Raw genomic sequence first — 57,671 nt, 5'->3', positions numbered from 1 at the left:
TGCCTCTAACTATAATGTGTTAAAAGTAGGTAACGGTCATAATACTTGTCGTGTAGAGGGAATTGTAAATGGACATATTGAGATGGGTAAAAGTTTAGTTGATGTGTCAAATTTACACATGGAATATGGGACGTTAACATTTAATGGAACAAGAGGAAGTGTTAAAGAAGTTTTCATGTGGTGTCCACAAGATGGTTCATTTCCAATGACTTTCAACTCCGGATCAACAATGGCAATAGAAAATTGTTATTTCCACTACTTCGATAGATTACAATATGATTTTATTAATGCTAAATTTAATGAACTTAAGTTAGAGTGGGATGTTGTTTTACACATAAAAAATTGTTTTAAAAATATATTACCACCTTCCGACGTTACTTTTTTAAATGCTATTGGTGTTACAATCCACGAAAATGATGAATTTAATGACAATAGTTTATGTAATTCCATTGAATCAACAATAGTAAACGGTAGATGCATCTCTTCAATTATGCCAACTGACAGAGGTAACCCAAATTATAATATTTTAGGTTCGTTTTATACGGATGGAAACGTTAAATGGAAAACAATGTCTGGAACTTATTATTATAACGCGATTTTAGTCTATGACGAAAAAAGAAAAATCGGACAAACAAAGAAAAGTGGTGAAGTGAGTCAAACTATCACAAATGGCGGTCCTTGTCCTCTTATTGGTCTAAACGGAAGAATGAACTCAAACATAAAAGTATATCGCGGAACAACCTCGCATTCTTATGATAAAGTTGTAAATATTGGTCCGAGAGGTGATTATTTACACGACAACGGCTACCTTTTAAATGGCGCTAAATGGGTTAATATAAATCCGTCTGATGTTGAAACGGATTATCTTGAGGCAGAAAAATATGAAATAAATAATGATGGAACCGTTACTATTTCTGCGGTAACAACTCCAACAGCAGGAGAATGGAAAAAAGGTGACAGAATTATTAATTCAACTTATGCCGTTGGTTATCCTAAAGCATGGGTATATAATGGTAGTGAGTGGATAAGTGAAGGTAATTTGTAATATAGGAACAATTGGGTAGTAGATAAAAATAAAAAAATCCCCAAAATATTTTGGGGATTTAATTTAGCTTATTACAGGAATTCCTACAATAAATGGAGGGAGTCCATTTGGATATCTACGAATTAATAACTCGTAATTTTTTAAGAATAGATCGTTATTGTGTTGTTCAGGAATCCATTTTTCGACAGCTTCTAGTATTGAATTACAAAAAACATTAATATCAATATTAAGAGCTCCATTTATAATGTTATTGTGCATGAAAAAGCTTGGATTCGGTTCAACGAAAATTATTCTAGAGAATCTAGAATTTTTATTTTGAGTATGTCCTTGATGTAGAGCTGAACATCGGAACATGTAACAATCCTTACCAGATAAATATGAAGTTCCATTTACATTTTCATCATACCATTTAGCATATTTTGCACCAGTTGTTCTACCATCTTCTGAATCTAAAGAAGCACAAATATCAGGTAAGGATAAACATGATTGCAATGCTAAATAATATAATCTGTTATCTAAAGCGATTCTGATCTGTTTTATAAATTCTTCCATTTTCTCACCTCCTGCAAGATTATGGTATCATTTATGTAATAAAATTGGAATAATAAGAGAAAGGTGTGTCTCGAATGGATATCAAAACGAGTTTCAATAACGAAGTTACATTGAATCAGTTTATCGATGAATTAATCAAGTTTCGTGATAACAATAACTGTGGTGAATTAATGGTGTGGGTAGATGGTTATTGTCAACCAGTTAGTGGTATTATTCTGGAAAACGAAAGAGAAACATACAGCGGGATAACACCTCCATATATTAATATTTATTGATTTTAAAATCAGAAACAAAGTAATTGCTAGCGTAATACAGTCGGTGATGTGATAGTGAGGCTCACATTTAAATGAGGCGTAAATGAGGAACTAACAGCCGACTTATTTAGACTGGTATTAGACTGAAGCGTCAATTTTGACACTTTTTTTGATAAAAAAATAATCTCCTAACTATCATGAATGGACACCAAATAGAAAGGTTGATGTTCATGAATCATGAAAATAGGAGATTATTTGAAGAAATATTAAAGGCAAAGTCAAAGTACGGTGATGAAGAATTTGCGGTTGAGTTATCAAAACTCATGTATAACTTCGAGATCAAGGAGATAGTAAGGGAAGATTGCGATAGTGATATACTCCAACATCTCGAATGGTATCTTGAAGGTAAAAGGTTTGATGGCATATCGGATGGCACGTTAGAAAATTATGAACGTGCAGTCACTAAATTTGCAACCGCATATCCTCATCGTAGAGTTAGCGACATTACAATCGCTGATTTACGCTCCTATATAGCAAATATGACTGACAAGAAGAATACGACTAAGAATACGATTATCTCTCAATTAAAAAGCTTTTTTGCATGGTTAAAACATGAAGGGTATATTTCAAGGGACCCATCAGAGCGTTTAAAGCTATTTCCTGTCCCTAAGAGGTTACGAAAGGGATTGACTATAGTTGAGTTAGAGAAAGTGCGTATCGCTTGTGTAACGCCACGAGAACGAGCGCTAGTCGAGTTATTATTTGCTACTGGTTGTCGTATCAGTGAATTAGCAGCACTAAATCAAGATGATTTGAATTATTCCGATTTCACCATTGATGTAATTGGTAAGGGAGACAAGCAACGGACCGTATGCTTTACCGAAAAAGCTGCACTCTACCTTGAATATTATCTGATGACAAGAACCGATGATAATCCGGCATTGTTTGTGTCGGAAAGAAAACCGCATCAACGGTTGAAACGTAGAGCGTTAGGATTAATTATCACAAAAATCTATGAGCGCACAGACTTAGATGAAGGGTTATATCCTCATAAATTTAGGCATTCATTTGCAACGTTATCTTTACAGAGTGGAATGGATCTAACAACTATTCAGACACTGTTAGGTCATTCTAGTCCAGATATGACACTTCGTTATGCTGAGCAATCAATGGAGAATATCAAACATTCATATCGTCAACGATTAACACATTAAGGTCACTCATTGAGTGGCCTTTTATATTGAAAGGGGGTGGAACACCGTGTATTTGGAATTATCCAATTTCTTAATGTTAACAGGTATCCTTATCGTCGCTGGATTGTTTTTAAAAAAATGGGAACCTCCAATAAAAAAACAGTATGTCGCTTTATTTCTACTCACAATCGGTTTGGTATTAGGTTATATGATGATTGATTCCGCAGCATATGGCTTCTTGATCGCTGGTTTAGTGTTTTACAAAGATGAGCTAGTAGAAGAGGTTAAATTAGTTAAAGAAAGTGTCATAGCAGTAAAAAAAGAAAAAGATTTAACGAACGGAGATGATAAGTAATGGATTTAAATTATTTAAGCGAATTTTGTATCCCTGTAATTGTAGGAATTTGTGTCTGCGTTGGGTATGTAATCAAGACTAGCATTCCTGGAGTTCCTAATAGATTCATCCCTCTGATTATGGCGGTCTTAGGATTAGTTTTAAATGTTTGGATCGCTCAAGGAATTGATGCGAATATTGTTTTAGCAGGTTTATTCAGTGGATTAAGTTCAACAGGATTACATCAATTGTTTAAAAATTTTATTAACATGGAGGAGAAATAATATGAATATCGTTAAAAACCTAGTATCTCAAAGTAAATATAGCGTTAAATGCCCTTATTCTATGACACCAGAGTTTATCGTCGTTCATAACACAGCAAATGACGCGTCAGCTCAAAATGAAGTTAAGTATATGATTAGTAACAACAATCAAGTGTCATTTCACTTTGCCGTAGATGATAAAGAAATCGTTCAAGGTTTACCTCTAGATCGTAATGCGTGGGCTTGTGGTGACGACGCTAATGGAAAAGGCAATCGCAAAGGTATTCAAATTGAGATTTGCTACTCAAAAAGTGGTGGAGCTCGTTTTGAGAACGCCGAAAAGAATGCTGCTAAATTTATCGCTCAATTACTAAAAGAACGTGGATGGGGCGCAGATAAAGTCAAGAAACATCAAGACTTTAGCAATAAATATTGTCCTCATCGCACGTTAGACAAAGGCTGGGCATCATTCGTGAATATGATTAAAGATTATTTAAATGAATTAAATAAACCAGTGCAATCCACTCAATCGTCTAGCATTTCTGTTGGAGATAAAGTGAAAGTTAAGGCGACAGCAACTCACTACGCAACAGGCCAATCTATGGCTTCATTTGTTAAAGGTTCGGCATATGAAGTAACTAAAGTTGATGGAAATAAGTTATTGTTATCTGACATTGTGTCATGGGTATGGGATTATGATGTTGATAAGGTCGAATCTACAACTCAATCAAGTTCAGATAACTCATTCCTAGTCGAAATTATCTGTGATGAGTTAAATATTAGACAACAAGCAGATTTCAACTCTAAAGTTGTTGGAACTGTTAAAAAAGGTGAAGTATTTACAATTATCGGAGAAGAAAATGGCTTAGGTAAGTTAAAATCGGGTGCTGGATATATTAGTCTTAACTCTAAATATGTAAAGCGTAAATAATCTGTTATAATAAACATATAGGCAAAAGCCTAAATACAATAATAAAAAAATCAAATATCGATGTTCATTGCCAAAAGAGGTAGATTCGGTTAATTCCGTTTCTACCTCTTTTTTATTGGGTAAAAGAATATACTTTTGACAATAATGAATATAGCTTTGAATATATTTAATTAATGATTTTTATGAAATATTAAGGAACACTTAATATAAATTGGAAGAAATGTGCGTTTTTCGACAGAAAATGATGTTTTTTTGAGTGAGAGGTGATAAAATGAAACTAAGGATATTAAATTACATCTTGACAATAGAAAAGATAAATGATAATTATGACAATTTATATGACAGAGATAGTGTTAATATCTTTGAGGAGAAGGAGGTTGTTAAGATGAATGAATTATATGATGTTTTGGATATTGCTCGATATATAATTAATTATTACATAGGAGTAGGTCAGCCAATAACTAATTTAAAATTACAAAAGATTCTTTACTATGTCCAAGCAGGATTTTTAGTTGAGCTTAATCGACCTTGTTTTGCTAATGACATTGTAAATTGGAGGCTTGGACCTGTTGTAAGAGAAGTCTATCAGGAATATAAATGCTATGGTAATCATCCAATAAATGATGAACAGAGATTTATTGAAACAATACAGTATAATAACAATACTGGACGAATTAATTTTGATCAATTAGAGTTTAACCCTGAACATAGTTTCGAAGATGAAGATATAGATAAATTAGATAGTATATTGGAAACTTATATTAACGTAACGCCTTTTGAATTAGTAAATAAGACGCATTCAGAAGATCCTTGGTTAGATACACAACAAAATGAAATTATTACTCAAGAAAGTATGTTGGATTTCTACACGATACATCCAGAAAACATCAGAGGAATTTAAGGAGTTTATTATATGGGATATTCTGAAGATAAATATAGTTTAATGCATGTAATTCTGAGCGGTTTAGCAGGGGTAGAGGATTTAAAGATAATATTCTCAAATATGTTAACTTACTATCATAAGTATCAAAGAGTAACTTATTCTGAAGTATTGAAGTCATTACACGAATTTAAAAAGGAAGAGGAATCAGCACAAATTTTTGCTTATATAAAATTTAGATTAGAAATGCTAGTTGATGATGATTATTTCCAAATGTGTATTGAAAAATATGATGGTATTGTTTCTCAAGAGAGTATGAGTTGGAAAGATTTCAAAAGATTTATCTTGAAAATTCAAGATTATGTAGAATTAGAAATTATAAGATTTGAAAGCGCGTTAGTAGAATCTAATAAGTCGTATAATAAATTCGAAGAAAAATTAAAAGAATTTGATAAGTTTTTAAAGGAACAAACTACTAAGATAGATGGTTATTCAAGAGATATTGAAAGCCGTATAAACAGTGGAGTAACAACTATATTAGGAATTTTTGCCGCTTTTATCATTGCTACCTTTGGAGGAATATCTATTTACGGGAATGCACTTTCTTCTATAGAAGTGGCTAGTGTCTTACAAGTTGTTTTAATGACCTTTTTATTTGGAATGATTCTCTTTAATGTCTGCTTTATGTTAATATACAGTGTTGCTAAAATATCAGATAGAAATATTGGTGTAGCAATTGATATTAAGGATAGGGATATTAGATATGAATCTCCTGCTTATGTAGTGGAGAAATTTGGACATCACAATGAGAATGTAACAGACAAACAAAAGTATCAGGTTTATTTTCGAACGATTTGGAAAAATATGCGTCGCTTTGTAAATCGAAAGTATTATGTCTTCAGAGATGGATTTATGAGATTCCCGTTATTATTCGTATTTAATTTTATAATGATACTGGGGATGATAATAACTATCCAATTTATTTATAGGACAGGTTTTATATATAATCTCTTAATTTCTAATGACTTAATGCATCGAGTTTTAAATGGTCAACTATTCTATTAAAGAAAGGTAGCAGGTGATTAAGTCCACTTGCTATCTTTTTTTCTATTCATTTTAGATATGAATGTACTCCATCGGTAGTGATGTACTATAAACATAAAATTTACCATTAAATGTGGTGAAAAATGTAGTGTGTATGATAAACTAATAATGACGATTACTTTTATATGAGGATATTAAAGTAAGGGGCCGTAAATAGAAGGAGGATGCTGTGAGGGAGATTAGAGAGCATTTGTTACAAGCACAACGTGGTTTAGGACGAAGAATGGAGTCTCCGACTGAATTAATTGAGAGACTTAACAACGAAGGAAAGAGTATGGGGGAAATCGAATATGCTGTGTTGGAACTGAATCGCATCAAAGGTGCACATGATTCAGTAGAGACTGCATTAAGAATACTTGGATCATAAAAAAAAGCAGCTAGGTGGCATTACGCTACTTAGCTGCTTTTTTTATTGATAACTGATAACCTAAATTGTTGCAATCTTTAAAGTGAATCCAATCGCCTGTCTCTTTGTTGAATTCAAACTTCAATTTATCGCGAATATTAACATTTCCAATGATAGTCGAAGCTTCAACATTAGAGCGTCGTACTTCATGTTTTGTAAAGGTCATTGATACCATGCCTATTAACAACCCACAAAACTCGATACCATCATAATTACTAATCACTTCATATATTGTCATTTCAATTCCTCCTAGCGTCTAAATAAAGAGAATCTCTTGGGGATCCATTCAACATTCTCTTCTTCCTCGAAATCATCCTCATCATCATCATCTGCATCTTCTTCAGCATTTAAATATAATTCGTGTTCCTCCATGTTATTGTGCCAGTAGTTGTCTACGAACTCATTTGTTTTAGCATCCTCAAATAAGACGTATAGATTTCCTTTCTCAAAATGGCAGGCTGTTAATTTCGCTCTAATTGTTTTATTTGATTCAATACATTCTCTCTTCATGCGAGCCTCTGAGTATCTTATTGAATAAAGTAAATCTCGATTATTAGAACGCAATACTTCCCACCCTAATAGTTCTAAAATTTCAACTACATTCATTTAAATCCCCCCAGTGTGTTGTGTGCGTGTTACAGTGTTATATTAACTCTTCGAAAGTGAAAAACGTGTCAAAATTAAGTGTTAAAAGAAAAAAGTTATAGAACTTATATAATTTTCGGAAAAGCGGTTCTAATAAATGGCAATAACTTATATAAATTTAGTGTGAAGCAAAAAACAAATGAGAGGATGTTGAAAATGAGTAAAATTAAATTAGTTAAGGTTGATCCAGGGAAATTTGCAGTGAAAGCAGAATGTGAAGGAGAAAAGTTTTATACAAAATCATTGATTGATAAAATCGAAAATGTTGCTACTGATTCAGGATATAAAGTTAAGTTTTTTAATCAGGAGTACGTTATTGGTGATGACTCAATTCCGTTTGATTTTGATTTTGAGAAACACAAAATCGAAACTAAAATTCTCGTTAACTTAGCTATTTCTAAGTTGGTTGATAAAGGAGATAAAGTCAATTTAGTTGTCGGGATGCCAATTGAACACTGGTTAGATAGAGAAAGAAGAATGAAGTATGAGCAGTTTATAGCGAGTAAAAGTCAAATGTCGATGATAGAGAGAGCGGTTGATACCCCAATGGATTTCAAAATCAATAAAGTTATAGCAGTTCCAGAAAGTATTGGTCATGTTGCACGACACAAAGATTATCAAAATCGTACTGTTGGAGTTTTAGATTGTGGTGGTGCTAATTTCCAAGGGGCAGTCTATAAAAATGGTTTACCATTAAGAGAGACTTGCTTCACTCTTAATGAAGGAGGATATTTTTATTTAAATACTATCAAAAAGGCCATTAATAGTAAGTTTAAGTTGAATTATCAAGATTATCAGATTCAAGAACTTATTGAGCATGGCTCTAAGCATGAAAAGAAAGAAGAAATAAAAGCAGAGATTGAAAGAGTAACAAAATTACATCTAAATAAAGTTATAAGAGAGTGTAGAGCTCGTAACTGGAACTTAGATGATATGGAAATCAAAGTTGTTGGAGGTGGCTCTAACTATTTCAAGTCAATTATTGAAGTTTTATTACCTAATGCGACAATTTCCGACGATGCGATATGGGATAATGTAAAAGGATTTGGCGTATTAGGGGAGGCGTTATTTGGTGGCAGATAAGGTTATGATTTCTTTCGGTAAAAAGTATGAGAAAGAATATGAACATTTAATGAAAAAACCGAAAAGAAGTAATTACATAGCTGAATTGATTCGTAGAGATCGTCTAGAGATAGAAGCGGAGAGAGCGGAATACGAGCTTATGGAACTAGAACAAATTAAGCGGGCTTTAAAATCAGTTATGGATGAATATGATTTTTCAATTAAAGGTAGTTCTCAAACTGAACCAGACGAAGTAGCGGACTATTCTGATAAAATAAATGACTTATTCAATGTATAAAACCGAAAATATTATTCATAATAAGAGTGAAGAAATAAAAAGGATATAAGTTATACCCTTCGAGGTGAAGTAATTTTAAATGCTATCAGTGTAATACGACATGAATCCCCTCCCCTACTCCAGATAAGCTTATGAAATAAACTAGGGGAGGGGCTTTTCTGCATTGATTGAATCGAGAGTAGGGGAGTAGTTGTCGAATGATGTTCGAGAGTTGGAGATGTTATTGAATAAAAGGATAGAAGTTATATATTTTTGAAGCCAAATAAAAAACAACGGACAGCGAGGATAGAATGAGCTGTTTTGCTCGTCATTTGTTGTTTTGTTTTATGAAAAAATATACAGTATTTTCTTGAAAATACTTGAATAAAAATGTATATATTGTATAATTTTGGAGGATATTTTTTCAGGAGGTATTGATGATGAAAGAGAAAAAGAAGAAATCTATTTTAAAAAAATGGTGGGTTTGGGTCATTGCTATTATTGTAATCGCTGGAGTCGCAGGAGCAGGCGAAGAAGAAACTCCTGAGACAGAAGGTAGCAATCAAACTCAAGAAGAATCAGGGACGACTGAGGAGAGTACACCAGTTGCGAAAGTTGAGACAGAAGATAGTGAAGGTTCAATTTCTACAGAACAACAACCAGCAGAAGAGAAAGAGCCTGAAAAAGAAGTAGCTGACATTCCCACAGAATATAAGTCGGCGTTAAGAAAAGCAAAAACATATAGCGATATGATGCATATGTCTAAAGCAACGTTATATGATCAATTAACATCTGAGTATGGAGAGAAGTTTTCAGCTGAAGCCGCTCAATATGCGATTGATAACTTAGATGTTGATTATAAAGCCAACGCGTTGGAAAAAGCAAAAGACTATCAAGAAATGATGGCGATGTCTCCTAGTGCGATTTATGATCAACTAATTTCGGAATACGGTGAAAAATTCACAGCTGAAGAAGCACAGCACGCTATTGATAACTTAGAATAATAAAAAAACAACAGATGCTAGAAGGCTATCTGTTGTTTTTTTATTCTTATTTTACATAACTTAAGTAATCTGCTTTTTATACTTTTATATAAACTATATGGGAAGGGATTGCTAAGAGCGTCGTTGAATATTGTGGTAAAGGTGCTATCATCGGTGTTAAAGGACGTTTGGTTCATAAAACATATGAAATTCCTAATCATAAATCATTACGTGCAGTAGAGGTGGTTGCAGAAAAAGTATCATTTATCCAGACTCGAACTGGTGATCAAAGAAGCGAATTAGAGAATCAGGAAGTACAAATTGAAGAAATAGCTATGTAAATTAAATGAAGCTAAAAAAGTCGTTACTAATGTAGTAGCGGCTTTTTTTATAAAAGTAAGTTAGTTTGAAAAACATAAAAAGAAGTTATTTAAAACGGCTTGAACTTCAAAGCATTATCTGTCAAAATATTAAGATAGAGTTTAATGAAAAGCGGTGACATGATGATTATTACAACAGCATTTGATGAAACAGAAGAATTGATTATAAAGGCGAAAGAGTTGTCTGAATCTTTGCAAGTTCCATATATGGCACGAAATAAAAAAACCGTTAAATATCTACTTGAGCATGTCGATCCTCATATTTTTGTTGTGAATAACCAACGTGGACTAAGTTATTATGAACAGGGACAAGAGGAAGTCTTCTTTCATCCGAATATGGCGATGCATCGAATTAAGCAAATTAAGAATGGGCAATCGGATAGTTTAATGACGGCTTGTCAGCTTAAAGAAGGAATGACTTTTTTAGATTGCACGTTGGGATTAGCTTCTGATACATTAGTTGCAAATTATATTGTTGGACCTACTGGGAAAGTGATCTCACTTGAGAAAAGCTTCCCTCTATCTGTTTTAGTAAGGGAAGGATTACAGTATTATGCCACTAATGAAAAGCTGGAGTGGAAAGCAATAATTGATCAAGTATCCATTATTAATACTGATAATTTGGATTATTTAAAACAATGTCCAGATGAGTCAGTGGATGTTGTTTACTTTGATTTTATGTTTAATCAATCAGTAGAAAGTTCACATGGTATTAAAATAATTAAGCCAATTGTATCATATGATGTGATGACGGAAGAACATGTTCAAGAGGCATTAAGGGTAGCTAAAGAGCGTGTCGTTGTTAAATCGAGTTATGGGAATCATCAGCTAGGGAAGCTTGGTTTTCAAATAGATCGTCAAAATCAAAAACGTCATTTCTTCTATGGAGTTATTGAAAAATCTTACAAATAGGTTCATTAAGTGTGCATCGTTTATACTGTTCGGAACGTAGAAGTCAATAAGATTGAATGAGTGAGGAAAGAACATTATGATTTCATTGATTGTTGCCTTTGACCGTCATCAATTGATTGGGTCAAAAAATCGATTGCCTTGGCATTATAAAGAAGACCTTGCTTATTTTAAGCAAACAACGATGGGGCATGATATCCTGATGGGACGTCAAACGTTTGAATCCATTTTATCGTATCAAAATAAGCCGTTACCAAATCGACATCATTATGTTTTAACAACTACAACGAACTATGATTATGAAGAGGTAACGGTACTTGCGAATTGGAAAACGATAATACAGAATTATCCAAAAGAAAAAGAGTTATTTATCATTGGGGGACGTTCGGTTTATGAACAGATATTACCTTATGCTGATCGCTTATATATCACACATATTGATCAAGTATTTGAAGGAGATACCTATTTTCCAACGATTGATTGGAACGAATGGGTGTGTATGAAAGAGTACTTAAGTGGTGAATTACGATTTGCTGTTTATGAAAGGATGAGTTAAGTTGTTAAAATTTTTATGGATTGTATTAGGAATTTTATTAGTTATTATTGTGTTAGCTATTATTGTTGTTTTATGTGTGAACGCTCGTGTTCAACAATTAAAAGATGAAAAATATTCTGCACAGGAGCGTTTTTCATTTATTAGTTGGGTTGTTTCATGGGCGATTCCAGTACTATTTAATGTAAAAGTGAATGCTAAAGGATTAGAAAAGTTAGACCAAGTTAAGCATGGAGTTATTTATGCAAATCACCAAAGTAATATAGATATTGTCGCAATGTTAAAAGCGATTAAAAAACCACATGGCTATGTCGCGAAAAAAGAGTTAGATAATATTTTCTTATTAAGTGATTCAATGCGTTTAATTCAATGTCAATTCATGGATCGTACAGATGTTAGACAATCAGTTAGAGTCATTTCTGCAGCGGCGAAAAGTGTTAAGGAAGGACATTTAATGGTTATTTTCCCTGAAGGGACACGTATGGTTCAGGCTGAAGTTGGTAGTTTTAAAGCAGGAAGTTTTAAATTAGCTCAAAAAGCAAAGGCGGATATTGTGCCAGTAACCATTTATAATAGTTATGAAGTATCTAAACGTTGGCCACGTCGTACAGTAATTAATATGGAAATTCATGATCCAATTCCATACGAAGCATATGAATCATTGTCGACGAATGAAATTTGTGAACAAGTTGAAGTAATTATTAAAGAGCCAATGAAGGCATAAAAAAAAGACTGTTTTGATTTTCAAAACAGTCTTTTTTTGTCAGAAAAATACATAAATAGGTATAAAAAAATGTTTTATTCAAAAAATATAAATATCTTTTATGATGGAGGATATAAAAATCGTGGAACCTCGACAAGAGAAGGAGTCATTGCAAGCAGTGGTTAAAATAGAAGAATGGCTTTTTCTTATCTTACTTGGAATGATTCCAGTCATCAATTTAATTGCCTTTCTTTACTTGAGCTTTAGTCGAAAGATTAATGTTAACAAGCGTAATTTTGCAAGAGCTGTCTTAATTTACTTAATCATTATCTTAATCTTAGTGATTTTGACAACTATTTTGTTATAAAAGGAGTCATCGACATGAAAAAAAATCGTTCTGTTCAAAGTAATCAGGATTATCCGAGTGCTTTTTCTCACGCTTGGCAAAATGAGATAAATCGCTGCATGTTTGGAAATTTATTAACTCCATTTGAATATGGAAATGAATTTGGGTCAGAATTGATATTTAATGATTTATCTATGACATCAGATGAAGAAAAAAAGAATAGTAAAAAATAAAACTGTGAAGGAAATACCTTTACAGTTTTTGTTCCTTAAGACGAAGTAAAACGCTTACTGGAGTTGAAAATAAAAACCACCCGTCAAACGGGTGGTTTTCACTAGGGCTATAAGCCCTTGTTACCGGCTAGCGTCTCAAGGCGCTAGCTTTCACTTTGTTCAAGCTACTTGCCTTTGCCGCTTTTGCTTACTCCTAAAGGAGTTTTCGTATGGCTAGCTACCCTTTAAAAGGGTCTTCATATTCTTTTACACTTAATTTATCCATGGCTATATCATGGCTTTCTTGTTCCTGTCTATATTTCTTAATCGTTGCTTCATTTAATCCAACTGTACTTACGTAATATCCTTCGGCCCAAAAGTGTCTATTTCCAAATTTATATTTTAAATTTGCATGTTTATCAAAAATCATCAATGCACTTTTCCCCTTCAAATATCCCATGAAACTTGAGACACTCATTTTTGGTGGGATACTTACTAACATATGGACATGATCTGGCATCAGATGTCCTTCTATTATTTCTACTCCTTTGTAGGCACATAATTGTTTTAATATATCTCTTATACTGGTTTTATATTGATTATAAATTATTTTTCGTCTATACTTAGGAGTAAACACAATGTGATACTTACACATCCACTTTGTGTGAGATAAACTATTTGCCTTATTGGCCATAAAAATCACCTTTCTCTTCTAAAATAGTAGCCTGAACAACTCTATTATAGGAAGAAAGGTGATTTTTTAGTGGTATAACCCTTATTTCCCACCCGCATAGCAGGTGGTTTTATGTTTCGCACGCTTCGCGAGCTCAACAGGCTAAAGCCTTTAATAAAAAGTGATAATCGCTCGATTATCACTTCTAAATGGAAGATATGTTCGTTTATCGATAAAGACTTACTACATTTGTGGCGTAAGATCTTGGCTTACGATGTTGATTGATGAATAAATCTTTAACAATGGTTGACTGATAGACGATTCTCACATGATTTCCAAGACATTTAATATTATGTTGGTTGAAGTAGTCAATAATTCGTGATTCAAGGGTCATATTTGAAATTTGAGAGAAGATATTTTTCATCGTATCTAAATCAATTTGTTGATCATAAAGAAAAAGATAGATGACTGTTTCTTTATTTTCGCATAAAATTTTGTGTTGTCGAAACATGTTTTCACCTCAGTTTGTTAAGGTTATATTTCTATTTTTCCACGAGCCAGTCTAAGTATTCAATAAAACAAATTTTTTAGCATATATTTTATTGAAGCAGTTTCAAGAGGAATAACTTTAGGGTATAATTTAAGGGGATTTTATTCTGTGTAAAGAAATAGGTGATAATAATGAGAATGGTAGATTTAATTTCTAAGAAGAGACATAATATTGAGTTAACAACCGCTGAAATTGAATGGATTATTAATGGATATACAAACAAAGAGATTCCGGATTATCAGATGTCAGCTTTATTAATGGCTATTGTTTTTAATGATATGACGAAAGCAGAACGTTTAGCATTAACTCAAGCAATGGTTAATAGTGGAGATGTTGTTGATTTATCAGCTATTGAAGGAGTTAAAGTTGATAAACATTCAACAGGAGGTGTTGGAGATAAAACGTCTTTAATCTTAGGTCCTCTTGTTGCATCAATGGGCGTACCTGTTGCGAAAATGAGTGGTCGTGGTTTAGGTCATACTGGTGGGACACTTGATAAACTTGAATCAATCTCAGGAATGAAAATTGAAATTGAGATGGATCAGTTTATTCAGCAAGTCAATGATATTAAGTTAGCGATTATTGGTCAAACAGGAAATTTAGCCCCAGCTGATAAATATTTATATGCTCTTCGTGATGTAACTGGAACTGTTGAGTCAATTCCTTTAATTGCTTCTTCAATTATGAGTAAGAAAATTGCAGCGGGTGCAGATGCGATTGTCTTAGATGTTAAGTTTGGAGCAGGGGCCTTCATGAAAACATTAGATGATGCAAAAGAATTAGCCACTGCAATGGTTGAAATTGGACGTGATGCAGGTCGTGAAACAGTTGCCTTTTTAACAGATATGAATCAACCATTAGGATTTGCCATTGGAAATGCCCTTGAAGTTAAAGAGGCGATTGAGACCTTAAGTGGAAATGGTCCTAAAGACTTAGAAGAGCTTGTTTTACAATTAGCCAGTCACATGGTTGTGTTAGCCAAAAAAGCTGCTAATACTGAGCAAGCTTATGCGCAACTAAAAGAAAAATTACAAAATGGTGAAGCTTTACAAAAGTTTAAAGAGTTTGTTGCGGCACAAGGTGGAGATACTTCTCAAATTGAAAATCCTGAATTATTACCAACGGCGTCTTCTGTTATCCCAGTCACTGCAACAGAAGCTGGATATGTTGAGAAGATTGACGCATTGTCAATTGGAATTGCTGCTATGAAATTAGGAGCAGGTCGTGCGACAAAAGAAGATACCATTGATATGGGTGTTGGTGTAGTATTAAATAAAAAAGTTGGGGAAGCCATCAATCAAGGTGATGTCTTAGCTTATGTTCATACAAATCAAGCAGATTCCCAAGAAGCTATTGAATACATTAAAAAAGCTTATGAGATTTCTTCATCTTCAGTTTGTTCACCTACTTTAATTTATGATATTATTGCCTAGGTTAATCTAATTTTAGTTTGACAAAATAGGTGTGTTTATTTTTGTTTTTTTCATCTCGTTTTAAAGGAGTCGAAAGCTTATCGACTCCTTTTTCTATTTAATTCAGTTATTCAACGGACTTAAACAAATTGAGTGAGTGTTCCTCGTTTTTCTATTTTATCCGCTAATCTCTTCATAAGTTACAAAATAAAAATTAGCGGCCTTCCTAGAGACACTGCATATTTTAATTCCTCTTTTCATACATGTGTAGTAACGCTGCAGGTAGAAAAAGAGGTGCAAAAATGAAAATAAGAAAAGTGTTAATTAGTCTAGTTACATGTTTTATCGTTAGTTGTTTTATTCATGTGACCATCGTTCAAGCTGATGACTTAGTGACGGATGGAAAAGCAGCCATTCTAATCGAAGCGGAAACCGGAGAAATTTTGTACGAAAAAAATTCACATGAACAACTTGCTCCAGCTAGTATGACGAAAATGATGTCAATGTACTTAATTCTTGAAGCAATTAATAATGGATCAATGCAATGGGATGAAGTGATTCGCGTAAGTGAACATGCAGCGAGTTTAGGTGGATCACAAATCTATTTAAAACCAGGTGAAGAAATGCAAGTGCGGGATTTGTTTAAAAGTATTGCTATTGCTTCAGCTAATGATGCAGTGACTGCGCTAGCGGAACGTGTAGCGGGTACGGAAGAAGCCTTTGTAGAAAAAATGAATGCAAAGGCCAAAGAGTTAGGAATGAATGATACAGTCTTTAAAAATCCAACAGGATTAACAGAAGAAGGCCATTTGACAACTCCTTATGATATGTCGATTATTGGTCGTCATTTAGTACAAGATTATCCTGAAATTATAGAATTCTCTGGACTTTATGAAGATTATATTCGTCAAGATACAGAATCACCATTTTGGCTTGTTAATACGAATAAGCTTCTAAAATATGTAGATGGTGTAGATGGCCTAAAAACAGGATACACGCAAGAAGCAGGTTACTGTTTGACGGCGACAGCGAACCGTGGAGAGATGCGCGTTATTGCTGTTGTAATGGGGGCAAGTAAATCCGATATTCGTAATCAAGAGGTGACTCGCCTAATTGAGTATGCTTATGGACAATATGAACTTGTACAAAAACTTGAAGGCCAAAAAGTTGTTTCAAATGGTTATAATATGCTGGCTAAAAATCGTAGTTTTGAAATTGTTACATCTGAACCAGTAACAGTGCTTAAAAAGAAAACAGATGCTGAACAAGAATCAAAATATGATTTAAGTTTAAATGAAGAAATTAAATTACCGATTCAACCGGGTGACCAAGTTGGAATATTAACTTACTACTACAACGGAAAAGCATATAAGGAAATTCCACTAACCGTTAAAGAACCAGTAGAGAAAAATAGTTTTATTGGACTTTTAGGATATATAGTGTCACAAATCTTATTCGGGGAAAATGCATAACATGTTTTATGCATTTTCCTCTTTTTTTTTAATTTTAAGACAAATAGAGTCGTGATTTTAATCTTTCTTTATTTACGTATAAAAAAATAAAAACACTATAATTGTCGAAAATGACATATAAACTCAAACTTTCATTTAAAATGAAATCAATCTGACACGGGAAGGGGATTATTATGAGTATAACTGTCTCACTTTATGTTGAAAATCAAGTGTTATATGTGAATTTAAATGGAGAGTTAGATCATCATACATCTGATCAATTACGTAGCCGACTTAATACTGTGATGAGTGAATCACAGATTAAACATATCGTTTTTAACCTTAAACATTTGGACTTTATGGATAGTTCAGGAATTGGGATTATTTTAGGACGATATAATCAATTAAAAGCTGTCAATGGATCGGTCATGGTTATTGGTATGAAACCATTAGTCGCGAAAGTGTTTGAATTATCAGGACTTTCACAAATTATTAAAGTAATTAATGATGACTCGCATCTCGAGTCTGTAATTAGGGGGATTGCATAATATGAATAATGAAATGCATTTACAATTTCCTGCAAAAAGTATTAATGAAAGTTTTGCAAGACTTGTCATTATTGGCTTTATTGCACCGCTTGATCCAAATGCACAAGAATTAAATGAAATTAAAACGATTGTCTCAGAAGGCGTTACGAATGCCATTATTCATGGCTATGAAGATAATGAAAATGGAATCATCGATATGAAAGCAAGTCTTGAGGGACGACGCTTGCGTGTGACAATCCAAGATTTTGGAAAAGGGATTGAAAATATCGAATTAGCTAAACAGCCTCTTTATACAACGAAACAAGAAGAGGAACGTAGTGGACTTGGATTTATGATCATGGAGTCATTTAGTGATCAATTTGAAGTTAAATCAGTTCTAGGAATAGGAACAACCATTTCATTTGAAAAAGAATTTTTACCAGTAGATTCATCAACGAAGTAACATGACAAACATGATACTTAAATGACAAGGCATGAGGGATGGTTAGATGAATAAAAAAGAAATTCAAGAGCTGATTAAAAAGGCTCAAAGTGGTGATGAAGAAGCAAAGTTAATATTAGTTAAGAATCATATGGATTTAGTTTGGTCGGTTGTTCATAAATTTGGTCATTTAGAAGTTGAGAAAGATGATTTATTTCAAATTGGATGTATGGGCTTATTAAAGGCAATTATTCAGTTCGATGCTTCTTATGATACGACATTATCTACTTATGCGATTCCTCTAATTATTGGAGAAATTAAAGCCTTTATTCGTGAACAGAGTCCGATTAAGATTAGCCGTAGCATTAAAAGTAATATTCATAAAATTCAAGAAGTCAAAGATCAATTAAATAAGTCATTAGAACGAGAGCCTACGATTAAAGAACTCGCAGAAGCAACAGAATTAACAGAAGAGCAAATCATTTTGGCATTAAATGCTCCAATGAATGTGGCTTCTTTAGATAATTATGAAAAAGAAGATATGCCACTGATTGAGCGAATTCCAAATCATCAAGAAGGGATGCAACTTGAGCAAAAGATTGTGTTAAAACAATTAGTCTCAAGTTTAGATCCAATCGAGAAAATGCTAATTTATTTACGCTTTGATTTAGGATATACGCAATCTGAAGTGGCAAAACGCTTAGAAATTAATCAAGTAGCTGTTTCTCGTTTGGAGAAGAAGATTCTAAAGGAATTAAAAGAAAAAATGACGACCTAAAAAGAGCGTGTCTCAAAATGACTGAAGTTTTATAGTCATAGAGCGATACGCTCTTTTTTTGTTTTTATTCGTATATACCTGTCATCAATGTTAATTTTAAGTTTATCTATTATTGTCACGCATGACCAAAAGAAGGTGTCTATGTTTCAAAAAATGAGTTTGTTTGATTATTTTTTGATTGTTATCGAATGATAACAATCTTTTTTTATTATTTTATTAATTATTTATATGAAATGTTAATTTATAAGGAAATTTGAGTGACTAGCTAATAATTTCTAGAAAAAAAGTTATATTAAAGTGTAGAGTTCATTTTTGAGGAGTGGTGACAAGACGTGAAAACGAAAAAATATGAAGAAGTCATAAAAAATCATGAAGTAAAACCCAATTATGTGAAAAATGCTGCTGTTTCATTTTTCTTTGGTGGCCTAATCTGCTTGGGTGGTCAATTGCTGATCGAAATGTATATTCATTGGTTTGGGTTTGTTCGAGAGACTGCTAGTACACTTGCGTTAGTCACTGTTATTTTAATTACAACTATCTTAACCGGTTTAGGTGTTTATGATGAGTTTGGCCAAATTGCAAAAGCAGGAGCTTTCGTGCCAATCAGTGGATTTGCGAACTCATTAACTTCAGCGGCGTTAGAAAGTAGAAGTGAAGGAGTGGTCCTTGGAATTGCAACGAACCTCTTTAAGCTAGCAGGGGCTGTTATTGTGTTTGCTGTTGTTTCTGCTTATGTGTTTGGAATTATTCGCTATTGTTTAGTAGAGTTTAATATTTTCCCTCAACTTAAAGAGTTTGAGGAGATGATGAGGGTAGTGGGGCTTCTAATTATCCGATGATGATTAATCAATGAATTTCATAAGAAAAGGATGGTAGCGATGAAAGTTGGAAGTCAATCATGGAAATTTAATAATAACGTCTATTTACTAGAGACGGCAACGGCAGTTGGTCCATTAGAGTCACAGGGACCATTAAAAGATGATTTTGATATTTTATACGATGAACCTTACTGTGGTCAAAAATCATGGGAACAAGCGGAATCACAATTAATGAGAAGTGCTATTCAAAAAGTCATTAATAAAGCAAAAATTAAAGAAAGTGATATATCTGTTTCATTTGCTGGAGATCTTGTGAATCAAATTGTTCCAACACACTATGTCTTTAGAGAAACGAATATTCCGTTTTTTGGGATTTATGGAGCGTGTTCAACATCAATGGAGTCTTTATTATTAAGTTCCATTTTTGTTGATAGTGATAATGCTAAAATTGCATTAGCAGCAACAAGTAGCCATAATTCATCAGCAGAGCGTCAGTATCGTAATCCAACAGAATACGGTGGCCCTAAACCGGATACAGCTCAGTATACCGTAACTGGTTCAGGTGTTGCGTTAGTAAGTCATAAAAAAACTAAAATTCGTATTGAATCTGGAACCGTTGGAATTATCGTTGATGCTGCACAAAATGACGCAAATGATATGGGATCAGCGATGGCACCAGCCGCGGCTCAAACCATCAAACAACATTTTCAAGATTTAGGACTTCAACCTTCTTATTATGACCTCATTTTAACAGGTGATTTAGCAACGTGTGGAAGCCCAATTCTAATTGATATATTAAAAGGTGAAGGATACGACATTAGTCAACAACATAATGATTGCGGAAAGTTAATTTTCTCTGAAGACCAACCCGTATTTGCTGGTGGTAGCGGTTGTGGCTGCTGTGCGGTTGTAACTTATGGGCATATTAAAAAATTATTAGAAGAGAAAAAACTAAAACGTGTATTAGTTGTTGCAACTGGTGCTTTATTAAATCCAATAATTTTACAGCAAAAAGAAACAATTCCATGTATTGCACATGCTGTTGCTTTATGTGCTGCAGATTAAGTAAAAGATTAAAGATAATTTTAATAAGAAAGAAGCGATTATAGAGATGATATTTATAAAAGCCTTTATTGTCGGTGGTATTATTTGTGCAATCGGACAATTGATATTAGATTATTTTAAGTTAACGCCGGCACATATTACTTGTGGATTTGTTGTTGTAGGAGCTGCACTTGATGTATTTGGATTATATGATAAATTAATTAAATTTGCTGGAGCTGGAGCTCAGCTTCCAATCATGAGTTTTGGACATTCAGTCATTCACGGTGCCATGGAAAAATCAGAACAGTTAGGTTTTATTGGAATCGGGATGGGAATGTTCGATTTAACAGCCGCCGGAATTACAGCCGCCATTTTATTTGCATTTATAGTTGCCTTGATTTTCAAACCAAAAGGATGAGAGATAAAGGACAGATTTATCAAGGGAAAGGTGGGATAATATGGCCTACGATCCATATGTACCAGTCGAGAAAAATATCGATGAGACTCAAAAGATATTAGAAGACAAGTTAGGCTTCGGAAAAAGTTTTGATGTTGGTCAGCGTGAGATTGTCGTAATGGAACGTCGCATTCAGCTGTATTATATAACAGGGTTAGTTGATTCAGAACTAGTTGTAGATTTAATGACGCAGTTATTGTTATTAAATAGTTTACCACATCCAAACGATGACGTTTTTCAAACGATTCATAATCGACTTGTTCACCAGCAAGTCACGGTTACAGATAAAGTCAATGATATTTGTACCTCTGTTTTAAGTGGATTAGTTGCGATTATAGTTGATAAAGAAACTCAAGCTTTTGTTGTCGATGTTCGTAGCTACCCAGGACGTGGTCCTTCAGAACCAGATACAGAAAAAACAGTTCGTGGATCAAGAGATGGTTATACAGAAAATATTATTGTCAATACGGCTCTGACGCGTCGCCGTATTCGAACAGGAAAACTTCGAAATATTATTTTGAAGGTTGGCGACCAATCGAAAACAGATGTTGTTTTAATGTATATTGAAGATATTGCAGATCAAAGCATGGTTGATGAGGTAAAACATCGTATTGAGCAAGTTAAAGTTGATGGATTAACGATGACTGATAAAGAATTAGAAGAATTTATTACTGGTCAAGTCTATAATCCTTATCCTCTTGTACGATATACGGAGCGTCCAGATGTTGTAGCTGCTCATTTATATCAAGGAATGATTGCCATTATTGTTGATACGTCACCAAGTGTTATGATTGGACCCGTGACTTTGTTCGATCACTTAACAAGTGTGGAGGAGTATCGTCAAACTCCTGCTGTGGGAACCTTCTTACGCCTTATTCGTTATGCTGGGATTATTGTATCAGTCTTCCTAATGCCAACATGGCTATTATTCGTGCTTCATCCAGAATATTTACCTGATTTTCTGAATTTTATAGGACCACAAGAAGAAGGCAATATCCCAATTGTTCTTCAAGTTATATCAGGTGAAATTGGAATGGAGTTTTTACGTCTAGCCTCTATACATACGCCAACGGCTATTTCCTCAGCTCTTGGGATCGTATCTGCGATTTTAATTGGTCAAGTGGCTGTTGATGTAGGATTATTTGGACCAGAAATTTTATTCTATGTAGCTATTGGAGCTTTAGGTGCTTTTGTTACACCAAGTTATGAGCTAGGACTAGCTAATAAAATGTTTAAATTATTTATTATTGTCGGAACAGCACTTTTAGGATTATGGGGGTACATTGGAACGATTGTTGTTGGATTAATTTTCTTAGCAACAATGAAAAGTTTCGGTAAGCCATATTTATACCCACTGATTCCATTTAACTTTAAAGCTTTATTAAAAAGTGTCATTCGTTATCCAATTCCTTATCGATATAATACGCATAAAAGGCAAGAACAACAAAAATCACAACCTGAATAAAAGAGGAAAGTTCCTAATCACTCATGATTGTATGATAGTGAAGGAACTTTTTTTCAATTCTTTAGCTTATTGAGATAAATAGAGAAGTTAGGGATATCATGAACTAAACATCAATAAAAGGAAGTATGTTTTTTTCTTAGACTTATTGTACAAATGTTAAAAATTCGCTACAATTAAGAAATGTTATTAAGTAGGAAGTAGGTGGGTTATGAGTTATGAAGTACGAATTGATGCGTTTGAAGGGCCACTTGATTTACTTTTACACTTATTAAAAGAAGCCAAAGTAAATATTTATGATATTAAAATTGCCGAGATTACGCAGCAGTACTTAGATTATATTCATGCCATGGAAGATTTGAAGCTTGAGATTGCGTCAGAATATTTAGTAATGGCCGCAACTTTAATTGAGATAAAGAGTAAGAGCTTATTACCGAAACAGGTCGTTGAAATAGAAGATGAATATGAAGAGGATTCAAGAGAAGCTTTGATTCAACGATTAGTTGAATATCAACAGTATAAAGAAGTGACGAAAGAGTTACGAGAGTTAGAAGAAGAACGTGGACAGTTCTTTACGAAACCACCGATTGATTTTTCTGATTATATTGATCAAGAAGCTAAGCTTCCACAAAACCTTCAAGTAGAACAATTAATTTCAGCTTTTGAGAAATTACTACGTCGTCATAAATTAGCCAAACCATTGAAGACAAGAATTGTACCACAAAATATTTCCGTAGAAGAACGAATGCGATCATTAGGTCAACAGTTAAAATATAAGAAACGCGTTGCATTTATAAGTTTGTTTGATCGTTTTGATAAAGAATATATCGTTGTAACCTTTTTAGCACTACTTGAACTGGTAAAAGGAAATCAAATCAGTATTTCTCAACAAAATTATTATGAGGATATTTATATTTCTAGTTTAGAAGGTGATGAAATTGTTTAAACAAGAACGTTTAGGTATTTTAGAAGGGTTATTATTTGCTGTTGGTGATGAAGGGATTAGTACACAGCAATTAGAATACGTTTTAGAAGTAAATGAAGTTGAAATTAAATCATTATTGATTGAATTAAGAGAACGATATGCAAGTATTAGTAGTGGAATTGATATTATTGAAGTTGCAGGTGTCTATAAAATGACAACTAAAAAAGATCATGCAATTTATTTAAAACGTTTAATTCAAAACCCAAATCAACGTGGATTATCGAATGCGGCACTTGAGGTTCTAGCGATTATTGCCTATCGTCAACCAATTACCCGTCATGAAATTGAAAATATTCGTGGGGCAAGTAGTGATAATGTTCTAAGAAAGCTTTTAACGTTCTCTCTTATTGAAGAAGCGGGACGTTTGGAAGGACCAGGACGTCCTATTTTATTTAGAACGACGGACGATTTCTTAGATTACTTTGGTATTAAGACATTAGAGGAATTGCCAGAGTTACCATTTGTTACACCAGACTTTAATTTAGATGAAGAATCAGACTTATTTAGTTTCTCTGAGGAAGAGTAAATACTCATTATCATTTTGTACATACTAAAAAGGTATCCTATTTTAAGTACAGGAGGTTTTAGTATGCCAAAAGATCCGAAAAGTAAAAAAGTATCTAAAGCTAAAGCTGCTAAAAATACAGTAGATGTAGAAATTGCAGCTGAAGTGGTTGATGATTCAAAACCAAAACTTAAAAAAGGTAAAAAACCGAAAAAAACATATAATTAAGCATTGAGAGCTAAAGCTACCTTATCAATAGATGGGGTAGCTTTTTTTGTTAAAAGTCGTATACAAATCGTGTAGATGTTTAAAAATCTGTCATAACAGGTGTTTTTATTCACTGATATTTTATGGACATGCATCATACAGTTGTAATAGTTACAGGACTGAGGTGAGCAGAAAATGAAAAAAATTAAAATACTATTGACTATTGCGATATTCGTTGTCTTATTAGCGAACGATTCGAACGGGGTATCGGCAATGGAGATTAGTTCGCAATGTGGGATTCTGATGGAACAATCGACAGGGCGTGTGTTATATGAAAAGTGTCCAGATGATCAAATGTATATTGCAAGTATTACGAAAATCTTAACAACCATTGTTGCGATTGAAAATGCAAATCTGGATGAATGGGTAGAAATATCTGATAATGTCACACGCCAAGTGGGTTCAGCTTTGTATTTAACGTTAGGCGATCAAGTGAAACTAATTGATTTACTATATGGTCTCATGCTTCGATCTGGGAATGATGCCGCAATGGCAATTGCGGAATTTGTTGGGGGCGATGAAGCAAGTTTTGTTAAGATGATGAACGACAAGGCAAAAGAAATCGGAATGACAAATAGTGTATTCCAAAACCCTTCCGGGTTAGATGAGACCACTTATAATTTATCGACGGCTAGAGATATGGCACTCATCATGCAATATGCGATGAATAATCCAATTTTTAGAGAAATTACAGGAACAGAAACACATAAGGCAACTACTAAAAATGGGATGACTTATGTTTGGCATAATAAACATAAATTGGTAACTGGTTATTATGAGTATGCCATTGGGGGAAAAACAGGGTTTACCAAACAAGCTAGACGAACGCTTGTGACATCTGCACGTAAAGATGATATGGAATTAGTTGTAGTAACATTAAAAGCAGGCGATGATTGGAACGATCATATGAATTTATTTAATTATGGATTTGATAATTATCAGGTACAGACCATTATTGAACCAGGGGAAATTCAAGTCTCGAATCAAACATTAAGTGATAAGTTATATGTTGAAAAAATGGTCAATGTGATTGTTAAAAAAGATGGAAGTGAAAAAGTGACAACTAATTTATCATTATATAAAAAAGCAAAGGACAATGAAGTTGGGGTACTGCAAGTTTTAATTAATGGAGAAATTCAACAAGAGATTCCTGTTTATAAGGCTATTACACCAAAAGTTGAAAGCCAATCTTGGTTTGATAAATTAATGAATTGGTTTACAGGGGCGGTGAGCTTCTAATGATACATAAAATATGGATGGGACTTTTTACAGTCGGTATTATCTATAGTTTTTTTTATGGAACAACAAGTGAAGTCAATAACGCGATTTTATCTGGAGCACAAGAAGCTATTAATTTAGTCATTTACCTAGCAGGGATTATGGTGTTTTGGACGGGCGTGTTACAAGTGGCTAATCATTCGAAGATGCTTGATGTCCTTTGCAAGGTATTGGCTCCAGTGACACGCTTTTTATATCCAAAACTTCGAGCGGATCATCCAGCTTTAAAATATTTAACGACAAATATGGTAAGTAATTTATTAGGATTAGGAAGTGCCGCCACGCCAACAGGTCTTAAAGCAATGAAAGAATTACAAGCGACCAATCCCGATCCAAGCAAACCTAGTTTTGAAATGTATACACTTCTTGTCATGAATACAGCAGGATTTACAATTATTCCAACTACTATCATTGGGGTGAGGCATATGTATCATTCAACTAATCCGAGTGAAGTGTTTTTACCTATTCTATTTGCTTCAGGAATCACGACGATTGGTGGGCTAATCATTCATAACATTTATAGTCGAATGAAACGAATTCCTTCGTCTGGTGATAAAACGATTGCTAAGCGCTATGAAAGAAGGTGATGCGGTGGGAGCGATTAGTGTCTATGTTTTACCTGTATTTTTACTTTCTGTTTTCATGATGGCGTTTGTTAATAAAACAAATGCGTTTGATCACTTCGTTGAAGGGGCTAAAGAGGGGATGAGAACGACAGTATCTCTCGTTCCGAATATTGTTGGAATGATTGTAGCGATTAAAGTGTTTCTTGCCTCAGGGATTGTTGATGCCATTGCACAGTTTCTAAATCCTGTCTTAACAGCGATTCATGTGGATGCTCATGTGTTACCTCTTATGATTCTTAGGCCACTTTCAGGATCAGCTGCTTTAAGTGTAACAACGGATTTAATCTCTATTTATGGTCCAGATTCAACAGTTGGTCGTTTAGCTTCAATCATGCAAGGAAGTACAGATACAACGATTTATATTATTACGGTTTATTTCGCTGCAGTGGGACTAAGTGAAATGAAACATGCCCTTAAACTAGGGTTAACAGCTGATTTAATCGGATTTTTTGCTGCTATTTTAGCAGTCTCACTTTTCTTTTAAGAGTTAAATCACATATGAAATAACACCTCGATTGGATTAAACATTGATTTTTACTTATAATAAAGGTAAAATGATGGTTAAATACAAATTCTTGTCGAATTTAGTATCATCTCTGATTGGAGGATTTTTTACATGGAACGATTACAGAAAGTTATTGCCCATGCTGGAGTTGCATCACGTCGTAAGGCAGAGCAACTAATCTTAGAAGGAAAAGTAACTGTTAATGATAAAGTAGTTCGCGAATTAGGTGTTAAAGTAACTGGAAAGGAAAAAATCGAAGTAGAAGGCATCCCGCTACAACGTGAGAAAAAAGTTTACTATGTTTTACATAAACCACGTGGATTTGTAAGTACGGTATCAGATGAGAAGAATCGTCGTACGGTTGTAGACTTCTTCCAAGATAAAGTATCAGAACGTGTTTATCCGGTTGGTCGTTTAGATTACGATACAGCAGGTGTTTTATTAATGACTAATGATGGTGATTTTGCAAATAAAATGATGCATCCAAGTGGAGAAATCGATAAAGTTTATTTAGCACGTGTTAAAGGAATCGTGACACAAGAAAGTTTAAAGCCATTAGCTCGTGGAGTTAAAATTGATGGATATCAAACGAAACCAGCAACAGCTCAATTAGTGTCAGTGGATAAGAAAAATCAATCCTCATTAGTTCGATTAGTGATTCATGAAGGCCGCTACCATCAAGTTAAAAAGATGTTTGATGCAATTGGATTCCCTGTTAAGAAGCTACGTCGTGAGCAATTTGGAAACATTGATGTAGCTGGACTTGCGGCGGGAGAATTCCGTCCATTAACGCCACATGAAGTTAAAACATTAATTTCGATGGCAAATGATAAAAAAGAAAAACCGAAATTACGCTTTACAAAAATGCGTCAATTCTAAAAAAAGAGCGATTAGTGATCACTAATCGCTCTTTTTTTGAATAAAACATAAAAAAATCCTACATAATAATGTGTGATTTGGTAATATTAGTTAAAAGGTGAGTCTTGAACTTTGATTGCTTCAGTTGGGCATCCTTCTGCAGCATCAATAACATCAGCTTCTAAGCTAGCTTCAATTGCAACAGTACCAGTGTTGTTATCTCCTGAAAATACGTTTTCTGCGTATCCTTCATCATCATATCCGAATACATCTGGAGCTACAGCACCACATGCACCACAAGCGATGCACTCATCTTTTGAAACAATTGTGAATTTAGCCATTGTTTTGTCCCCCTTCACAGGAATGATAGTTTGATATCGTATAATTCAGTTGAATTACATGACTTATTATAAACTAAAAAGACAAAAAAATTCAAATTTAATACTCTAAATAAAATAAAATTATGATATAATTACCTAGTCTTATTTGTTTTTTTTACAAAATAGTAAATAAATCGATATTAAATGTCGGTGCATGATATAAAAATTGTTTAGGAAAAAGGAGTGTGAGTGAGGTGGAACAAAAGGCGGATTATGCTGAATTACGAAGATTGTACTTTAGTCATCCTGAAAAAGATAAAACGCCATCTCATTCGATTGAATCTAACTTTGAATCAGAATTAGATGAACCACTTGAAACGCCTTCTTCTCGTCTACATGAGGTGATGACATCAACTCTAGATGCGAATGAGATGTTTTCATCGATTGGTCAAGATGAGGTAAATGAATTTACGACGCAATTAAGTCAACGTTCAAATGACATTATTCATGCGTTACACGATAAATATGGAGCCCGTACCTATTCAAAAATTACCCAAATGATTAAAAGTGAAGATTTCAGTGAATGGGAGCAATTAGAACAAGAATTACTTTCTGTTCAAGTTGAGTCATTAGTTGAGGAGTCAAGCGATGCTAAATTAGAACCGTCTGGTTTATCACTGTTTGAAGATTCATTTGAAGAATTAGCACTTGATGCGGACGCAGATTTGGATTATTTAGATGCCCTTGTTCAACATGATTACGGCCGTTTACGAAAGTTACAATCTGATAGTGAATGTATTAGCTCTATTTTTAGTGAAATTATTGAAAATGAGCAAAAATCAAGTTCTAATTATCAAGATGATGTTTTTAATAAAAATATTGAATTAATCTTTAATTCAGATGTTGATTTAGATGATTGTGAGTGGGAAGAATTTGAGCGACCGATGATTCAACCGTTAACAACAGATTTAAATGAAACCATTGATCAATTGAAACAAAATACTCAATCATTAGAGACGGAGAAAGTAATAGCAGTTGAACATAAGCAAGCAAGTTTAGAAGTTTTTTATTCTGAACAAAAGAAAGAACAATTAGCAGTGGACGAAGCAACAATGATGGATGAAGTCGTTACTCAACCTATTAAACACAATAAAGTTAATGCATTAAATATGTATATTTTAATGACAGGAATAGTTGTTTTAGCGATTATAATCTATTTAGTGTTACAATCTAAATAAGTAATTTGATTAAACTAAACAGAATCGAATTTAATTCGATTTTTGTTTAGTTTATTTTTTGTAAATATTATGAATAATTGGGGTGAGAACCCTATTTTGTTGTTGTTTATAAATGAAATAATGTGATAAAATAATTACAGTCGAGGTGATAATATGGTTCGTTCTAAAGTAATTGCAATTGATGGACCAGCAGCAGCAGGAAAAAGCACAATTGCTCAAAAAGTAGCTCAAATGTTAGGGTATGTATACATTGATACAGGTGCGATGTATCGTGCAGTAACGCTAAAAGCATTAAATCAAAATATTGATGTTGAAGATGAAGAAACAATTGCAAAAATGCTTCAAGATACAAGTATTCGTTTAACGAATGATAAAAAAGTATTCTTAGATGGAGAAGATGTGACGGATGCAATTCGACAACCGATTGTATCACAAAATGTTTCAGCCGTTTCAGCTCATAAATTTGTTCGTGATGAATTAAAACGTCGTCAAATTGAGTATGCTAAAACAGATAATGTGGTCATGGATGGACGCGATATTGGGACAAACGTATTACCAGATGCAGATTATAAAATCTTTATGACTGCTTCTGTGGAAGTTCGTGCACAACGTCGTTATGATGAAAATTTAAGACGTAACATTCCATGCGATTTAGAAACTTTAAAACAAGAAATTCAAACGCGTGATGAATTAGATTCAACACGTAAACATTCACCATTAATTAAGGCTGAAGATGCGATAGTCGTAGATACTTCAGATTTAACAATTGATGAAGTGATCGATGCAATTATAAATATTGTAAAAGGTGGGGAAAAGTAATGAAACAATTCGATGGTTTCAACCATGAAGAAATGACAATGGGTGACGTATTAGCAATGGAAAACTTTGATTTACCATCAGTAAATGATGTGATCGAAGGTGAAGTTGTTCGTGTAACAAATCAAGAAGTAACTGTTGATATCCATGGGGCAACCGAAGGAACAATTTATTTAAGTGAATTAACATTAGATAAAGTTGATTCAGCTAAAGAAGTTATTAAAGTTGGAGATAAAATCAAAGCGATGATTAAAAAAGTAGACGATGAGCAAATCTTATTATCTCGTCGTGCTTTACTTGAGTATCAACGTTTCCAAGACTTAAAAGTAGCGTTTGAAAAAGGGGAAACATTAGAAGCAAAAGTTGAACGCGCTGTAAAAGGTGGATTAATTGTAAACATCGGAATGGAAGCTTTTTTACCAGCGAATATGATTGACGTTACATATGTTTCTGATTTAGAACAATATGTAGGACAAACCGTTTCAGTACGTATTGTTGAGTTCAATGCTCGTAATAAAAAAATTAAAGTATCTCGCAAAATCGTTGTGGCTGAGCAATTAAAAGCACAACGAGAAGACCAATTCTCAACACTAACAGTTGGAGAAGTGGTTGAAGGGACAGTTGTCCGTATTGAAAAATACGGGGCATTCGTTCGCTTTGGGGCTTTAGAAGGATTAGTACATATTTCTGAGATTTCTCACTTACCAGTAGAAAAAGTTGAAGATGTGTTAGCTGTAAATCAAGCAGTGACAGCTAAGGTGATTAAAATTGAAGGAACAAAACTTCAATTATCAATCAAAGCTATTTTACCAACTCCATTTGAACAATTCGTTTCAGCCCATCAGGTAGGGGATATTGTTGAAGGTGAAGTTGTTCGTTTAATGGATTTTGGAGCATTTGTTGAGGTAGCACCAGGCGTAGAAGGATTAGTTCACCTTTCTGAATTATCTTGGGATCATAAAGTGAAGCTTGAAGATATTGTATCTGAAGGAAAACGTGTATCTGTACGTGTTCTTTCAATTGATAGCCAAAATCAGCGTTTAGCTTTATCAATCAAAAAAGTTGAACAAGATCCATGGGTAGCCTTCGGACATAACGTTGGAGATGTAATTAAAGGTCAAGTGACGAATATCACGGACTTAGGGGCATTTATTAAAGTTGCTCCATATATTGAAGGTTTATGTCATTATACAGAAACTTCATGGAATCCTAATGTGAAATTAGCGTCATTAGTTGCTGTTGGGGATGAAGTTGAAGTGAAAATTATTTCATTAGATGCTAAAAAACATCGCTTAGGATTATCTTTACGTCAAGTAAAATCAAATCCTTGGACAGAAGTAACATTTAAATCTGGAGATGTGATCACTGGGAAAGTAGAATCAGCGAATGATCGTGGTGCTTTCGTGGCAGTTGCTGAAGATGTCGTTGGCTTCTTACCAATGAATCAAATCACTGAAAAACGTATCTCTCGTGTAGAAGATGCGTTATCAATTGGACAAGATGTTGACGTAAAAGTAGTTCGTTTTGAACCAAATAATTTTAAACTAGAATTAAGTATTCGTCGTATTAAAGAAGATGCAGAGCGCGAAGAATTCAATAAATATATGCAACAACAAGAAACAGTAGAAAATGAAACATTAGGGGATTTATTTGGGGACGCTTTAAAAAACTTACTATAATAAATTCCAAGTTTCAGTTATAAAAAGGGGGAATTTCCCCCTTTTTATATTCATGATTGAAAATTTGACTAATGCCGTCAAAAACTACTATAATATTAACGACTTATTTTTGTGTAAAGATGAAAGAAGGTGGCAACATGGTATTACCTGTAGTAGCAATCGTAGGACGTCCAAACGTTGGAAAGTCTACAATTTTTAATCGTATCGTAGGATCACGTGTGTCAATCGTAGAAGATGAGCCAGGGATTACTCGTGACCGTATTTACAGTAGTGGAGAATGGTTAACACGTAAATTCAATGTTATTGATACGGGTGGTATTGAAATTGGTGATGAACCATTTATGAAACAAATTAAGCATCAAGCGGAAATCGCAATGGATGAAGCCGATGTTATCGTATTTGTTACAAATGCTCGTGATGGAATCACGCAAGCGGATCAAGAAGTGGCAAATATGTTATATAAGACAAATAAACCAGTGGTTTTAGTTGTTAATAAAGTCGATGACGTAAACTTCAAGGAGCAAATCTATGAATTCTATTCATTAGGTTTAGGTGATCCAATTGCAACATCAGCCGTTCATGGGATTGGATTTGGGGACATGTTAGATCAAATTGTGTTAAACATGCCTGAGAAAAAAGGAATGGAATATGATGAAGATGTCACAAAATTCTGTTTAATCGGACGTCCAAACGTTGGGAAATCTTCGTTAACAAATGCGCTTCTTGGTGAAGAACGTGTTATTGTTAGTGATATTGCTGGAACAACACGTGATGCAATCGATACAGAGTTCACTAAAGATGGACAAAAATATGTAGTTATCGATACTGCTGGTATGCGTAAGCGTGGTAAAGTATATGAAACAACTGAAAAATATAGTGTTCTTCGTGCCTTAAGTGCTATTGATCGAAGTGATGTTTGTTTAATTGTAATTGATGCCTCTAAAGGGTTAATCGAGCAAGACAAGCGTGTGGCAGGATATGCACATGAAGCTGGAAAAGCAGTTGTGATTGTAGTAAATAAATGGGATGCAATTGAGAAAACTGATAAAACGATGAAAGAATGGGAAGATTTAATTCGTACTGACATGGCGTTCTTAGACTATGCCCCAATTGTCTTCTTATCTGCTTTAACAAAACGTCGTTTACATACTTTATTTGAACCATTAAATTTAGCGGCTGAAAACCATAAGAAACGTGTCGTAACACATGTCTTAAATGATGTCATTATGGATGCAGTGGCAATGAATCCAACGCCAACTCATAATGGACAACGTTTACGTGTTTACTATGCGACACAAGTTTCAACACAACCACCAACATTTGTTATTTTCGTAAATGATCCTGAATTATTACACTTCTCATATAAACGTTATTTAGAGAACTGCTTACGTCAGGCATTTGGATTCGAAGGTACACCAATTCATATCATTGCAAGAAATCGTGATTAATGATAGGTTAATGAGGAGGATTTATAATGGCTAAGAATGTAACAGTAGTGGGTGCTGGGAGTTGGGGAACAGCATTAGCACAAGTTTTATGTGATAATCAAAATAATGTAAAATTATATGACTTAAATCAAGAAATTGTGGATGATATTAATCAAAATCATCGTAATTCACGTTTCTTTGCAGATGTTCAGTTACCAGTTGGACTAGTTGCAACAACAAATTTAACAGAAGCATTAAAAGATGCACAAATAATTTTACTTTCTGTTCCAACGAAAGTGATTCGTGATGTCTTAAAAACGATTAATGAGCAGTTAGATCACGCTGTCATGATTATTAATGCAAGTAAAGGGATTGAACCTGGAACGCATAAGCGTGTATCTGAAATTGTAGCTGAAGAAATTGATCAAACTTACTTAGAGGCGTTTGTTGCCTTATCGGGACCTTCTCATGCTGAAGAAGTGATTGAGCGTGCGCTGACAACCGTTACTTGTGCGGCAACAGTAGCAGATAAAGCAAATGAAATTCAAAAAATGTTTAATAATGAATATTTCCGCGTTTATCGTGTCGATGATTTAATCGGTGTTGAAATTGGTGGGTCAATTAAAAATGTGATTGCACTTGCTGCTGGAATCATTGCGGGACTTGGATATGGAGATAATCCGAAAGCCGCTTTAATCACACGTGGCTTAGTTGAGATTAAACGTCTTGGAGCAGCTGTTGGAGCAAAAGAAGAAACATTCAGTGGTTTAAGTGGTTTAGGCGACTTAATCGTAACATGTACGTCTGTTCATAGCCGAAACTGGCAGGCTGGATATAAAATCGGAAGTGGTTCAAATCTTCAAGAGGCGATCGATAGTATGACGATGGTCGTTGAAGGAGTACGAACTTGTCAAGCGACATATGAAATGGCACAAGCTTTACAGATTGAAATGCCAATTGTTGAAACGGTTTATGAGGTTATTTTCAATAAATTAGATCCACGTGTTGCAATTGCTCAATTAATGACTCGTGAGATGAAACCTGAGTTTTATTAATGATAAAAAACTTTTAGGATTGGACAAAAAATATAAATTATTTGCCTAATAGGTACAAATTACCTCCTGGTGTCATATGTTATATTGAACATGAGACATGAGGAGGTTTTAATTATGTTTGATAATCTTTTTGGACGATTTGGGAAAGATGTAAATGTGAATCAAGCGGATCTTTTTAATATTGCCGACCAAGCTTCTACAATGGATTTGAAAAATGAAGAGCAAGTTCGTGCTTTGATTCAAAGTGTTGGGGCAATGGTAGGACGTAAAGTAGATAAATCAGTTGAAGATCAATTAACAAAAATGATTATTAATGGGGAAGTTCCAACTGATATGAATGAATTATTAAAAATGATGATGTAACCATCATCAATGGTTTTAATTAAGATGGTATTGATTGAGAAAAGAACTTAGCTACGCTAAGTCCTTTTTTTGTTTGAATAAAGTAAAAGATAATCAAGAATATAAAATTCATTAAAAGTTATCATATCTGACACACAGTGATGCATATAATTCGAAGAAAACGCAGGCCTGCAGCCTAATTCACAATCAAATTAGGTTAGAGTGAATCATAAAAATTCATTCAATCGCAGTACAGTAGAAAAGTTTTTAAAAGTTTTATTTAAATTCTCTCATAAAGTAGAGGATAAGCATCATACATTGATATTGACAAATATAAGTGAAAATGGAGGTTTACGATATGGAAACTAATGAACTGATGAGAGACGTCTTTGCCCGCACTAATGGAGAATTCTATTTAGGTGTAGTAGGAGCAGTTCGTACGGGAAAATCTACGTTCATCAAAAAATTCATGGAAACACTTGTTATTCCATTAGTTGAAGATGAAAACGTAAAAAAACGTATGATTGATGAATTACCTCAAAGTGCGAATGGAAAAACAATTATGACAACGGAACCAAAATTCGTTCCAGCACAAGCCGTAAATGTAACGGTTGAAGGAGAAGTATCAGCAAATATTCGCTTAATTGACTGTGTGGGATACGTGATTCCGAGTGCGGTTGGTTATGAAACAGAAGAAGGACCACGCATGGTTAATACACCATGGTATGAAGAACCAATTCCATTTGTTGAAGCCGCAGCAATTGGAACACAAAAAGTGATTGAAGATCACTCACATATTGGAATTGTAATGACAACTGATGGATCGATTGGAAACTTTGATCGTGAGGATTACTTAGAAGCTGAGCAATTAGTTATCGAGCAATTAAAAGCGATTAATAAACCATTTATCGTCATCTTGAATACGACGCATCCAAAAACAGAAGATGTGGCGGAGTTACGTGGACAATTACAAGATGAATATGGGGTTCCAGTTATTCCATTAAGTGTTGAAAATATGACGAAAAAAGATATCTATAGTGTGTTAACTGAAGCATTATATGAATTCCCAGTTTCAGAATTAGATATCAAATTGCCAAGTTGGGTGGATGCTTTAAGTGATGACAACTGGTTAAAAGCTCGTTTCTTAAAATTAATTAATCAAAGTACAAATGAGTTTTATAAGCTTCGTGATATCAACTACTTAGCTGAAGAGTTAAAAGCAGAAGATATCGTTGAAGATTGCTATATTAGTGCCCTTGATGCTGGGGTGGGGTTAGCTGAATTAGAAATTAAAGTTCCTAATCAGTTATACGATCAAATCTTAACTGAATTAGTTGGACCAATTAAAGATAAAGCAGATTTAATGTATTTATTACAAGATTATGCAAATATTAAAAAAGAATACGAACCAATCGCGGGTGCTTTACAAATGGTAAAACAACTTGGATATGGGATTGCCACACCAGCTATTGAAGATATGACTTTAAGTGAGCCAACAGTCGTTAAACAAGGGGCTCGCTATGGCGTACGCTTAAAAGCGATTGCACCATCTATTCATATGATTCGTGTTGATGTTGAATCTGTTTTTGAACCAATTATTGGAACTGAACAACAAAGTAAAGATTTAATCGACTACATCTTAAAAGATGCGGATGAAAATCCATTATCAATTTGGTCAACTGAAGTCTTTGGACGTTGCTTAAGTGACATCGTTCGTGATGGAATTTCTGCTAAACTATATGCAATGCCAGAAAATGCTCGCATGAAACTTCAAGAAACATTAATTAAAATTGTCAACCAAGGTAATGGCGGATTAATTGCGATCATGCTATAATGTATGCGAAAATTCTCTCATCAGCCTGTTGATGAGAGAATTTTTATTATTATTTTGAAAAATTTTGCTTAGTTGTTTAAAGCTTACGGAATTATTACATAATAGGATAAAATAGTGTTATATCAACAAAATATGCAAATAAATGTTTGCAACCCTATAGGGGGTGTGGTAAACTTTTACTTGCAATGAAACATCTTAGGAGGTATTTAAAACTTATGAACCGTTCTCAATTAGTAGATAAAATCGCTGAAAAAGCTGAGTTAACAAAAAAAGATGCAGATAAATTTTTAAGTGCTTATATCGAAACAGTAACTGAAGCGTTACAACAAGATGACAAAGTAGCTTTAGTAGGATTCGGTACATTCGAAGTTCGCGAACGTGCTGCACGTCAAGGACGTAACTTACATACTGGAGAAACTATTGAAATCGAAGCTAGCAAATACCCAGCTTTCAAAGCTGGAAAAGCTTTAAAAGACGCTTTAAAATAATTGATAGATGATTGACAAGACAACTTCTGATGAGTTGTCTTTTTTTTCATTTTTTTAGCACCTTTAGAACATGGTATAATAACAATAGATTTCATCGTTTAGCATACATGAAAATCAACCATATTACACTAAAGGATAAAGAGGTGAGAGTATGAGTATTCGTTTCATTGTGGGACGATCTGGGGTAGGAAAAACTCGTGTTATTTTAGATGAAATTAAACAGGCTTGTGACAGTGTACCACAAGGGGATCCTATCTATGTCATCGTTCCCGATCAGATGTCATTTCATATGGAGTATCAGTTACTGAAGCAAAGTGAGCATCCGAGTTTAATGCGTGTTCAAGGATTAAGTTTTAGCCGCTTTGCTTATCGTATTTTACAAGAAACTGGGGGATTAAGTCGTTATCATTTGGATCAAGTGGGACTGGCTATTTTACTTCAAAAAGTAATGAACGAAAAAAAGGAAGACTTAACAGTATTCCCGTTTTATGCAAACAAGCCCGGTTTTATCAATAAAGTCAGTGAAATGATTGCGGAGTTTAAAAACTATTGTGTTAGTCCATCGCAGTTATTTCAATGTGTGAATCAACCACATGAAGATCTAAATTGGTCATTACAATCAACGAAAAAAATTAATGACTTGGCGGTTTTATACGAAACATTTCAACAAGTCTCTTTTAATAAATATTTAATGAGTGAAGATTATTATACGCTTTTAAGTGAGCAAATTGCCAACAGCCAAACGGTGGCAAATAGTGATTTTTACGTCGATGGTTATCATATTTTTAATAAGCAAGAGGAATTAATTTTATTCCAACTCATGAAATATGCTAAATCAGTGACCGTTGTTTTAACACACGATTTAAACTCAGAAAGTCAAGTGTTTGAAATGTCAGGGCGTACACTCACTCGTTTACAAAATGGGGCAGAAGAACGAGGATTAACTTATGAAATATGTGAGTTAACCGCACATGAACAGTCTCGATTCTTTAAGGCAAGTGCACTAAATCACTTAGAGAAACATTTTTTACAAGTTCCACTTGTTCCCTCAAATGAAGAGGGGATTTCTTTCTTTACAGCTGCCAATCGTCGAATCGAAGTGGAGGAAGTCGCGAAACGAATTCATCACTTAGTTCATCATGATGGGTGTACTTATAGTGATATCGCCATTTATACAGGAGACGCGGCTGCTTATGATGAATTAATTGCGGCCATCTTTACGAAATTTGAAATTCCAATGTTCTTAGACTATAAAGAGTCTATGTTATACCATCCGTTAATGACGATGATTTATCATTTATTTGATGTTATCTTAAATCAATGGCGTCACGAATCGTTGTTTACGGTGATCAAGACCGGTTTGCTAATGAATGTCGAAGGATTTAAAAAAGGACAGTCTTTTTATGAGTTGTATCAAGCTTATCAACGACAAGTTGACTTATTAGAAAACTACTGCTTAGCTCGAAATCTAAAAAAATCAGATTGGCAAACATCAGAAGATTGGGTCTATGAACGTTATCAAGGTCTTGGACGTGGGTATGTTAAAACGGATGCCGACCTTGAATTAGAACAAAAAGTGAATCGAATTCGTAAAGAAGTCAGTACACTTATTTCTTCCTTTGAATCGAAGTTAAAGAAAGCTAAAACGTACAAGGATTATGCGATCGCTACGTTTAGTTTCCTAGAAGAGTGTCAAGTTCCACAAAAACTGGCATTATTCGAGGAAAGTGCTCAAGAGTTACAAGACTTGAAACTATATAAACAGCACGGTCAGGTTTGGAATCAATTGCTTTCTCTTTTTGAACAACTGGTTGAAATTGGTCAAGAAGAAGCCGTTAGCTTAGAAGACTTCGTGAATGTCTTTAAATCTGGGATTGAAGAGATGGCGTATGCAACTGTTCCACCACGTCTGGATCAAGTGGCGATTGGGGAGCTTCGTCGTGCCCGTTATCAACTCGTGAGTGATTTAACGACACCTGGACAATATGGCATTAAGCATGCCTTCGTCTTAGGAGTTAACGAAGGGCAAATTCCAAAATCGATGACGGAAAGTAGTTTATTAAGTGAAACAGAACGTGAATCATTGAAAGCATTTGGAATTGAACTAGCGCCAAGCCTTGTTCAAACGCAAATCGATGAGCAATTTATTTTATATACCGTGTTTACGTCACCAAAAGAATCATTAACGTTATCGTATGCAAGTAGTAACGATGAGGGAAAAGAATTTTTACCATCGTATATTTATGCGCATTTAAGAAGTTTATTCCCAGATGCTCCTGAAGATCATGTTGGACGTGAATGGGAAGAGGAAGTGTATGAGCATTTAACAACCCATTCACAAACGGTGGCTCATTTAATTGCGACGTTAAAGCAATATCCGAATCGTCGTTCTTACTATGAACCGTTATTAGATTATTATCAAGAAACGCAGCCTATTGTCTACCAAATGATCATGCAAATTTTAAATTATCAAAATGAAGTGACAAATTTAGATGCACAGATTACGAAGCAATTATACAGTGATGAAATTGTTGCTAGTGTTTCACGCTTAGAGCTATTTAACCAATGTGAGTTCGCTCATTATCTCCGTTATGGGTTAAAATTAAAAGAACGTGAACAATATAAGCTTGATTTACCGCATATTGGAGAGCTTTATCATGAGGCCTTAAAACGGATTGCGGAGTTGATTAAGAAAGAGAATCGTACCTTTGCGGATTTAACACCTGATGAATGTTTGACGTTATCAAAAATGGTATCCGATGAATTAAGTGAGCAATTATTATATAAAATTTTACGTCAAAGTAAACGAATGATGAAACTAACGGAACGTTTAACCCAAGTCGTCTATAAGACGTTACTTGGACTAAAATATCAAGGGAATCATAGTGCATTTAAGCCACTATTCTTTGAATTACCCTTTGATACGCAACAAACAACGGGAATTCACTTAAAATCACGCGAGTTACCTAATGGTTTTAAGTTATCGTTAAAGGGAATTATTGACCGTGTCGATGTGGCGAAAAATGAAAAAGGTGATCACGCGTATTTACGAATCATTGATTATAAATCGAGTGAAAAGGATTTAGAGCTTGATAAAGTGTATTATGGACTCAGTTTACAGTTACTGACGTATTTAGATATCGTTGTTTCAAATGCTCTACAGTTAATCGACATGCCAGCTGAGATTGGAGGATTATTATACTTCCATGTGCATCGCCCATTTATTAGTCATGATGTTGATGATTTATTACGGCAAGAAGCGTATGAACAAAAAGTTGAGCAAATGCAGCATGAAAAATATAAGATGAATGGTTATTTACCAGAAGATTATGAAGTCGTTCATTTAAGTGACCAGCGTTTAAGTGAGCAGTCAAAAAGTGATATTGTGCCGATTACACTCAAGAAAGATGGAAGCTTCTCAGCAAGAGGAAATGCAACGTTAACGGGGGAGTCATTACAGATGCTTCGTAGATACACAAATCAAATGATTGAGGAGTCAGCCACAAGAATTACGCAAGGCCAATTAAATATTAATCCAATGAAGTACGGAAAAAGTACAGCCTGTGATTATTGTCAGTATCGAGGAATCTGTCAATTTGATCCCGATTTCTTAGGAAACGAATCCCGACTGTTACCTAAAATGAAAGCTGATCTTGCGATGGAAGCGATGAAATGTAAATTAGAGGAAGGAGGAGACGGAGATGAGTAATATTCCTAAAAAGCCGGATGATACAATATGGAATGATGAACAATGGCAAGCTATCTATGAGAAAGGACATGATTTATTAATCTCTGCTGGAGCAGGGTCAGGAAAAACAGCCGTCTTAGTTGAACGAATAATTCAAAAAATTTTAATTGATCATATTAACATCGATGAATTACTCGTCTTAACCTTCACAGAAGCAGCAGCAGCTGAAATGAAGCAGCGTATCCGTGCTCGTATTGAGCAAGAACTTGCTAAACAACCAGGGAATTTAGTTCTTTCGGCTCAATTAAATAAAATTTCAGCAGCCAATATTTCGACCTTTCATGCCTTTTGTAATAAATTAATTCGTCGTTACTATTACTTACTTCAACTCGATCCAGTGTTCAAAATTGCAGATGACATTGAAGTGGGTATTTTACAAGATGATGTCATCGAAGAATTATTTGATGAACTGGCGGAAATTGAGGATGAGAATTACCTTTGTTTAAGTGAGAGCTTTAATAGTGATCGCGATGACGAGGCGTTAAAAACGATGTTACTGAAAGTTTATGAGTTGGCTCGTTCTAATCCACAGATGCATCAGTGGCTCATGAATTTACGCTCTTTATATGAGTGGGATGGACATGATTTACAGTCATGGCGCTATTATCAGGAAATTGGAAAACTAATTGCGCCTTCGATTGATGAAGCCCTTTTAGATTTAGAAAAGGCACGTGAATTTGCGAAAGATGCTGAAGTCATGGGAATTGATCATAAATATCGGACAGAAGTTTATGACCAAGACGTCGCTTATGCAACTCGTTTAAAAGAAAGCCAACAATCAGCTTATGCTGATTTGCGTGAAGCCTTTAAAAATACGAAATTAGCTACCTTCCCTCGTTTTAATGCAAAACAATATGATAAAGAAGCTCATGAACAGAGTAAAAATGCACGAGATGCTTTTAAAAAACGTTTAGGAAAACTTGAAGAGAAGTATTTCGTGTACTCTAATGAAACACATGCCCGCCATTTTAATGAAAGTGAACACTTAGTCATCGCATTATCAACGCTTGTGATGAAGTTTCATGAACGATTTCTGAAGGCGAAGCGTGAACGTCAGATGCTTGACTTCTCCGATTTAGAATGGAACACGCTTCACTTATTAGTTCAAGAGGATCAACCAACCGATGTTGCAAGGGATATTTATCATCAATTCAAAGAAATTATGATTGATGAGTATCAAGATACGAACTCGATGCAAGAATGTATCATTACCTCAATTGCAAAGGTTGCCCAGCCTGAAATTCCGATCTTCATGGTAGGAGATGTGAAGCAATCAATTTATCGCTTCCGTTTAGCAGAGCCGAGCATTTTTCAAGGTAAGTATCAAGCCTATTCAAGTAATAAAGAGGCCGGAAATAAAATCGACCTAATGAAAAACTATCGTTCACATCAACAAGTCATTGATGCGACGAACTTTATCTTTAAGCAACTCATGGATGAACCAGTTGGAGAAATTGAGTATGATGAAGCGGCCATGTTAAAGCTTGGAGTAACCGGTGAAAATAATGATGAATTTAACAAAAGTGAAGTGCATTTAATTGATAAAAAACAGTTTGATGAAGAGAGTGAAGCAGACTTAAATGCGATCGAAATTGAAGCCCATCATATTGCCCGTCTGATTTTACAGTGGGTAAATAATGGACAAGAAATTTATGATCGTAAAAAAGGATGTTATCGTCCTATTACGTATCAAGATATTGTGATTTTAATGCGTTCACTTGGTAGTGTGACGATTTTCCAAGATGTCTTCAGACTTTATAACATCCCACTCTTTACGGAACAAAATACCGATTTATTTGACTCGATTGAGATTATTAACTTAGTCTCTTGCTTAAAAGTCATTGATAATCCATATCAAGATATTCCACTCGTTGGTTTGATGCGTTCCCCACTATTCTTCTTCACTGAGCGTGAATTGTCATTGATTAAAGTGGCAACAAAAGCTAATTCATTTTATGATTTAGTTCTTTACTACCGACAGGCCGGAGAAGATGAACTGTTAAAACAAAAAGTGGCTCAATTTGTACAGACGATTGAACGTTGGCGTTTTGAATCAAAAACGACATCGTTATCTCAATTGATTATTCGTATTTATGAGCAGACCTTATACTATGAATTCGTTTTAGGACTCCCACATGGCTATTTACGAAAAGCGAATCTTGATGTCTTTGTTGATAAAGCGCGAATGTATGAAAATAGTACGAAAAAAGGATTGTATGGGTTTGTGAATTATATTGATCGTATGCAAGCACTTGGGAAGCATTTCGGAAAAGCAAAGACGGTGACAGCGAATGAAAATGTCGTTCGAATTATGTCGATTCATAAATCAAAAGGATTAGAATTCCCAGTTGTCTTTGTGTCACAAATTCATAAAACATTTAACCGTCAAGATGAATTAGGAAATTATCTCGTGCATAAAAAGTATGGGGTTGCTGTAAAATACATTGATCCTGTGCTTCGACTAAAGCAAAAGACGATTGCTCAAAGTGTGGTAGGGTCGATGATCCATAAAGAGATGTTAGCTGAAGAGATGCGTCTGTTATACGTAGCCATGACGCGTGCAAAATCAAAACTGATTTTTACGGGGGTCTTTGATACTGAAAAGAAATTGGCTTCAATGAATGAAGTGATTAAAGATTCATCTTGGTTACTACCATCAAGTCATCGTTTAAGTGCAAAAAATTATGCAGATTGGGTGATTCCGGCCGTCTTAAAGCATAAAGACTCAAAGGAAATCGTCGAAACGTGTTGTGAAGCGAAGCCGTTCTTCTTAGATGATCAAAGTTCATGGCGTTTACGTATCATTACCGAGCATGAGCAACTAGAAGAACAAGAAATTGAAAACCAACAGGTTGAAATGCAACCACCAGCTCTTGACTTTGAGAAGATTTTTGATCATTCATATGATTATCAACCGCTTGTTGAAATTAATGCGAAACAATCCGTCTCTCAACGAAAAGAAGAAGAAACCACCCCGATGTTTAAAGGGATTCCTGAAGTTAAGCCACAAGTCGCCTATGATCGTCCATCATTTATGAAAGAACAACAAGTGAGTGGACCAGAAGCGGGAACTGCACTACATCAATTCATGCAACACTTGCCGATAAGTCTCGATCATACGCTTGAGAGTTTGCAAGATATGAAAACTCGTGTGATAGAAAAAGAAATGATGACTGAGGCAATGGCTAATAAAATTGATTTACAACAAGTATTAGCTTTCACAAAGAACCCTCTTTATGAACAATTGACGAAAGCAATAAGTGTGAAAAAAGAGGTTCCATTCATGACGCTTGTTAAAGTTGCCGATCATGAACAATCTCAAATTTTATTACAAGGGGTTATCGATTTATTAGCAGAATTTGAGGATTACGTTTGGATTATTGATTATAAAACCGATTATGTTCGTGATTTTAATACTCAATATGAAGAGCTAAAAGATCGCTACGCGGTGCAGATGAAGTATTACTCAAAAGCCATTAAAGAAATTTATCCTACTAAAAAAGTAAGCTGTTATGTATACTTTTTAAAAGTTCAACAATATATTGTTTATGAATAGAAAAAAGCTGAATCCCAAAAGGGTTCAGCTTTTTTAATCATCAAATTTTACATTGTCTTTAATATAGGCTTTTGTTTTTAAATAGAGTGTACGCTCATGATAATCCACTTCGTTATGTTTAATCTTAATGCCTTCAATATAAGAAGCTAAGACGAGACCGAATAAAATCATGTAAGAAAGTGAAGAACTTCCCCCATAACTAACAAATGGTAATGTTACCCCTGTGATAGGAAGAAGACCAATCGTCATTCCAATATTTTCGATTTGTTGGAAGAATAACATACCAAAAATTCCAATACAAACATAACTGTTATAATGTCCACGGTTTAATGTGGCGGTATTTAAAATTTCATAATCAAATAAGCCGCATAAAATGACGGTAATTAACGTTCCAATGAGTCCAAAGTCCATCCCGATGACCGCAAAGATAAAATCGGTATGAGCCTCTGGGAAGTAGATTAACGAACTTTGGAATCCATTCCCAATTAAATTTCCAGAACCAATGGCTAATAGCCCTTTAGCAAGTTGCATTCCTTCATTTCCCATCGTTCCAAAGGGGTCAAACCAACCAGAGAAACGACTTAATTTATAAAGGTCAATCTTTAATGTTTCCGTTAGAAACTCAGGAAAGACGCCTACTAATAAAATAAATAAAGTAACGATAACCGCTACAAAGCCACCAACAGTTAAAATATAACGCCATTGAATACCGGATGCAAAAATCATCAGAGCAACGAAGAATAAAATAATCATCGTAATTCCTGAATCGGGTTGTTCAAAGATAAGGAAAGCTGGCGGTAAGACAGCTGCCATAATTTTAACTAACAAATGTAAATCTGTTTTAAATGTTCGTGTCAGATGTGGATATCGCTCATTATGCGTTTGAATAATATCAGCGACAACTAGCACAATTCCAATTTTCATAAATTCAGAGGGCTGGATGGTTCCAATACCGGGTAAATTATACCAAGAAACAGCGCCATTTGTTGCTTCTTTTACCAATGGAATGGGGATATGAAATTTTTTATAAATGAATAAACCTAATAAAGGAATCATCCAAAAACCATAAATCCACCAACGAAGGGCGCGAATTCGATCCACACCAATGATGACAACTAAAATAGCGACAAATGCACCTAGACTAACGAACATTAATTGCTTCGTCGCATAGTTAGCCGGAAGGTTAGGATAGTTGATTTTAGCAAGTGGAATGGCAGATTGGATAGCTACAATTCCAATTCCGATAATTAAAATCAAGTACACGATAATGGGATTATATAATAAAATCCGAAATTTATTTAAAATAGTTCTCAAGTTTATCACCTATCACATAAGGATAATTTTATTCTATCAGATAATCGTGGAATTGATAAGTAATTGAAGGGAAATGTTTTGATAAAATCAAATTCATTACTTTAAGTCTACTCTAGAATTAAAAAAAGCTGGTAGTGACTTCTGACGAGTGATTGCATAGATTATAGTATGACGAAGGTAAGGGAGGTTAGTTTAATGGCAAAATCATTTGAAAAAGAGCCACTTTTATTTGTTGATACAACGTATAAAGGATGTTTTGTGAACGAACAAAGCTTTTTTAAAACACCAACGCCAAAGCCAAAAGATATTGTAGCGGATAATTACGTTCATAATTTTGATCAGATGAGTGAAAGTAATTTTAAATCATTAATTCCATCCAATGTGACCATCCGTGAAGTTGTTGAAGAGCGACCAAGTATAGTGCCAACATCTCCATTAGTTGATGAGTCAGAAGCGATTGCTTCTTATGAAGAAGAGAGTTGTCCGTATGAAACTGTTAATATTTTAGTCGATTATGGAGAGCATCCACAAACATCATTCTTTAATGAAAAAGAGATAAATGCTTCAGATGAACAAGATACTTTGGTTGAAGAAGAAATTAGCCCCTTCTATGAAGAAGGTGTTCTGGCAGAAGAAAAGATGAGCGACTTATCTGAAGAAAACACTCTAGCTGAAGAAGATAGCCATTCGATTACAGAAGAAAGTGTTATTCATGAAGCAGAGGATAATGAGGTGATGATAAATGATGTCAATGAAAGTAATCAGGATGTTGTTCATGTTATGAATAGCGAAGGTGCTGAACAAAATGGTTCTGAATTGCAGTTAGATGAAAAACAACAAGAGATTTTAATGTTTATTCAAGATTTAACCAATCGACCTTCAATGATGAAAGCTCCAATTGTTCAAATTGTAAAAAAAGATGGAAGTTTAAAATCGGGAATGATTGAAATTGTAGATGATCGGCACATCACCATTGATAATTTGATGGACGACGTTGAAACTATTTCATTGGCAGACATTGAAGGAATTAGAATTTTACATTTATAAAAAGAAGCCAGTTAGTTGGCTTCTTTCACTTATTAAACTAATATTGACACCCTTTTAAGTTTAAATGAACGTCATCAAGACATTGAATAGCACTGATATCATCTAAATTAATGGTTACGCATGTTTGGGTAACTTTATAGAGTTTAGATGTAGAAGGTGAATATAAGTTTATTTCCTCATTATGATATGGACAAATTGGAATTAATAATCTTAAAACTGCACAATTCCCTTTGACTTCTTCAACTCGAAAAATGAGATGAGAGGCAGAAGTATTCTCTTCACAATAGATAATTTCAAATGGATCGCCATTTTTTAAATATAGAATAATTGGTCGAGTATTAGCTGTTGAACGATGTCCTAGAAATGGCTTATCACAGCGTGTACAAAGACTTTCCTTTTCTTTAGATTGGCATTGACGTTGTAATCGATCAATTAATTTTAATGTGTCTGCTATACAATTTTTCTCAACACAAGAAGGACTAGTTTCACAATGAATAGTATGATAATAACTACAACTCACACGGTTCACCCCCTTACACTTTATAATTTATGCTCACTGCGATAGGCCGTATAGTGAGTTTCCCTAAATATTAAAAAAAGAGGATTAATCCTCTTTTTTTAAATACAATCACAAATCTCTAATTTTAAGAATACATCATCTAAACACTGAATAGCAATAAAATCATTTAAGTTGACAGTGACACAAGAACGTGTCGGAATGAATTCTGACTCTGGATTATTTGAATTAAATTCATTAAGCATATCACGGTCATTCATACAACAAGTTCTTCTTGTTGTTAAAGCTCTTAAGGTAGCACAATTTCCATTAACATCTTCGACCCGAAAGACTGGAATTGGTTCATTTGGACTATCTGTTAATACGGCTAGTCTAAAGGGTTCACCATTTGGAAGATATAAAATAAATGGCCGTGTATTAGCCTTAGAAGTTTCGCCTAATACAGGCGTATTACAACGAGAGCAACCAATTTCAGTTGGAACAACCGCTTGTTGTAATCGATTAATGAATCTGACTGTGTCAGCTACACAATTTGCTGATCTATTTGCATTTGAGTTATTGTTTGTTGATGGAGTACTACATTCACAACTCATATTCTCACCTCCTAGATACACTACTAATTTATGCCTATTTCAGACAGATGTCTATTTAAAATCCCCAAATTTGATATTTAATTTATCTATTTTAATTGTTAAATTTTAGGTTTATTTTTTAAAAGATGGTACATACTAAACATGATGTGGAAAGGGGTGCTTGTTAGATGCAAAAAGTATTAGTTCCTATTGGTATTGTCGCTTTGCTTGGGTCAGGTCTATTATTTTACTCCTATATGATGAGTGATGAAATGGTGTTAAGACGACTTGGTTATGACCGAACACTGATTGAGAGCCTAATAAATGAACAACCTGATCTTGTTCAAGATTTAATCGAGGATGATCGAAAAAGCGAAGATATTGTAGATTATCTAACGATTAAAGGATTTAATTATGATTGTTATGACGCTTATGTGAAGTTAGCGGAGTATTATCCAACTCTTGAATCGAGTGAAGTGGTTTATTTAGCGACATTTTTAGATCATGTCTTTTTTCCAACTTTGCTTCAGCAAGGATATGAAGAGGAGACCATAAAGGCCTGGTTCTCTGATCCTGATTTTAATACGTATGTGGAATCAGTTGATATCGTAGCGTTAAATCGTCTATTAAACTATGCTAAAGAAACAGAAAGTGATTTGATGACTTTATTTAGTTATGTTAATTATGAAAAGCAAAATCCATATTTAAAACTTGATGAAGTTATCTCAGCTATTGATGAATATCAAACGGTTGTGCTACCCAATTTAAAATCTAAAGGGTATGAATCACAAGAAGTTGAGGCATTGTTTTATCAATTTGGCTTATCAGATTTGAAATCATTAATGGAAACGACTTTAAATCCAGATCAAGCTTTTGAGTTGATGGCGGCAAGTAGCTTTGATTCTTCAAGTTTTGCCATCTACGATGAAGTGTTAAGTCAAGATGAAAATTATTCGGTGACTTATGCATTGCAATATGCTAAGTATCCGAACGTAAAATCTAAATTTTATCAAGACATCGTTGAAACACCAAATACGAACAGCTTACTTGTTTTAGTGAATCAAAATTATCGTTTAGATGAATTTTATGCACCGACAGATTTTGTTCCTGTGGAGGTACCAGTCACACCGTATTCTCAAGTGAATACGAATTATTTACGTCGTGACGCTGCTGATGCGACGGAATTATTATTTTCTAAAGCTCAAGAAGCGGGATATGAATTAACACTAAGAACAGGTTATATTTCGTATAGTGTGCAGAAGAGTTTATACAATCAAGACGTCTATGAAATGGGACTTGAGTATGCTGATAAATTCAATAGTCGACCAGGACATAGTGAACATCAAACCGGACTAGCCATTGACATCACGACTCCATCGATTAATAACGAGCTATCACTAGAGTTTGCTGATACTGAGGAAGGAAAATGGGTATTAGCACATGCGCATGAGTATGGATTTATTATTCGTTATCCCGAAAATCGTGAATCAGAAGTTGGCTATTTCTATGAACCGTATCATCTTCGTTATGTTGGAGTTGAAGTAGCAACTGAAATTTTTGAAAACAATTGGACGTTAGAAGACTATATTTTAAACTATGGTTTATTAGATGCCGTATCAGATGAAGTTCAGACTCCAGAAGAAGGGACAATAGAGCAAGAGCCTTCACATTCAGACTCTTCTCTAGAGGACTCTAATGAGGCGGATGATATAGATGAAGAGGAATCGACTGATCACCTTGATGAATCAGATCAAGAAGCGTTGTCCGATAAAAGTAATGCTAGTCAGTCTGATTCAATGGATTCTGAATTAAACGAAGATTCCTCTATGGATGGGTCGTCATCAGATGAGGATAGACAACAAGCGATTCAAGAAAATAGGGAATTAAGTGATCAAGAAAAATATCAATTATAGTTTGATTCATCCCCAGTTTAAAGTGCAGATTTGCACTTTTTTTATTTCCAATTTAACTGAAAAAAATGTCGGGAAATTGTTTGTCGATAATTAGAGGGTAGAAAAAGTTGTCGGGAAATAGTTTAAAAGGATTGTCGAAATGTTCGGAAATAAGGTGGATTTGTCAGAAAAATAAAAAAAAGCTAGCGAGGTTTGCGAGAGGCAACGAAAGCTAGCTTTTTAAATAAAAAATGTAATGAATGAGCATGATTGTTGAAGAGATAGTCATATATTTTAAAAGAGGTATTTATACACAAATAAGGAGGACGTCATAAGATGAAATCTATAAAAATCTGTGTCGGGAGTTCCTGTCATTTAAAAGGATCGTATGAGGTGATTCAACTGTTACAACAACTTATTAAATACGCGGGTTTAGAAACATGTATTGAACTAAGAGCTGCGTTTTGTTTAGGTCATTGTACAGAGGCTGTTTCATTGGTGTTACCAACGGGGGAAGTGATAGGTGTATCACCGGATCAAGTTCAACATATTTTTAAGTCTGTTATTCTTCCTCTTGTAATGGAGGAAGAGTAAGATGAGTGTGATTAATTTTGAGTCAACTAATTGTAAGAACTGTTATGCCTGTGTGAGAGCATGTCCTGTTCAATCAATTAAAATAAAAGATGAGCAAGCTATCATTATGGAAGATCGTTGTATTGCATGTGGATTATGTTTAAAGGCTTGTCCTAAAAATGTAAAAAAGGTTGAAACGGAACTTGAGAAAGTTAAGTCTTATTTGAATAAGGGGGAAAAGGTCGCTATTTCTTTAGCACCGACTTGTTTTGGTGTATTTGATGTTTCAGCCCAAAAGATTTGTGGTGCATTAAAGAAGTTAGGTTGTTTTTATGTTGAGGAAACAGCTGTCGGTGCCTTAGCGGTCACCAATGCTTATCAAAAGATTCAAGAGGAAATGGAAGAGACTTGTTGTATTACAAGTTGCTGCGCTTCAGTTAACTTATTGATTGAAAAACATTTTCCTAAGCTCATTCCATTACTTATTCCTGTTTTAACTCCATTAATGGTGCATGCTAGATTATTAAAACAAAAATATGGTCATGAAACGAAGGTGGTTTTTATTGGTCCATGTCTAGCAAAAAAGATTGAAGGAGAAGAAGATGAGTTTATTGATGCGGTCCTTACAATCGAGGAGCTCATTCAGTGGATTTCTGAAGAACATCTCGATTTTGATCAAGTTGAATCGATGAACTTAGATGCCACGGAACAAAGTCAACGAACGTATCCTATAGTTGGGGGAATGAGTAGTTGCTTTACTAAACGAAAGAAAAACATTGAGATTGTTCCAGTAGATGGCATTGAAGATTGTATTAAAGTCTTAGAAGGAATTGAGCGTAGAGAATTTGAAAATTGTTTTTTTGAGATGAGTGCTTGCCACCATAGTTGTATCGGAGGACCTGCGATTGGTGATAAGGAAGTTAATATTTTCAAACGTAAAATGAGAATTAAAAAATATCGGGAACTTAATGATCCAAATCAAATTCCTGCTTCACAAACCTACCCGCTTCACGTTAACGTAGGTCGAATATTTAAAAATAAATATGCCCCCATCCTTCAGCCAAGTGAAAAAGAAATTGAACAGATCTTAAATCATATAGGCAAATATTCATCTGCTGATGAGCTGAATTGTGGTTCGTGCGGGTATAAAACATGTCGGCAGAAGGCGATTGCTGTTTATAATCATATGGCTGAACCATCAATGTGCTTACCTTATATGAAGCATAAGGCAGAGACATACTCACATGTTATTTTTGATGTGACGCCAAGCATTATTTTAGTAGTTAATCATGAATTAACGATTGTTGATATGAACCCGGCCGCACAACGTTTTTTTGATATTACGAAAGATCAAGCGATTGAGCTGCCCATTTCCGTCTTTTTAGAGGAGGAGCCTTTTTTAGAAGTGATGGAGTCGAAACAAGATTTAGTAGGGTTACGTTTGACACTTAATAATAATCAAACAACCGTAATTGAGAGTATTATTCGAATCGAGCACCAAGAGGTAATGCTTTGTATTTTACATGATTTAACTGAAGAAATTCGTCATGAAGAACATTTACAGCGGTTAAAAATTAATGCGATTGATATGGCTCAACAAGTCATTAATAAACAGATGATTGTAGCACAAGAAATCGCTAGCTTACTAGGAGAGACAACAGCTGAGACGAAAGTAACCTTAACCCGACTAAAAGAATTAATCCAAGAAAATGAGGTATAAGTGATGAATTACTTTGTCGATTTTGCTTGTCGTAGTTTAAATAAGGTAGGAGAAGAACTTTGTGGAGATAAAGTTGAATTTTTTCGAACGACTGATTGTGTGATTGCAGTTTTATCGGATGGACTAGGAAGTGGAGTTAAAGCAAATATTCTAGCAACGTTGAGTTCAAAAATTGCAATTACGATGCTTAAAGCGGGACTTTCGATTGATGAGGTGGTTGATACAATGGTTCATACCCTCCCGGTTTGTCAAGTGAGAAAGCTTGCCTATTCCACCTTAACCATCGTTAAAATTGACGTCTCTGATAATGTCTATGTGGTAGAGATCGATAATCCTAGTGTGTTTTTTATTCGAGATGGAGGGGTAAAACCTTTAGAAAGTACAGAGCGTTGTATTAATGGGCGAACAATTAAAGAAAGTCAATTTGTTTTACAAGAAGGCGATACACTGGTGTTAACAAGTGATGGTGTGATTCATGCGGGCGTTGGGACGGTTTTAAATTTAGGATGGAGTTGGCCAGAAGTGTCTTGTTTTTTACAGTCAGTCATTGATGAAGAAAAGACAGCTCGTGAAATCACGAATTTATTGCTTGACGTGTGTTCTGATTTATATGTCGGTCAACCGGGGGATGACACAACGGTGGCGACTTTAAAAGTTATGAAACCCAAATGGGCAACCTTATTTGCTGGGCCGCCACAGGTGAAATTAGAAGATCAACAGGTTGTCAAAACACTCATGAAAAGTAGCGGGAAGAAAATTATTTGTGGAGGAACAGCCGCTAATATTGTGGCACGAGAAATTGGTGAAGAGATACAGACGATTTTTGATTATATTGATCCACGTTTTCCACCGATTGCTTCCATTCGTGGGATTGATTTAGTCACAGAGGGCGTATTGACGATTAAAGGAGCCGTCGAGATTTTAAAAGATGTGCAAATGAATTCGAGATTTGAAAAACTTGAAGAAGGACATGGAGCAGCACGTTTAGCGAAGTTATTGTATGAGGAATGTACGCATATTCAATTACTGATTGGTAGGGCCATTAATGCGGCTCATCAAAATCCTGATTTTCCTAAAGAATTGAGCATTAAATTACGAGTTATTGAGGAGCTAGAAGAAATTTTAATTAAAGTTGGAAAAGTTGTTCATATTCAATATTTTTAAAGCAAAAGGCATCCTCGATTAGTGAGGATGCCTTTTATGATGAGGTTAAAATTTTTAAAAACTCGTCTTCATTTAAAAAGAGGATTTCTTGACCATGATACACTAGTTGAATGGCTTTTTTTAGTTTTGTGCTCATTTCATCAGCAGAGAGTTCATAAATGTTTTTAATCCCTGTCACAATAATGTTTGTCTTTTTCGTAACTGAGCTGCCTACCGTTCCACCTAATTGGCCGATTAAAGCAATCGCTTCTGTGCGTGAGAGTGATTGAAGAGGACCAGTAAAGACGACTGTTTTGTGCTTGAAAAAGTCTGTTTGACTATTAAACAACGGTGAGGTAATTCGTTGGAATTGACGGTTAGAAGTTAAGGTCGAATGCCCTTTTTTGGGTGCTTGATAACCTTTATCATACACTTTTCCGGGTTTAATTCCAACTTGATCAAACACGTCGTGAATCGTTAAGGAATTAAGCTCATCTTTAACTTTTAATAAAATATTTGCGCAGGCAAACGCATCGGCGCCCGCATGATGGTGATTAAATTCAAGTCCTAAGTAATGATTAACAGTATTTAGTTTGGCATTTTCAAGCATAGGAAAGAAGTTTTTTGCTAAGAGCATCGTACAGCCATAGTCAAATGATGGATAAGGAAGGCTATAGGCGTCTAAGGTCGCACGTAAAACACTGATATCAAAGGATGCATTGTGAGCAATGACAAAGTTATTTCTAAAGTAAGGTTCAAGTTCAGGCCAAAGAGCATCAAATTCTTTTGCATTTTTCACATCATGAGCTCTTAATCCGTGAATCCATGTATTCATCGGACTAAATCTTAACTCCTTAGGTTTGATTAAATAATATAATTCATCAACGACTTGTCCATTTTTGACAATCGTCATCCCGAGTGAACAAGCACTCGCACGTTTTTCATTTGCTGTTTCAAAGTCGATAGCGATAAAATTCATGACGAAGCCCCCTATATAATGATTGTATTCACTATTATAACTGTCAAATGGTTTTCTGTTAAGGGTTAGAAGCAAAAGTACAGAAACTGACAACCATAGAGACTACCATCAGATTTAATGAAAAAAGAATCATCGAAATATGATGAATGTGTCGTTGATTTACAAAAAGTGACCAATTTCTATTTTTAAAGTTTGCTAGAATAATGACGAAGCCCCGCTCATATATTGGGTAGCAGTGACTACATATGAGGGGGCGGTTGCTTTGAATAAAGAAGTTCAAATAAGTGTTCAAAGTTTAGGAAGAAAGCAACTACGTTTAACACCACAACTAACTAGGACATGCTATTTTTATAAGATTGGAAACCATCAAAAAAGAAATAATCTATTGCATACAGTTTTATTAATTGACGGCTCAGCAAGTATGCTTCCTTATTTAGAAGACCTCAAGCAGATTGTTCATGAAACCATTCATCAATTAAATGTATCCCATAAACTTTCCATTTTACTGTTTGGGAATGAATTTGAAGACGATTGGCTTGTCAATCAAGAGTTTATTATAGATAAAGATCTACTTACTGAAGAGTTACACAAGCGTCTAGAAGAACGATGTGGTGATGAATGGACGGTGTTATCGTCTGCCCTTGAAACCACATTTGCCATGTTAACGAAACAAAAGGATAAGGAAGAAATCCAGCTCATTGTGGTAACAGACGGTCATCTTTATCCATCCAGTCATTCCATTGTCGTGGAGCAATCGAGATGTTATGGTTGGATGCTTGATTTGGCGAAGCAACACGTCATGACGCATATTGTAGGGATAGGAACATATAACTTAAATTTTTTAACTTGGTTAGCTACGACAAGTCGGACAGGTGATTTTTATCCTTATCAAAACTTAAAGACATATCGAACTCATTTCAAGCAATGGAAAAGTTCACTAAAAAAAGGCGCTCATCAGGAAATCTGTCTATTTAATAAGGACTATTTTCTCATGGCCCAAACGTTACATCTTCATCAGCCTAAACAGTTATTGACGCTTCCTCAACTCGTGGTGACCTTTGATGAAACGTTAAAACTTGAACAACAAGAAGTTCCAGCGTCAGCTGATGAAGTTTCAAAGGAGATTGAACAACACTTTAAGCTTGCTTATGGCTACTATCTTATCAAGCAACGTCAGATTGATGATGCCTCTTTTTTACTTCAAGAGACAGAGCTTTTCCCAATCATCCATCAAGGATATTCCATCAATGAAATAAGTCGAAGTTTAGCATCGATTAATCAAGCCCGATACACACCGCAGGCATTAAGAGTGCAATCGTTTATTCCATTATCGGTGTTTGAATTGATTCAAATGATTTTAGACGATTCCTTCTCTCAGCTTTATTATAAAAATGAAGCTCGATTTCCCATTAAACAAGACGATGGTCGGGTGACCTTTACGGCACATGATAAGCTATATTTTCCAATTATTCAAGTTCGAGCTAGTACGACCAAACAAAATGTGACGTTCACGGTAAAAGTCGAAGGTGTTGCGAAGCAAAATCAAACGGACTTGAAGTTAGATTGTTATATTTTTCGGGAATATTTTTTAATTGAAGGTGGAAATTTAAAGTTACAAACGTTAGCGTGCCGGTTATCACCGACACTCAGAAAGCGATTCGTAGCATTAAAGCTCATTTCAGGGCAACTCAATCATGAATCTGAAATTGATTTAATTGATTTATCACGATTAAAGTTAACTCATTTTCAATGTTTTTCATCTGATATTAGTCAAATGATGGCTCAACAATTATATGAACTCGAACAATTAACCTTGAGACAACAAGTCTTAAAAACACTTATTTCAACGAATCAATCGACGTTTAGATTAGACAAGCATCAAATAGATGAATCGATTAATCGCATCCGGAGTCAGTATCATGTGAGTCCGTCAGGATTATTTATTCCAAGGGTGAAATCAAACGCATTAGCGAAACGGGATGCTTATGATGAGAGCTTCACCAAATGGTCAATAGAAAATTTTCCAAAACAGAGTGAATGGCAACGACTCTATGAAAATATTCAACAACAAGTGCTGATGAGTCAAGAGAATCCTCTTCAGTTATTATATACACGGTTAAATGAGACGAAAAAGCAACGATTAATACTTCAAAATAAAATCTACTTATTAAGAATCCAGTCTCAGTTATGTGGGCAACCTATTTTTTATTGGGATGAGGTATATGAGAGAGAAGTGAAAAAACAAGGTCAACACACGCACCTAACAACTGGGAAAATGCTGACTTCAAAACAAAAAATTGGTGAAATTGTCGTCTGTGAGAATAAATATTACATTCACTCGACAACCTAAGAAGAGACACTAAAATCATTAACAAAGGAGGTATATAGGAGATGGAGATGAATCAAGGACGAATCATTCGCTTAATCATTGCTTTTTTAAATACGGTGTTTATCTTATCGTTCGTTGCATATAAGATGTTGGAATTTCAAGATGCGAAAGCGTTAGTGTTAGCGTATGAAGACATCGCCTTACCAAATATCTTTATTAATGATTTAGACGTGTCGAACTTAAATCGAGATGAGATTAAAGCGATGATTGATGATCAAATAAAGCAGTATAAAGAACGGAAAATCATCGTTCATGTTGGAGAAAAAGATTTTGAAACAACGTTATCACAGTTTAATCCGACGGTTAATCAAGAGATCGACCAGTTAGTTGATGAAATTATTGCGATTGGAAAAGATTTAGAACTAATGGAACAGGTCTCTCAAATCAAAGAGCCGATGCGTTATGAATTTACGGTCGGCTATACTTATGATCATGATGAAGTTGAAAAATGGGCGCGAATGATCGAGAAAGAGGTTTATGTTGAAAAAGTGGAACCGAAATTCGAAATGGCTGGTTACGGAATCTTAAAATTAAATGAAGGTCAAGATGGTCAACTCATTTTGACCGAAGAATTAAGGGATATGTTAATTGAGGAACTGGATATAAGTTCTATGGATCCGATTGAGGTTGAGGCAAATGTGATGACTGATCCTCGTGAACGAGATATTGAGCAGTTAAAAATGATCAACACTAAGATTTCCTCTTATTCGACAGATTATCCAACAGGAATTCCTCGTGCTAAAAATGTTGAGCTAGCCGCATCTAAAATCAATCATACGATTTTGATGCCGGGTGAACAGTTTTCTTATGCAGAAAAGGTGTCCCCGGTTGATGGCGCGCATGGTTATGTGAATGCAACGATTTTTTTAAATGGGAGAGCTGTTCCTGGAGTTGGAGGGGGAATCTGCCAAGTCTCTTCAACCCTTTATAATGCTCAACTTAAGGCAGGTATTATCGCCACTGAGCGACGCAATCATAGTTTGCCAGTTAGTTATGTTCCACTCGGTCAAGATGCCACGATGGCGGATAATGCGATTGATTTAAAGTTCATTAACACGCTAGAATATCCAATCTACATTCATACTTATGCGCAATATGGAAGCCTAACGGTTGAAATTTGGTCGAATTCCGAAGCGCTACATGGCATTACTTATCGTCCTAAAACGATCATCTATGATGGCGGGCTAAAGGCAGATACGACGCTTTATGGCTATAATGCTGATGGGGAAGTGGTCTACGAACAGTTTTTACATACGAGTGTTTATAAAAAGAAAACTCATTAAAAAAGGATTCCATCAAGGAATCCTTTTTATGTGCGCCCGGCATGGGTATTATCTAACGGGTTAAAGTCC

General features: G+C 34.7%; 61 protein-coding genes (1 of these 61 running past the window's edge). 51 read left to right on the top strand and 10 right to left on the bottom strand.

What is annotated here, in order from left to right; all coding sequences use genetic code 11:
• Positions 1-1,045, top strand: partial view of a glycosyl hydrolase family 28-related protein gene (locus NEH75_RS07005; RefSeq protein WP_262948674.1) — the 3' portion only. 866 nt of this gene lie to the left of the window's left edge; 1,045 of the gene's 1,911 nt are visible here — the last part of the coding sequence; the start codon falls outside the window, past its left edge; it ends in the stop codon at positions 1,043-1,045.
• A 63-nt stretch (positions 1,046-1,108) separates the two neighbouring features.
• Here the strand turns inward: NEH75_RS07005 and NEH75_RS07000 are convergent, their stop codons facing one another.
• A complete protein-coding gene (locus NEH75_RS07000) occupies positions 1,109-1,597 on the bottom strand; it encodes a hypothetical protein (protein ID WP_262948673.1) in 489 nt (162 codons plus the stop codon).
• 74 nt (positions 1,598-1,671) lie between these two features.
• On the opposite strand from NEH75_RS07000, the gene NEH75_RS06995 reads away from it, so the two are divergent.
• The 8 genes from NEH75_RS06995 to NEH75_RS06955 all read left to right on the top strand — a co-directional run bounded on the left by NEH75_RS06995 (position 1,672) and on the right by NEH75_RS06955 (position 6,923).
• A complete protein-coding gene (locus NEH75_RS06995; protein WP_262948672.1) occupies positions 1,672-1,872 on the top strand; it encodes a hypothetical protein in 201 nt (66 codons plus the stop codon).
• Positions 1,873-2,081: 209 nt separating this feature from the next.
• Positions 2,082-3,065 (top strand): tyrosine-type recombinase/integrase, encoded by a 984-nt coding sequence (locus NEH75_RS06990; RefSeq protein ID WP_262948671.1) that lies wholly within the window; start codon positions 2,082-2,084, stop codon positions 3,063-3,065.
• Positions 3,066-3,111: 46 nt separating this feature from the next.
• Positions 3,112-3,399, top strand: a complete 288-nt coding sequence (locus NEH75_RS06985) for a hypothetical protein (protein ID WP_262948670.1) — start codon at positions 3,112-3,114, stop codon at positions 3,397-3,399.
• The gene (locus tag NEH75_RS06980; protein ID WP_262948669.1) at positions 3,399-3,662 is read left to right on the top strand and encodes a phage holin family protein; all 264 of its coding nucleotides are present in this window, start codon (positions 3,399-3,401) and stop codon (positions 3,660-3,662) included. The genes NEH75_RS06985 and NEH75_RS06980 overlap by 1 nt, the downstream gene beginning before the upstream one ends.
• Before the next feature lies 1 nt (position 3,663).
• Positions 3,664-4,572 carry an N-acetylmuramoyl-L-alanine amidase gene (locus NEH75_RS13570; RefSeq protein ID WP_317452420.1) on the top strand — a complete coding sequence of 303 codons (909 nt, stop codon included), beginning with the start codon at positions 3,664-3,666 and terminating at the stop codon, positions 4,570-4,572.
• 385 nt (positions 4,573-4,957) lie between these two features.
• Positions 4,958-5,473: a Panacea domain-containing protein gene (locus NEH75_RS06965; protein ID WP_262948667.1), complete on the top strand. Its 516-nt coding sequence runs from the start codon at positions 4,958-4,960 to the stop codon at positions 5,471-5,473.
• A gap of 12 nt (positions 5,474-5,485) precedes the next feature.
• Positions 5,486-6,517 (top strand): hypothetical protein, encoded by a 1,032-nt coding sequence (locus NEH75_RS06960; RefSeq protein ID WP_262948666.1) that lies wholly within the window; start codon positions 5,486-5,488, stop codon positions 6,515-6,517.
• 208 nt (positions 6,518-6,725) lie between these two features.
• Positions 6,726-6,923 (top strand): hypothetical protein, encoded by a 198-nt coding sequence (locus NEH75_RS06955; RefSeq protein WP_262948664.1) that lies wholly within the window; start codon positions 6,726-6,728, stop codon positions 6,921-6,923.
• A 25-nt stretch (positions 6,924-6,948) separates the two neighbouring features.
• Here NEH75_RS06955 and NEH75_RS06950 read toward each other — a convergent pair whose 3' ends face one another.
• Entirely contained in the window at positions 6,949-7,200 is a 252-nt protein-coding gene (locus NEH75_RS06950; protein WP_262948662.1) for a hypothetical protein, read from the bottom strand.
• Positions 7,201-7,211: 11 nt separating this feature from the next.
• Positions 7,212-7,568, bottom strand: coding sequence for a hypothetical protein (locus NEH75_RS06945; protein ID WP_262948660.1), 357 nt, complete (start codon positions 7,566-7,568; stop codon positions 7,212-7,214).
• Positions 7,569-7,763: 195 nt separating this feature from the next.
• Here NEH75_RS06945 and NEH75_RS06940 point away from each other — a divergent pair, with 195 nt between their 5' ends.
• The 9 genes from NEH75_RS06940 to NEH75_RS06900 all read left to right on the top strand — a co-directional run bounded on the left by NEH75_RS06940 (position 7,764) and on the right by NEH75_RS06900 (position 13,053).
• The gene (locus NEH75_RS06940; protein WP_262948659.1) at positions 7,764-8,690 is read left to right on the top strand and encodes a ParM/StbA family protein; all 927 of its coding nucleotides are present in this window, start codon (positions 7,764-7,766) and stop codon (positions 8,688-8,690) included.
• Entirely contained in the window at positions 8,680-8,967 is a 288-nt protein-coding gene (locus NEH75_RS06935) for a hypothetical protein (RefSeq protein ID WP_262948657.1), read from the top strand. The genes NEH75_RS06940 and NEH75_RS06935 overlap by 11 nt, the downstream gene beginning before the upstream one ends.
• Positions 8,968-9,386: 419 nt before the next feature.
• A complete protein-coding gene (locus NEH75_RS06930; protein WP_262948656.1) occupies positions 9,387-9,950 on the top strand; it encodes an Ltp family lipoprotein in 564 nt (187 codons plus the stop codon).
• A gap of 95 nt (positions 9,951-10,045) precedes the next feature.
• Positions 10,046-10,270 carry a hypothetical protein gene (locus tag NEH75_RS06925; RefSeq protein ID WP_317452421.1) on the top strand — a complete coding sequence of 75 codons (225 nt, stop codon included), beginning with the start codon at positions 10,046-10,048 and terminating at the stop codon, positions 10,268-10,270.
• Positions 10,271-10,432: 162 nt separating this feature from the next.
• Complete coding sequence (locus NEH75_RS06920; protein ID WP_055305466.1) at positions 10,433-11,221, top strand: class I SAM-dependent methyltransferase; 789 nt, start codon at positions 10,433-10,435, stop codon at positions 11,219-11,221.
• Positions 11,222-11,297: 76 nt separating this feature from the next.
• Entirely contained in the window at positions 11,298-11,774 is a 477-nt protein-coding gene (locus tag NEH75_RS06915) for a dihydrofolate reductase (RefSeq protein ID WP_055242010.1), read from the top strand.
• Between the two features lies 1 nt (position 11,775).
• The gene (locus NEH75_RS06910; RefSeq protein WP_055242013.1) at positions 11,776-12,495 is read left to right on the top strand and encodes a lysophospholipid acyltransferase family protein; all 720 of its coding nucleotides are present in this window, start codon (positions 11,776-11,778) and stop codon (positions 12,493-12,495) included.
• Positions 12,496-12,616: 121 nt separating this feature from the next.
• Positions 12,617-12,841 (top strand): hypothetical protein, encoded by a 225-nt coding sequence (locus NEH75_RS06905; protein WP_055242015.1) that lies wholly within the window; start codon positions 12,617-12,619, stop codon positions 12,839-12,841.
• Positions 12,842-12,855: 14 nt separating this feature from the next.
• Positions 12,856-13,053: a hypothetical protein gene (locus tag NEH75_RS06900; RefSeq protein ID WP_055242016.1), complete on the top strand. Its 198-nt coding sequence runs from the start codon at positions 12,856-12,858 to the stop codon at positions 13,051-13,053.
• 217 nt (positions 13,054-13,270) lie between these two features.
• Here the strand turns inward: NEH75_RS06900 and tnpA are convergent, their stop codons facing one another.
• Positions 13,271-13,726, bottom strand: a complete 456-nt coding sequence (gene tnpA / locus NEH75_RS06895; RefSeq protein WP_262941260.1) for an IS200/IS605 family transposase — start codon at positions 13,724-13,726, stop codon at positions 13,271-13,273.
• A gap of 205 nt (positions 13,727-13,931) precedes the next feature.
• Positions 13,932-14,216 (bottom strand): hypothetical protein, encoded by a 285-nt coding sequence (locus tag NEH75_RS06890; RefSeq protein WP_055242018.1) that lies wholly within the window; start codon positions 14,214-14,216, stop codon positions 13,932-13,934.
• A gap of 170 nt (positions 14,217-14,386) precedes the next feature.
• On the opposite strand from NEH75_RS06890, the gene NEH75_RS06885 reads away from it, so the two are divergent.
• The 16 genes from NEH75_RS06885 to NEH75_RS06810 all read left to right on the top strand — a co-directional run bounded on the left by NEH75_RS06885 (position 14,387) and on the right by NEH75_RS06810 (position 27,691).
• Positions 14,387-15,688: a pyrimidine-nucleoside phosphorylase gene (locus tag NEH75_RS06885; RefSeq protein WP_055242020.1), complete on the top strand. Its 1,302-nt coding sequence runs from the start codon at positions 14,387-14,389 to the stop codon at positions 15,686-15,688.
• A gap of 281 nt (positions 15,689-15,969) precedes the next feature.
• Complete coding sequence (locus NEH75_RS06880) at positions 15,970-17,139, top strand: D-alanyl-D-alanine carboxypeptidase family protein (protein ID WP_055274772.1); 1,170 nt, start codon at positions 15,970-15,972, stop codon at positions 17,137-17,139.
• 173 nt (positions 17,140-17,312) lie between these two features.
• Positions 17,313-17,666, top strand: coding sequence for an anti-sigma F factor antagonist (spoIIAA, locus tag NEH75_RS06875; RefSeq protein ID WP_055242024.1), 354 nt, complete (start codon positions 17,313-17,315; stop codon positions 17,664-17,666).
• Position 17,667: 1 nt separating this feature from the next.
• Entirely contained in the window at positions 17,668-18,108 is a 441-nt protein-coding gene (spoIIAB, locus tag NEH75_RS06870; protein WP_055242025.1) for an anti-sigma F factor, read from the top strand.
• A gap of 46 nt (positions 18,109-18,154) precedes the next feature.
• On the top strand, positions 18,155-18,865 hold the full coding sequence (locus NEH75_RS06865) for a sigma-70 family RNA polymerase sigma factor (protein WP_055242027.1): 711 nt from the start codon (positions 18,155-18,157) through the stop codon (positions 18,863-18,865).
• Positions 18,866-19,197: 332 nt separating this feature from the next.
• Positions 19,198-19,704 carry a stage V sporulation protein AC gene (gene spoVAC, locus NEH75_RS06860; protein WP_055305512.1) on the top strand — a complete coding sequence of 169 codons (507 nt, stop codon included), beginning with the start codon at positions 19,198-19,200 and terminating at the stop codon, positions 19,702-19,704.
• Positions 19,705-19,743: 39 nt separating this feature from the next.
• Positions 19,744-20,748: a stage V sporulation protein AD gene (spoVAD, locus tag NEH75_RS06855; protein WP_055305513.1), complete on the top strand. Its 1,005-nt coding sequence runs from the start codon at positions 19,744-19,746 to the stop codon at positions 20,746-20,748.
• Between the two features lie 46 nt (positions 20,749-20,794).
• The gene (gene spoVAE / locus NEH75_RS06850) at positions 20,795-21,145 is read left to right on the top strand and encodes a stage V sporulation protein AE (protein ID WP_055274776.1); all 351 of its coding nucleotides are present in this window, start codon (positions 20,795-20,797) and stop codon (positions 21,143-21,145) included.
• Between the two features lie 40 nt (positions 21,146-21,185).
• Complete coding sequence (locus NEH75_RS06845; protein ID WP_055305514.1) at positions 21,186-22,649, top strand: spore germination protein; 1,464 nt, start codon at positions 21,186-21,188, stop codon at positions 22,647-22,649.
• Positions 22,650-22,857: 208 nt separating this feature from the next.
• Positions 22,858-23,592, top strand: coding sequence for a segregation/condensation protein A (locus NEH75_RS06840; RefSeq protein ID WP_055242037.1), 735 nt, complete (start codon positions 22,858-22,860; stop codon positions 23,590-23,592).
• Positions 23,585-24,157, top strand: coding sequence for an SMC-Scp complex subunit ScpB (scpB, locus tag NEH75_RS06835; protein WP_082411166.1), 573 nt, complete (start codon positions 23,585-23,587; stop codon positions 24,155-24,157). Before NEH75_RS06840 ends, scpB begins: the two co-directional genes overlap by 8 nt.
• A 63-nt stretch (positions 24,158-24,220) precedes the next feature.
• Positions 24,221-24,364: a hypothetical protein gene (locus tag NEH75_RS06830; protein WP_156344111.1), complete on the top strand. Its 144-nt coding sequence runs from the start codon at positions 24,221-24,223 to the stop codon at positions 24,362-24,364.
• Positions 24,365-24,538: 174 nt separating this feature from the next.
• Positions 24,539-25,642 (top strand): D-alanyl-D-alanine carboxypeptidase family protein, encoded by a 1,104-nt coding sequence (locus NEH75_RS06825; RefSeq protein WP_055305515.1) that lies wholly within the window; start codon positions 24,539-24,541, stop codon positions 25,640-25,642.
• On the top strand, positions 25,642-26,268 hold the full coding sequence (locus NEH75_RS06820) for a nucleoside recognition domain-containing protein (protein ID WP_055274782.1): 627 nt from the start codon (positions 25,642-25,644) through the stop codon (positions 26,266-26,268). Before NEH75_RS06825 ends, NEH75_RS06820 begins: the two co-directional genes overlap by 1 nt.
• A 4-nt stretch (positions 26,269-26,272) precedes the next feature.
• Positions 26,273-26,791 carry a spore maturation protein gene (locus NEH75_RS06815; protein ID WP_082411177.1) on the top strand — a complete coding sequence of 173 codons (519 nt, stop codon included), beginning with the start codon at positions 26,273-26,275 and terminating at the stop codon, positions 26,789-26,791.
• 132 nt (positions 26,792-26,923) lie between these two features.
• Positions 26,924-27,691, top strand: a complete 768-nt coding sequence (locus NEH75_RS06810) for a pseudouridine synthase (RefSeq protein ID WP_055305516.1) — start codon at positions 26,924-26,926, stop codon at positions 27,689-27,691.
• Positions 27,692-27,777: 86 nt separating this feature from the next.
• On the opposite strand, the gene NEH75_RS06805 is transcribed toward NEH75_RS06810, so the two are convergent.
• Positions 27,778-28,011: a ferredoxin gene (locus NEH75_RS06805; protein WP_055242048.1), complete on the bottom strand. Its 234-nt coding sequence runs from the start codon at positions 28,009-28,011 to the stop codon at positions 27,778-27,780.
• A 233-nt stretch (positions 28,012-28,244) separates the two neighbouring features.
• On the opposite strand from NEH75_RS06805, the gene NEH75_RS06800 reads away from it, so the two are divergent.
• The 10 genes from NEH75_RS06800 to addA all read left to right on the top strand — a co-directional run bounded on the left by NEH75_RS06800 (position 28,245) and on the right by addA (position 44,173).
• The gene (locus tag NEH75_RS06800) at positions 28,245-29,228 is read left to right on the top strand and encodes a hypothetical protein (RefSeq protein WP_055305517.1); all 984 of its coding nucleotides are present in this window, start codon (positions 28,245-28,247) and stop codon (positions 29,226-29,228) included.
• 153 nt (positions 29,229-29,381) lie between these two features.
• On the top strand, positions 29,382-30,047 hold the full coding sequence (gene cmk, locus NEH75_RS06795; RefSeq protein ID WP_055242051.1) for a (d)CMP kinase: 666 nt from the start codon (positions 29,382-29,384) through the stop codon (positions 30,045-30,047).
• Positions 30,047-31,723, top strand: coding sequence for a S1 RNA-binding domain-containing protein (locus NEH75_RS06790; RefSeq protein WP_055305518.1), 1,677 nt, complete (start codon positions 30,047-30,049; stop codon positions 31,721-31,723). The genes cmk and NEH75_RS06790 overlap by 1 nt, the downstream gene beginning before the upstream one ends.
• Positions 31,724-31,860: 137 nt before the next feature.
• Positions 31,861-33,171, top strand: a complete 1,311-nt coding sequence (der, locus tag NEH75_RS06785; RefSeq protein WP_055274792.1) for a ribosome biogenesis GTPase Der — start codon at positions 31,861-31,863, stop codon at positions 33,169-33,171.
• Positions 33,172-33,197: 26 nt separating this feature from the next.
• Complete coding sequence (locus tag NEH75_RS06780; protein WP_055305519.1) at positions 33,198-34,205, top strand: NAD(P)H-dependent glycerol-3-phosphate dehydrogenase; 1,008 nt, start codon at positions 33,198-33,200, stop codon at positions 34,203-34,205.
• 114 nt (positions 34,206-34,319) lie between these two features.
• Positions 34,320-34,568, top strand: a complete 249-nt coding sequence (locus tag NEH75_RS06775) for a stage VI sporulation protein F (RefSeq protein ID WP_055242059.1) — start codon at positions 34,320-34,322, stop codon at positions 34,566-34,568.
• Positions 34,569-34,905: 337 nt separating this feature from the next.
• Positions 34,906-36,381 carry a stage IV sporulation protein A gene (spoIVA, locus tag NEH75_RS06770; protein ID WP_055305520.1) on the top strand — a complete coding sequence of 492 codons (1,476 nt, stop codon included), beginning with the start codon at positions 34,906-34,908 and terminating at the stop codon, positions 36,379-36,381.
• A gap of 215 nt (positions 36,382-36,596) precedes the next feature.
• Positions 36,597-36,869, top strand: coding sequence for an HU family DNA-binding protein (locus NEH75_RS06765; RefSeq protein ID WP_055242063.1), 273 nt, complete (start codon positions 36,597-36,599; stop codon positions 36,867-36,869).
• 151 nt (positions 36,870-37,020) lie between these two features.
• Positions 37,021-40,578, top strand: a complete 3,558-nt coding sequence (addB, locus tag NEH75_RS06760) for a helicase-exonuclease AddAB subunit AddB (protein WP_212724581.1) — start codon at positions 37,021-37,023, stop codon at positions 40,576-40,578.
• Positions 40,571-44,173 (top strand): helicase-exonuclease AddAB subunit AddA, encoded by a 3,603-nt coding sequence (gene addA / locus NEH75_RS06755; RefSeq protein ID WP_055274797.1) that lies wholly within the window; start codon positions 40,571-40,573, stop codon positions 44,171-44,173. The genes addB and addA overlap by 8 nt, the downstream gene beginning before the upstream one ends.
• 33 nt (positions 44,174-44,206) lie before the next feature.
• Here the strand turns inward: addA and NEH75_RS06750 are convergent, their stop codons facing one another.
• Positions 44,207-45,487: an FtsW/RodA/SpoVE family cell cycle protein gene (locus NEH75_RS06750; protein WP_055305523.1), complete on the bottom strand. Its 1,281-nt coding sequence runs from the start codon at positions 45,485-45,487 to the stop codon at positions 44,207-44,209.
• Positions 45,488-45,682: 195 nt separating this feature from the next.
• Between NEH75_RS06750 and NEH75_RS06745 the strand changes: the two genes are divergently transcribed.
• The gene (locus NEH75_RS06745; RefSeq protein ID WP_055242071.1) at positions 45,683-46,534 is read left to right on the top strand and encodes a hypothetical protein; all 852 of its coding nucleotides are present in this window, start codon (positions 45,683-45,685) and stop codon (positions 46,532-46,534) included.
• 37 nt (positions 46,535-46,571) lie between these two features.
• Here the strand turns inward: NEH75_RS06745 and NEH75_RS06740 are convergent, their stop codons facing one another.
• Together NEH75_RS06740 and NEH75_RS06735 are read right to left on the bottom strand one after the other, a co-directional pair.
• Complete coding sequence (locus NEH75_RS06740) at positions 46,572-47,054, bottom strand: CotY/CotZ family spore coat protein (RefSeq protein WP_055242073.1); 483 nt, start codon at positions 47,052-47,054, stop codon at positions 46,572-46,574.
• Positions 47,055-47,152: 98 nt separating this feature from the next.
• Complete coding sequence (locus tag NEH75_RS06735; protein WP_055242075.1) at positions 47,153-47,644, bottom strand: CotY/CotZ family spore coat protein; 492 nt, start codon at positions 47,642-47,644, stop codon at positions 47,153-47,155.
• Positions 47,645-47,811: 167 nt separating this feature from the next.
• Here NEH75_RS06735 and NEH75_RS06730 point away from each other — a divergent pair, with 167 nt between their 5' ends.
• The 4 genes from NEH75_RS06730 to NEH75_RS06715 all read left to right on the top strand — a co-directional run bounded on the left by NEH75_RS06730 (position 47,812) and on the right by NEH75_RS06715 (position 52,972).
• On the top strand, positions 47,812-49,536 hold the full coding sequence (locus NEH75_RS06730; protein ID WP_262941259.1) for a D-alanyl-D-alanine carboxypeptidase family protein: 1,725 nt from the start codon (positions 47,812-47,814) through the stop codon (positions 49,534-49,536).
• Positions 49,537-49,851: 315 nt separating this feature from the next.
• Complete coding sequence (locus NEH75_RS06725) at positions 49,852-50,109, top strand: (2Fe-2S) ferredoxin domain-containing protein (RefSeq protein WP_212724584.1); 258 nt, start codon at positions 49,852-49,854, stop codon at positions 50,107-50,109.
• 1 nt (position 50,110) lies between these two features.
• On the top strand, positions 50,111-51,808 hold the full coding sequence (locus NEH75_RS06720; RefSeq protein ID WP_055242078.1) for a [Fe-Fe] hydrogenase large subunit C-terminal domain-containing protein: 1,698 nt from the start codon (positions 50,111-50,113) through the stop codon (positions 51,806-51,808).
• 3 nt (positions 51,809-51,811) lie between these two features.
• Positions 51,812-52,972 carry a serine/threonine-protein phosphatase gene (locus NEH75_RS06715; protein ID WP_262941258.1) on the top strand — a complete coding sequence of 387 codons (1,161 nt, stop codon included), beginning with the start codon at positions 51,812-51,814 and terminating at the stop codon, positions 52,970-52,972.
• A 34-nt stretch (positions 52,973-53,006) separates the two neighbouring features.
• Here the strand turns inward: NEH75_RS06715 and NEH75_RS06710 are convergent, their stop codons facing one another.
• On the bottom strand, positions 53,007-53,930 hold the full coding sequence (locus NEH75_RS06710) for an exonuclease domain-containing protein (RefSeq protein WP_055242082.1): 924 nt from the start codon (positions 53,928-53,930) through the stop codon (positions 53,007-53,009).
• Positions 53,931-54,192: 262 nt separating this feature from the next.
• Here NEH75_RS06710 and NEH75_RS06705 point away from each other — a divergent pair, with 262 nt between their 5' ends.
• Together NEH75_RS06705 and NEH75_RS06700 are read left to right on the top strand one after the other, a co-directional pair.
• A complete protein-coding gene (locus NEH75_RS06705; RefSeq protein ID WP_055305526.1) occupies positions 54,193-56,280 on the top strand; it encodes a vWA domain-containing protein in 2,088 nt (695 codons plus the stop codon).
• A gap of 41 nt (positions 56,281-56,321) precedes the next feature.
• Positions 56,322-57,602: a VanW family protein gene (locus NEH75_RS06700; RefSeq protein WP_055305527.1), complete on the top strand. Its 1,281-nt coding sequence runs from the start codon at positions 56,322-56,324 to the stop codon at positions 57,600-57,602.
• Positions 57,603-57,671: the final 69 nt, after the last annotated feature.

It is taken from the genome of Turicibacter sp. T129 (genome assembly GCF_025594975.1).
Lineage (GTDB): Bacteria > Bacillota_I > Bacilli_A > MOL361 > Turicibacteraceae > Turicibacter > Turicibacter bilis.
Note: the sequence above shows the minus strand (reverse complement) of the source record. Positions and strands in the feature narration are given on the sequence as shown.

Coding starts and splice junctions, on each gene's coding strand:
- NEH75_RS07000 (WP_262948673.1), bottom strand. CDS start 1,597: ATGGAAGAATTTATAAAACAGATCAGAATCGCTTTAGATAACAGATTA.
- NEH75_RS06995 (WP_262948672.1), top strand. CDS start 1,672: ATGGATATCAAAACGAGTTTCAATAACGAAGTTACATTGAATCAGTTT.
- NEH75_RS06990 (WP_262948671.1), top strand. CDS start 2,082: ATGAATCATGAAAATAGGAGATTATTTGAAGAAATATTAAAGGCAAAG.
- NEH75_RS06980 (WP_262948669.1), top strand. CDS start 3,399: ATGGATTTAAATTATTTAAGCGAATTTTGTATCCCTGTAATTGTAGGA.
- NEH75_RS13570 (WP_317452420.1), top strand. CDS start 3,664: ATGAATATCGTTAAAAACCTAGTATCTCAAAGTAAATATAGCGTTAAA.
- NEH75_RS06965 (WP_262948667.1), top strand. CDS start 4,958: ATGAATGAATTATATGATGTTTTGGATATTGCTCGATATATAATTAAT.
- NEH75_RS06960 (WP_262948666.1), top strand. CDS start 5,486: ATGGGATATTCTGAAGATAAATATAGTTTAATGCATGTAATTCTGAGC.
- NEH75_RS06950 (WP_262948662.1), bottom strand. CDS start 7,200: ATGACAATATATGAAGTGATTAGTAATTATGATGGTATCGAGTTTTGT.
- NEH75_RS06945 (WP_262948660.1), bottom strand. CDS start 7,568: ATGAATGTAGTTGAAATTTTAGAACTATTAGGGTGGGAAGTATTGCGT.
- NEH75_RS06940 (WP_262948659.1), top strand. CDS start 7,764: ATGAGTAAAATTAAATTAGTTAAGGTTGATCCAGGGAAATTTGCAGTG.
- NEH75_RS06930 (WP_262948656.1), top strand. CDS start 9,387: ATGAAAGAGAAAAAGAAGAAATCTATTTTAAAAAAATGGTGGGTTTGG.
- NEH75_RS06920 (WP_055305466.1), top strand. CDS start 10,433: ATGATTATTACAACAGCATTTGATGAAACAGAAGAATTGATTATAAAG.
- NEH75_RS06915 (WP_055242010.1), top strand. CDS start 11,298: ATGATTTCATTGATTGTTGCCTTTGACCGTCATCAATTGATTGGGTCA.
- NEH75_RS06900 (WP_055242016.1), top strand. CDS start 12,856: ATGAAAAAAAATCGTTCTGTTCAAAGTAATCAGGATTATCCGAGTGCT.
- tnpA (WP_262941260.1), bottom strand. CDS start 13,726: ATGGCCAATAAGGCAAATAGTTTATCTCACACAAAGTGGATGTGTAAG.
- NEH75_RS06890 (WP_055242018.1), bottom strand. CDS start 14,216: ATGTTTCGACAACACAAAATTTTATGCGAAAATAAAGAAACAGTCATC.
- NEH75_RS06885 (WP_055242020.1), top strand. CDS start 14,387: ATGAGAATGGTAGATTTAATTTCTAAGAAGAGACATAATATTGAGTTA.
- NEH75_RS06880 (WP_055274772.1), top strand. CDS start 15,970: ATGAAAATAAGAAAAGTGTTAATTAGTCTAGTTACATGTTTTATCGTT.
- spoIIAA (WP_055242024.1), top strand. CDS start 17,313: ATGAGTATAACTGTCTCACTTTATGTTGAAAATCAAGTGTTATATGTG.
- spoIIAB (WP_055242025.1), top strand. CDS start 17,668: ATGAATAATGAAATGCATTTACAATTTCCTGCAAAAAGTATTAATGAA.
- NEH75_RS06865 (WP_055242027.1), top strand. CDS start 18,155: ATGAATAAAAAAGAAATTCAAGAGCTGATTAAAAAGGCTCAAAGTGGT.
- spoVAD (WP_055305513.1), top strand. CDS start 19,744: ATGAAAGTTGGAAGTCAATCATGGAAATTTAATAATAACGTCTATTTA.
- spoVAE (WP_055274776.1), top strand. CDS start 20,795: ATGATATTTATAAAAGCCTTTATTGTCGGTGGTATTATTTGTGCAATC.
- NEH75_RS06845 (WP_055305514.1), top strand. CDS start 21,186: ATGGCCTACGATCCATATGTACCAGTCGAGAAAAATATCGATGAGACT.
- NEH75_RS06840 (WP_055242037.1), top strand. CDS start 22,858: ATGAGTTATGAAGTACGAATTGATGCGTTTGAAGGGCCACTTGATTTA.
- NEH75_RS06830 (WP_156344111.1), top strand. CDS start 24,221: ATGCCAAAAGATCCGAAAAGTAAAAAAGTATCTAAAGCTAAAGCTGCT.
- NEH75_RS06825 (WP_055305515.1), top strand. CDS start 24,539: ATGAAAAAAATTAAAATACTATTGACTATTGCGATATTCGTTGTCTTA.
- NEH75_RS06820 (WP_055274782.1), top strand. CDS start 25,642: ATGATACATAAAATATGGATGGGACTTTTTACAGTCGGTATTATCTAT.
- NEH75_RS06810 (WP_055305516.1), top strand. CDS start 26,924: ATGGAACGATTACAGAAAGTTATTGCCCATGCTGGAGTTGCATCACGT.
- NEH75_RS06805 (WP_055242048.1), bottom strand. CDS start 28,011: ATGGCTAAATTCACAATTGTTTCAAAAGATGAGTGCATCGCTTGTGGT.
- cmk (WP_055242051.1), top strand. CDS start 29,382: ATGGTTCGTTCTAAAGTAATTGCAATTGATGGACCAGCAGCAGCAGGA.
- NEH75_RS06790 (WP_055305518.1), top strand. CDS start 30,047: ATGAAACAATTCGATGGTTTCAACCATGAAGAAATGACAATGGGTGAC.
- der (WP_055274792.1), top strand. CDS start 31,861: ATGGTATTACCTGTAGTAGCAATCGTAGGACGTCCAAACGTTGGAAAG.
- NEH75_RS06780 (WP_055305519.1), top strand. CDS start 33,198: ATGGCTAAGAATGTAACAGTAGTGGGTGCTGGGAGTTGGGGAACAGCA.
- NEH75_RS06775 (WP_055242059.1), top strand. CDS start 34,320: ATGTTTGATAATCTTTTTGGACGATTTGGGAAAGATGTAAATGTGAAT.
- spoIVA (WP_055305520.1), top strand. CDS start 34,906: ATGGAAACTAATGAACTGATGAGAGACGTCTTTGCCCGCACTAATGGA.
- NEH75_RS06765 (WP_055242063.1), top strand. CDS start 36,597: ATGAACCGTTCTCAATTAGTAGATAAAATCGCTGAAAAAGCTGAGTTA.
- addB (WP_212724581.1), top strand. CDS start 37,021: ATGAGTATTCGTTTCATTGTGGGACGATCTGGGGTAGGAAAAACTCGT.
- addA (WP_055274797.1), top strand. CDS start 40,571: ATGAGTAATATTCCTAAAAAGCCGGATGATACAATATGGAATGATGAA.
- NEH75_RS06745 (WP_055242071.1), top strand. CDS start 45,683: ATGGCAAAATCATTTGAAAAAGAGCCACTTTTATTTGTTGATACAACG.
- NEH75_RS06735 (WP_055242075.1), bottom strand. CDS start 47,644: ATGAGTTGTGAATGTAGTACTCCATCAACAAACAATAACTCAAATGCA.
- NEH75_RS06730 (WP_262941259.1), top strand. CDS start 47,812: ATGCAAAAAGTATTAGTTCCTATTGGTATTGTCGCTTTGCTTGGGTCA.
- NEH75_RS06725 (WP_212724584.1), top strand. CDS start 49,852: ATGAAATCTATAAAAATCTGTGTCGGGAGTTCCTGTCATTTAAAAGGA.
- NEH75_RS06720 (WP_055242078.1), top strand. CDS start 50,111: ATGAGTGTGATTAATTTTGAGTCAACTAATTGTAAGAACTGTTATGCC.
- NEH75_RS06715 (WP_262941258.1), top strand. CDS start 51,812: ATGAATTACTTTGTCGATTTTGCTTGTCGTAGTTTAAATAAGGTAGGA.
- NEH75_RS06710 (WP_055242082.1), bottom strand. CDS start 53,930: ATGAATTTTATCGCTATCGACTTTGAAACAGCAAATGAAAAACGTGCG.
- NEH75_RS06700 (WP_055305527.1), top strand. CDS start 56,322: ATGGAGATGAATCAAGGACGAATCATTCGCTTAATCATTGCTTTTTTA.